Origin of the sequence: Rhodococcus sp. LB1 (genome assembly GCF_001583455.1) — a bacterium.
Classification (GTDB): Bacteria; Actinomycetota; Actinomycetes; order Mycobacteriales; family Mycobacteriaceae; genus Rhodococcus_F; species Rhodococcus_F opacus.
On record NZ_LTCZ01000124.1, the window covers coordinates 12,379 to 68,990 of the forward strand.

General features: G+C 67.1%; 57 protein-coding genes and 5 pseudogenes (1 of these 62 running past the window's edge). 36 read left to right on the plus strand and 26 right to left on the minus strand.

The features are described from left to right. The 4 genes and pseudogenes from AZG88_RS18600 to AZG88_RS18610 form a co-directional block, all read right to left on the minus strand. Positions 1-754: pseudogene (locus AZG88_RS18600) on the minus strand (RNA-guided endonuclease InsQ/TnpB family protein); the annotation flags it as partial. An 81-nt stretch (positions 755-835) separates the two neighbouring features. Next, entirely contained in the window at positions 836-1,036 is a 201-nt protein-coding gene (locus AZG88_RS18605) for a hypothetical protein (protein ID WP_050983327.1), read from the minus strand. Positions 1,037-1,046: 10 nt separating this feature from the next. Then, positions 1,047-1,219 (minus strand): annotated as a pseudogene (locus AZG88_RS53790) (AraC family transcriptional regulator); the annotation flags it as partial. 36 nt (positions 1,220-1,255) lie between these two features. Beyond that, a complete protein-coding gene (locus tag AZG88_RS18610) occupies positions 1,256-2,425 on the minus strand; it encodes an LLM class flavin-dependent oxidoreductase (RefSeq protein WP_025433229.1) in 1,170 nt (389 codons plus the stop codon). A gap of 135 nt (positions 2,426-2,560) precedes the next feature. On the opposite strand from AZG88_RS18610, the pseudogene AZG88_RS18615 reads away from it, so the two are divergent. The 13 genes and pseudogenes from AZG88_RS18615 to AZG88_RS51790 form a co-directional block, all read left to right on the plus strand. Further along, positions 2,561-2,722 (plus strand): annotated as a pseudogene (locus AZG88_RS18615) (MFS transporter); the annotation flags it as partial. Positions 2,723-2,872: 150 nt separating this feature from the next. After that, the gene (locus AZG88_RS18620; protein WP_061698513.1) at positions 2,873-4,024 is read left to right on the plus strand and encodes a tyrosine-type recombinase/integrase; all 1,152 of its coding nucleotides are present in this window, start codon (positions 2,873-2,875) and stop codon (positions 4,022-4,024) included. A gap of 385 nt (positions 4,025-4,409) precedes the next feature. After that, positions 4,410-4,640 (plus strand): helix-turn-helix domain-containing protein, encoded by a 231-nt coding sequence (locus tag AZG88_RS18625; protein ID WP_061698514.1) that lies wholly within the window; start codon positions 4,410-4,412, stop codon positions 4,638-4,640. Between the two features lie 6 nt (positions 4,641-4,646). Continuing rightward, a complete protein-coding gene (locus tag AZG88_RS18630) occupies positions 4,647-4,895 on the plus strand; it encodes a hypothetical protein (RefSeq protein ID WP_061698515.1) in 249 nt (82 codons plus the stop codon). Next, a complete protein-coding gene (locus AZG88_RS18635; protein WP_061698516.1) occupies positions 4,892-5,248 on the plus strand; it encodes a hypothetical protein in 357 nt (118 codons plus the stop codon). Before AZG88_RS18630 ends, AZG88_RS18635 begins: the two co-directional genes overlap by 4 nt. A 14-nt stretch (positions 5,249-5,262) precedes the next feature. Continuing rightward, entirely contained in the window at positions 5,263-5,769 is a 507-nt protein-coding gene (locus AZG88_RS52660; protein WP_197487856.1) for a hypothetical protein, read from the plus strand. Next, a complete protein-coding gene (locus tag AZG88_RS51780; RefSeq protein ID WP_197487857.1) occupies positions 5,766-7,484 on the plus strand; it encodes an AAA family ATPase in 1,719 nt (572 codons plus the stop codon). Before AZG88_RS52660 ends, AZG88_RS51780 begins: the two co-directional genes overlap by 4 nt. Positions 7,485-7,771: 287 nt before the next feature. Next, a complete protein-coding gene (locus tag AZG88_RS18650) occupies positions 7,772-8,050 on the plus strand; it encodes a hypothetical protein (protein WP_061698518.1) in 279 nt (92 codons plus the stop codon). 12 nt (positions 8,051-8,062) lie between these two features. Continuing rightward, positions 8,063-8,386, plus strand: a complete 324-nt coding sequence (locus AZG88_RS18655; protein WP_061698519.1) for a hypothetical protein — start codon at positions 8,063-8,065, stop codon at positions 8,384-8,386. Between the two features lie 178 nt (positions 8,387-8,564). Further along, positions 8,565-9,410, plus strand: coding sequence for an HK97 family phage prohead protease (locus AZG88_RS52665; protein ID WP_063886830.1), 846 nt, complete (start codon positions 8,565-8,567; stop codon positions 9,408-9,410). A gap of 5 nt (positions 9,411-9,415) precedes the next feature. Further along, the gene (locus tag AZG88_RS18665) at positions 9,416-10,741 is read left to right on the plus strand and encodes a phage major capsid protein (RefSeq protein WP_156517530.1); all 1,326 of its coding nucleotides are present in this window, start codon (positions 9,416-9,418) and stop codon (positions 10,739-10,741) included. After that, entirely contained in the window at positions 10,738-10,899 is a 162-nt protein-coding gene (locus AZG88_RS51785) for a hypothetical protein (protein WP_156517531.1), read from the plus strand. The genes AZG88_RS18665 and AZG88_RS51785 overlap by 4 nt, the downstream gene beginning before the upstream one ends. Further along, positions 10,896-11,051 carry a hypothetical protein gene (locus tag AZG88_RS51790; protein WP_156517532.1) on the plus strand — a complete coding sequence of 52 codons (156 nt, stop codon included), beginning with the start codon at positions 10,896-10,898 and terminating at the stop codon, positions 11,049-11,051. Before AZG88_RS51785 ends, AZG88_RS51790 begins: the two co-directional genes overlap by 4 nt. 1,195 nt (positions 11,052-12,246) lie before the next feature. On the opposite strand, the gene AZG88_RS18670 is transcribed toward AZG88_RS51790, so the two are convergent. Together AZG88_RS18670 and tnpB are read right to left on the minus strand one after the other, a co-directional pair. Continuing rightward, entirely contained in the window at positions 12,247-12,462 is a 216-nt protein-coding gene (locus tag AZG88_RS18670) for a hypothetical protein (protein WP_061698521.1), read from the minus strand. Between the two features lie 449 nt (positions 12,463-12,911). Further along, a pseudogene (gene tnpB, locus AZG88_RS18675) lies at positions 12,912-14,294 on the minus strand (IS607 family element RNA-guided endonuclease TnpB); the annotation flags it as partial. 684 nt (positions 14,295-14,978) lie between these two features. Between tnpB and AZG88_RS18680 the strand changes: the two are divergent. Together AZG88_RS18680 and AZG88_RS18685 are read left to right on the plus strand one after the other, a co-directional pair. Beyond that, on the plus strand, positions 14,979-15,686 hold the full coding sequence (locus tag AZG88_RS18680; protein WP_025433230.1) for a TetR/AcrR family transcriptional regulator: 708 nt from the start codon (positions 14,979-14,981) through the stop codon (positions 15,684-15,686). Continuing rightward, a complete protein-coding gene (locus tag AZG88_RS18685; RefSeq protein ID WP_005251284.1) occupies positions 15,683-17,338 on the plus strand; it encodes an FAD-binding dehydrogenase in 1,656 nt (551 codons plus the stop codon). The genes AZG88_RS18680 and AZG88_RS18685 overlap by 4 nt, the downstream gene beginning before the upstream one ends. A gap of 43 nt (positions 17,339-17,381) precedes the next feature. Here AZG88_RS18685 and sfnG read toward each other — a convergent pair whose 3' ends face one another. Beyond that, a complete protein-coding gene (gene sfnG / locus AZG88_RS18690) occupies positions 17,382-18,497 on the minus strand; it encodes a dimethylsulfone monooxygenase SfnG (protein ID WP_061698559.1) in 1,116 nt (371 codons plus the stop codon). A 126-nt stretch (positions 18,498-18,623) separates the two neighbouring features. Between sfnG and AZG88_RS18695 the strand changes: the two genes are divergently transcribed. Further along, positions 18,624-19,835 (plus strand): SfnB family sulfur acquisition oxidoreductase, encoded by a 1,212-nt coding sequence (locus tag AZG88_RS18695; protein ID WP_061698522.1) that lies wholly within the window; start codon positions 18,624-18,626, stop codon positions 19,833-19,835. A gap of 60 nt (positions 19,836-19,895) precedes the next feature. Here the strand turns inward: AZG88_RS18695 and AZG88_RS18700 are convergent, their stop codons facing one another. After that, complete coding sequence (locus AZG88_RS18700; RefSeq protein ID WP_061698523.1) at positions 19,896-21,365, minus strand: DUF4185 domain-containing protein; 1,470 nt, start codon at positions 21,363-21,365, stop codon at positions 19,896-19,898. A 483-nt stretch (positions 21,366-21,848) separates the two neighbouring features. Here AZG88_RS18700 and AZG88_RS18705 point away from each other — a divergent pair, with 483 nt between their 5' ends. The 3 genes from AZG88_RS18705 to AZG88_RS18715 are packed head-to-tail and all read left to right on the plus strand — an operon-like array spanning position 21,849 to position 24,767. Continuing rightward, a complete protein-coding gene (locus tag AZG88_RS18705) occupies positions 21,849-22,847 on the plus strand; it encodes a ScbA/BarX family gamma-butyrolactone biosynthesis protein (RefSeq protein ID WP_061698524.1) in 999 nt (332 codons plus the stop codon). Continuing rightward, positions 22,844-23,509, plus strand: coding sequence for an HAD family hydrolase (locus tag AZG88_RS18710; RefSeq protein WP_005251278.1), 666 nt, complete (start codon positions 22,844-22,846; stop codon positions 23,507-23,509). The genes AZG88_RS18705 and AZG88_RS18710 overlap by 4 nt, the downstream gene beginning before the upstream one ends. A 25-nt stretch (positions 23,510-23,534) precedes the next feature. After that, a complete protein-coding gene (locus AZG88_RS18715) occupies positions 23,535-24,767 on the plus strand; it encodes a cytochrome P450 (protein WP_061698525.1) in 1,233 nt (410 codons plus the stop codon). Between the two features lie 21 nt (positions 24,768-24,788). Here AZG88_RS18715 and AZG88_RS18720 read toward each other — a convergent pair whose 3' ends face one another. After that, positions 24,789-26,309, minus strand: coding sequence for an FAD-dependent oxidoreductase (locus AZG88_RS18720; protein WP_061698526.1), 1,521 nt, complete (start codon positions 26,307-26,309; stop codon positions 24,789-24,791). Further along, the gene (locus AZG88_RS18725; protein ID WP_061698527.1) at positions 26,306-27,880 is read right to left on the minus strand and encodes an MFS transporter; all 1,575 of its coding nucleotides are present in this window, start codon (positions 27,878-27,880) and stop codon (positions 26,306-26,308) included. The genes AZG88_RS18720 and AZG88_RS18725 overlap by 4 nt, the downstream gene beginning before the upstream one ends. A 133-nt stretch (positions 27,881-28,013) precedes the next feature. Between AZG88_RS18725 and AZG88_RS18730 the strand changes: the two genes are divergently transcribed. Together AZG88_RS18730 and AZG88_RS18735 are read left to right on the plus strand one after the other, a co-directional pair. Continuing rightward, on the plus strand, positions 28,014-28,328 hold the full coding sequence (locus AZG88_RS18730; protein WP_025433236.1) for an ArsR/SmtB family transcription factor: 315 nt from the start codon (positions 28,014-28,016) through the stop codon (positions 28,326-28,328). A gap of 62 nt (positions 28,329-28,390) precedes the next feature. Next, a complete protein-coding gene (locus AZG88_RS18735) occupies positions 28,391-29,473 on the plus strand; it encodes a GAF domain-containing protein (RefSeq protein ID WP_231914083.1) in 1,083 nt (360 codons plus the stop codon). On the opposite strand, the gene AZG88_RS18740 is transcribed toward AZG88_RS18735, so the two are convergent. The 3 genes from AZG88_RS18740 to AZG88_RS18750 all read right to left on the minus strand — a co-directional run bounded on the left by AZG88_RS18740 (position 29,396) and on the right by AZG88_RS18750 (position 32,263). Next, a complete protein-coding gene (locus AZG88_RS18740) occupies positions 29,396-30,472 on the minus strand; it encodes a VIT1/CCC1 transporter family protein (protein WP_025433237.1) in 1,077 nt (358 codons plus the stop codon). The two genes, AZG88_RS18735 and AZG88_RS18740, sit on opposite strands and share 78 nt — an antisense overlap. 67 nt (positions 30,473-30,539) lie before the next feature. After that, a complete protein-coding gene (locus AZG88_RS18745; protein WP_061698529.1) occupies positions 30,540-31,208 on the minus strand; it encodes a SanA/YdcF family protein in 669 nt (222 codons plus the stop codon). A gap of 20 nt (positions 31,209-31,228) precedes the next feature. Continuing rightward, positions 31,229-32,263 carry an ABC transporter permease gene (locus tag AZG88_RS18750; RefSeq protein WP_061698530.1) on the minus strand — a complete coding sequence of 345 codons (1,035 nt, stop codon included), beginning with the start codon at positions 32,261-32,263 and terminating at the stop codon, positions 31,229-31,231. A 95-nt stretch (positions 32,264-32,358) separates the two neighbouring features. Here AZG88_RS18750 and AZG88_RS18755 point away from each other — a divergent pair, with 95 nt between their 5' ends. Both AZG88_RS18755 and AZG88_RS18760 read left to right on the plus strand, forming a co-directional pair. Continuing rightward, the gene (locus AZG88_RS18755) at positions 32,359-32,958 is read left to right on the plus strand and encodes a TetR/AcrR family transcriptional regulator (protein ID WP_061698531.1); all 600 of its coding nucleotides are present in this window, start codon (positions 32,359-32,361) and stop codon (positions 32,956-32,958) included. Between the two features lie 5 nt (positions 32,959-32,963). Continuing rightward, positions 32,964-33,353, plus strand: a complete 390-nt coding sequence (locus AZG88_RS18760; protein WP_231914084.1) for a hypothetical protein — start codon at positions 32,964-32,966, stop codon at positions 33,351-33,353. A gap of 6 nt (positions 33,354-33,359) precedes the next feature. On the opposite strand, the gene AZG88_RS18765 is transcribed toward AZG88_RS18760, so the two are convergent. Beyond that, positions 33,360-34,772, minus strand: coding sequence for an FUSC family protein (locus tag AZG88_RS18765; protein ID WP_061698533.1), 1,413 nt, complete (start codon positions 34,770-34,772; stop codon positions 33,360-33,362). Between the two features lie 66 nt (positions 34,773-34,838). Between AZG88_RS18765 and AZG88_RS18770 the strand changes: the two genes are divergently transcribed. After that, complete coding sequence (locus AZG88_RS18770; protein ID WP_037182531.1) at positions 34,839-35,363, plus strand: MarR family winged helix-turn-helix transcriptional regulator; 525 nt, start codon at positions 34,839-34,841, stop codon at positions 35,361-35,363. Between the two features lie 9 nt (positions 35,364-35,372). Here the strand turns inward: AZG88_RS18770 and AZG88_RS18775 are convergent, their stop codons facing one another. Continuing rightward, the gene (locus tag AZG88_RS18775; protein ID WP_442971724.1) at positions 35,373-36,428 is read right to left on the minus strand and encodes an SDR family oxidoreductase; all 1,056 of its coding nucleotides are present in this window, start codon (positions 36,426-36,428) and stop codon (positions 35,373-35,375) included. Between the two features lie 90 nt (positions 36,429-36,518). Between AZG88_RS18775 and AZG88_RS18780 the strand changes: the two genes are divergently transcribed. Further along, on the plus strand, positions 36,519-36,836 hold the full coding sequence (locus AZG88_RS18780) for an ArsR/SmtB family transcription factor (RefSeq protein ID WP_061698535.1): 318 nt from the start codon (positions 36,519-36,521) through the stop codon (positions 36,834-36,836). Between the two features lie 5 nt (positions 36,837-36,841). Here AZG88_RS18780 and AZG88_RS18785 read toward each other — a convergent pair whose 3' ends face one another. Beyond that, positions 36,842-37,315, minus strand: coding sequence for a hypothetical protein (locus AZG88_RS18785; protein ID WP_005251262.1), 474 nt, complete (start codon positions 37,313-37,315; stop codon positions 36,842-36,844). A gap of 62 nt (positions 37,316-37,377) precedes the next feature. Next, positions 37,378-38,193, minus strand: coding sequence for a DUF72 domain-containing protein (locus AZG88_RS18790; protein WP_061698536.1), 816 nt, complete (start codon positions 38,191-38,193; stop codon positions 37,378-37,380). 83 nt (positions 38,194-38,276) lie between these two features. Here AZG88_RS18790 and AZG88_RS18795 point away from each other — a divergent pair, with 83 nt between their 5' ends. From AZG88_RS18795 to AZG88_RS18810, 4 genes are all read left to right on the plus strand, one after another. Then, a complete protein-coding gene (locus AZG88_RS18795; RefSeq protein WP_005251258.1) occupies positions 38,277-38,597 on the plus strand; it encodes a GYD domain-containing protein in 321 nt (106 codons plus the stop codon). A 76-nt stretch (positions 38,598-38,673) separates the two neighbouring features. Beyond that, positions 38,674-39,240, plus strand: a complete 567-nt coding sequence (locus AZG88_RS18800) for a hypothetical protein (protein ID WP_005251256.1) — start codon at positions 38,674-38,676, stop codon at positions 39,238-39,240. Positions 39,241-39,296: 56 nt separating this feature from the next. After that, complete coding sequence (locus AZG88_RS18805; RefSeq protein ID WP_005251255.1) at positions 39,297-40,151, plus strand: LLM class F420-dependent oxidoreductase; 855 nt, start codon at positions 39,297-39,299, stop codon at positions 40,149-40,151. Between the two features lie 117 nt (positions 40,152-40,268). Then, complete coding sequence (locus AZG88_RS18810) at positions 40,269-41,675, plus strand: ABC1 kinase family protein (protein WP_061698537.1); 1,407 nt, start codon at positions 40,269-40,271, stop codon at positions 41,673-41,675. Positions 41,676-41,696: 21 nt separating this feature from the next. Here the strand turns inward: AZG88_RS18810 and AZG88_RS18815 are convergent, their stop codons facing one another. The 7 genes from AZG88_RS18815 to AZG88_RS18845 all read right to left on the minus strand — a co-directional run bounded on the left by AZG88_RS18815 (position 41,697) and on the right by AZG88_RS18845 (position 50,178). Continuing rightward, on the minus strand, positions 41,697-43,265 hold the full coding sequence (locus tag AZG88_RS18815; RefSeq protein WP_061698538.1) for a TerD family protein: 1,569 nt from the start codon (positions 43,263-43,265) through the stop codon (positions 41,697-41,699). Positions 43,266-43,273: 8 nt separating this feature from the next. Next, the gene (locus tag AZG88_RS18820) at positions 43,274-44,518 is read right to left on the minus strand and encodes a TerD family protein (RefSeq protein ID WP_061698539.1); all 1,245 of its coding nucleotides are present in this window, start codon (positions 44,516-44,518) and stop codon (positions 43,274-43,276) included. A gap of 62 nt (positions 44,519-44,580) precedes the next feature. Then, on the minus strand, positions 44,581-45,459 hold the full coding sequence (locus tag AZG88_RS18825) for a hypothetical protein (protein ID WP_005251249.1): 879 nt from the start codon (positions 45,457-45,459) through the stop codon (positions 44,581-44,583). Beyond that, positions 45,456-46,565: a cysteine protease StiP family protein gene (locus AZG88_RS18830; RefSeq protein ID WP_061698540.1), complete on the minus strand. Its 1,110-nt coding sequence runs from the start codon at positions 46,563-46,565 to the stop codon at positions 45,456-45,458. Before AZG88_RS18830 ends, AZG88_RS18825 begins: the two co-directional genes overlap by 4 nt. After that, positions 46,562-47,845 carry a phosphoribosyltransferase family protein gene (locus AZG88_RS18835; RefSeq protein WP_005251247.1) on the minus strand — a complete coding sequence of 428 codons (1,284 nt, stop codon included), beginning with the start codon at positions 47,843-47,845 and terminating at the stop codon, positions 46,562-46,564. Before AZG88_RS18835 ends, AZG88_RS18830 begins: the two co-directional genes overlap by 4 nt. Next, positions 47,842-49,044 carry an HpcH/HpaI aldolase/citrate lyase family protein gene (locus AZG88_RS18840; RefSeq protein WP_095868005.1) on the minus strand — a complete coding sequence of 401 codons (1,203 nt, stop codon included), beginning with the start codon at positions 49,042-49,044 and terminating at the stop codon, positions 47,842-47,844. Before AZG88_RS18840 ends, AZG88_RS18835 begins: the two co-directional genes overlap by 4 nt. Before the next feature lie 12 nt (positions 49,045-49,056). After that, positions 49,057-50,178 carry a hypothetical protein gene (locus AZG88_RS18845; protein ID WP_061698541.1) on the minus strand — a complete coding sequence of 374 codons (1,122 nt, stop codon included), beginning with the start codon at positions 50,176-50,178 and terminating at the stop codon, positions 49,057-49,059. Between the two features lie 258 nt (positions 50,179-50,436). Between AZG88_RS18845 and AZG88_RS18850 the strand changes: the two genes are divergently transcribed. From AZG88_RS18850 to AZG88_RS18875, 6 genes and pseudogenes are all read left to right on the plus strand, one after another. Then, positions 50,437-51,012, plus strand: coding sequence for a TerD family protein (locus AZG88_RS18850; protein ID WP_005251244.1), 576 nt, complete (start codon positions 50,437-50,439; stop codon positions 51,010-51,012). 78 nt (positions 51,013-51,090) lie between these two features. Further along, a pseudogene (locus AZG88_RS18855) lies at positions 51,091-52,175 on the plus strand (DUF475 domain-containing protein). A gap of 83 nt (positions 52,176-52,258) precedes the next feature. Further along, a complete protein-coding gene (locus AZG88_RS18860) occupies positions 52,259-52,882 on the plus strand; it encodes an AIM24 family protein (protein WP_025433242.1) in 624 nt (207 codons plus the stop codon). Between the two features lie 5 nt (positions 52,883-52,887). Next, positions 52,888-53,589, plus strand: a complete 702-nt coding sequence (locus tag AZG88_RS18865) for an AIM24 family protein (protein ID WP_061698542.1) — start codon at positions 52,888-52,890, stop codon at positions 53,587-53,589. Further along, positions 53,586-54,341 carry an AIM24 family protein gene (locus AZG88_RS18870; RefSeq protein WP_005251237.1) on the plus strand — a complete coding sequence of 252 codons (756 nt, stop codon included), beginning with the start codon at positions 53,586-53,588 and terminating at the stop codon, positions 54,339-54,341. The genes AZG88_RS18865 and AZG88_RS18870 overlap by 4 nt, the downstream gene beginning before the upstream one ends. A 110-nt stretch (positions 54,342-54,451) precedes the next feature. Beyond that, the gene (locus tag AZG88_RS18875; protein WP_061698543.1) at positions 54,452-54,685 is read left to right on the plus strand and encodes a hypothetical protein; all 234 of its coding nucleotides are present in this window, start codon (positions 54,452-54,454) and stop codon (positions 54,683-54,685) included. Between the two features lie 70 nt (positions 54,686-54,755). On the opposite strand, the gene AZG88_RS18880 is transcribed toward AZG88_RS18875, so the two are convergent. Beyond that, positions 54,756-55,238, minus strand: coding sequence for a hypothetical protein (locus AZG88_RS18880; protein ID WP_061698544.1), 483 nt, complete (start codon positions 55,236-55,238; stop codon positions 54,756-54,758). 54 nt (positions 55,239-55,292) lie between these two features. Further along, a complete protein-coding gene (locus AZG88_RS18885; RefSeq protein WP_005251233.1) occupies positions 55,293-55,742 on the minus strand; it encodes a PPOX class F420-dependent oxidoreductase in 450 nt (149 codons plus the stop codon). Positions 55,743-55,970: 228 nt separating this feature from the next. On the opposite strand from AZG88_RS18885, the gene AZG88_RS18890 reads away from it, so the two are divergent. Further along, positions 55,971-56,612 carry the start of a potassium channel family protein gene (locus tag AZG88_RS18890; RefSeq protein WP_005251232.1) on the plus strand. Its footprint extends 699 nt past the window's final position, so 642 of the gene's 1,341 nt are visible here — the first part of the coding sequence; the start codon lies at positions 55,971-55,973; the stop codon falls past the right edge of the window.

Genomic DNA, 56,612 nt, shown 5'->3' on the forward strand with positions numbered 1-56,612 from the left:
GCCGATCGGCGATCCGACCAAAAATCTTCGCGACCTTCAGTCGGGCCTTGGCCCGGTTACGGGATCCCTTCTCCTTCCTGGCGAGCACCCGCTGCGCCTTCGCCAACCGCGCACGGTCCCTGCGCTCGTGACGCGGGTTGGTGATCTTTTCCCCCGTCGAGAGCGTGTACAGGCTCGTGATCCCGGCATCGAGTCCGACCACCCGATCGGCCGGTTCGAGTTCGGGAATCGTGTCCTCGACGAGAATCGAGACGTGGTATTGACCGCGTGCATTGCGTGACACCGTCACCTGCGACGGCACTGCCCCCTCCGGGAGCGGCCTCGACCACCGAACATCCAGCGGTTCGGTCTGCTTGGCCAACCGGATCTGCCCGCCGCGGTAGGTGAAGCAGTTCGAGAAGTAGGTCGCCGACTCCTTCGACCGCCCCTTCTTCTTGAATTGCGGGTATCCGGTCTGCTTGCGCCAGAACCTGTCGAACGCACCCTGTAACTGTCGCAGCGACTCCTGCAGCGGCCCCTTCGACGGCTCCGACAACCACGCGGTCTCGGTGTCTCGCTTCCAATCGGTGAGCATCTTCGACGTGTCCGCGTAGGTGACCCGTCGCTGCTCCTGCGACCAGGCACGCGTCCGCTCGGCCAATGCCCGGTTGTAGACATACCGGGTGCATCCGAACGTTCGAGCTAGCTGTTCCGCCTGCACCGCGGTCGGATAGAAGCGGTACTTGTACGCCCGCTTCACCACCCTCCCCGCCATGACCGAAGACACTAGCCACACGGTCCGACAAAACCAGATCGGCTATCCCGGACCTGAAGGACCGGGTATGCGCCGAAAGACTCACGGATTACCGCCTCGATGCCGTAATGCCGTCGGCTGCGTGAACTCGACGACCCTGGCGACCAAATCCCGGTACGTCTCGTGACAGTCGGTGGTGATCAACCCGAATCTGCCCATCGTCCCGCTCTCGAGCGACCGGCGGACCGCGTCTGCCGTGTCGGCGTCGAGGGGGCGGCGCTTCTCCGAAATTGCGGCGGTCACCGGCGGTCGCTCAGCCGTGCATGAACACGTGGCACCCAGGATGCGCGGCGCCCCGTGCTCGGCGAACTTCGCCTGACACACCGACGGCGACGCGCCGACCAGCTGACGGAATTTGGCACCGAACGACCCGAGGCTGGTGTACCCGACGAGGCGGCAGATCTCGGTGACCGTCAGGTTCGCGCTCGCCCGACCGCCGCCATGCCCCCAGTCTGACAGCGGCTACCGACTCGAGGACAGGAACGCCGTCGACCCGGACAGGTCGCCGGGGCGGTGACTGCGCGACTGCACCAGCCCCCGTCGTTCGAGGATCGGCCGGACCCCTTCGCCGAAGTTGAAGGCCTCTTCGAGGTGCGGGTAGCCGGAGAGGACGAAGTGATCGAGCCCGAGCGCCGCGTACTCGGCGATGCGGTCGGCGACCTCCTCGTGAGAGCCGACCAGCGCGGTGCCGGCACCGCCGCGGACCAGCCCGACACCGGACCACAGGTTCGGGGCCACCTCGAGGGCGCGCGCTCCGGCCTCCTTCGAGTAGGCACTTCCCCCGCCGTGCAGTTCCCGCATGCGACGCTGACCTTCGGAACCCGACCGGGCGAGGCTCTGCTGCGCCTGTTCGACCGTCACCGGGTCGAGGGCGGAGAGCAGGCGGTCGGCCTCGGCCCACGCCTCCTCGGACGTGTCGCGGCTGATCACGTGCAGCCGGATGCCGTAGTCGAGTGTGCGGCCCTGCACGTCGGCGAGGTCGCGGATCCAGGCGATCTTCGCGGCGACGGCACTGGGCGGCTCACCCCAGGTGAGATAGGTGTCGGCGAACTGGGACGCGACGGTGCCCGCGGCCGGCGACGAACCGCCGAAGAAGATCGGCGGCACCGGGTCGGGGATGCGTTGCAGCTGAGCATTTTCGACCCGGATGTAGTCGCCCGTGTAGTCGACCGGGCCGGTTCCCGCCCACAGCTTCCGGATGACGTCGAGGAACTCTCCGCAGCGCGCATAGCGCTGGTTCTTGTCGAGGTAGTCGCCGTAGGTGCGCTGCTCGTGGTCCTCACCGCCGGTGACGACGTTGAGCAACAGCCGCCCCTGCGACTGCCACTGGAACGTCGCCGCCATCTGCGCGGCCAGCGTGGGACTGAGCAGACCCGGCCGCAGCGCGACCAGGAATTTCAACGTCTCCGTGGTCTCCAGCATCATGGCCGTGGTGAGCCAGGCGTCCTCGCACCACGCGCCGGTGGGCGTCAGCACCGATTCGAAGCCGTTCGACTCCGCCGCCGCGCCGATCTGATTGAGGTACCGCAGCGTGGCCGGACGGTCTCCTGCCATGGAACTCCCGTGACCACCCGCCATCAGGTTGCGGGAATCACCGTAGGTGGGAAGGAACCAGTGGAAATGCAGAGACACGCGCGATCCTCTTGTCGACGACAGCTGGGCAGCACCATCCAGTTCATCACCGGGCGGGCCGCGGCGCGAGGGTTTCGATCACGCTGATTCGGACCAGTGCGCCGCCGGAGTGAAAGGTCATAGCGTCGCGGCGCTATGACTACGCTGTCCGACGCCCCGTACACATCCTCGACCGAATCCGACCTCGAGCGGCGCAAGCGGCTCCGCACCGTGGTCGCCGCCAGCCTCCTGGGGACGACAGTCGAGTGGTACGACTTCTTCCTCTACGCGACGGCCGCCAGCCTGGTGTTCAAACAGAATTGCGCCTGCCGCATCGTCGCAGGCAGAGGCCCCGAAAAAGCGTTCTGACCTGCGACGACCGATCCGCCCGCCGTGCACTGGGGTGTACTCTGACACCCACGAACCCCCTCGGGTTACGGAACGTAGACGGAACGGACGGCGATTGTCATGGCCGAGAGAAAGCACCCCCGCCGGTCCTGGGGCACCGTCAAACGGCTGAAGTCCGGCAGGTACCGGCCCGAGTTCACCGGCCCCGACGGGGTGGTATACAGCTCCGCACAGTACGGCGAACCCGCCACCTACCGGGCGAAGATCGACGCCGACCACTGGCTGCTGTCCATCCGCCGGAAGATCGACCTGGGGACGTGGACACCCCCCGGCAGCGCCCCCGACACCGACGAGGTCACCGTCCACGACTACGCGGAGAAATGGCTCGCCGAACGGAAGCTGAAGCCGACCACCCGCGACGACTACGCCGACATGCTGCGCCTGTTCATCCACCCCGCCCTCGGTGCCCTGAAGGTGCGGGACGTGACCCCCTCGACCGTGCGCACCTGGTATGCGGCACTGAAGACGGGACCGACCCGTAAGGCGCACACCTACAGCCTGCTGCGCACCGTCCTGGGCACCGCCGTGCACGACGAGATCCTCCCCAGCAACCCGGCGCGTATCCGTGGGGCGGGGCAGTCCCCCGCGTCGACTCGGGCCACCGATGTGATGCTGACCGGCGACGAGATCGGACGCTTGGCGGACGCCATGCCGGACCGGCTGCGTGCCGCCGTGCTGCTGCTGGCGTGGTGCGGGCCACGCTCGGGGGAGCTGCGCGAGTTGCGCCGGAAGGATGTCGCGAAGGATGCCGCCGCCGTCCGGATCTCACGCGGGGTCACCACCGTGGAGGGGCAGTTCATCGTGTCCACCCCTAAGACGCGCGCCGGTGGCCGGACGGTGTCGGTGCCACCCCACATCCGTAAGGCCGTCCTGGACCACCTGGGGCGGCACGTCGGGGCATCCCCGGACGCGTTGCTGTTCCCCGACATGGACGGCGGGCACCTGTCCGACTTCAAGTTCCGTCGCCCGTTCCGGAACGCCGCCGTGACGATCGGCAGGCCGGACCTGCGCATCCACGACCTGCGGCACGTGGCGGGCACCCTCGCATCGCTGACCGGGGCCACCCTGAAGGAGACCATGGGCCGGTTGGGGCACGTCACCCCTCGGGCGGCGCTGATCTATCAGGAGGTCGCCGCCGGACGGGACGCGGAGATCGCCGAGCGCATGTCGAAACTGTTGGGCGACACCGACGACGACGGTTCGCAGGAGTAACGTTTTCGGATTTCCGAATTCGTTCGCAGGAGTAACGTTGGGTAACTTTACCCTTGGTTCGCACGAGTAACGAACCGCAATATTGCGGTTGGTTAGCGAGGCTACGGGTGCCAAAGAGGGCACTCTTACCCCGGCTAACCTCGTCACCGAATGTCATCCCCACCAGCGTTCGATTAACAGGGGGTTAAGGCGGGGTGTTTCTGCGCAGCCCACCCCATCGATCCAATAACGGTATCAATCGGGTGGGTCTGATGCAAAGTACGTTCAGAGATGAACAGCGGCACCCCCCGGAATAGGCTCGGACGTGTAATCACAACCGATGGAAGAACGCCCTTCCCCCACACCGCGATTGGGCGCTCCTCCCCTTCACAACCAGGGAAATGCCGTGTCCCCCAACACCGATCGTCGCATCGACGACCGCCCGCTCGTGTCCATCGCCGAGGCAGCCGACTTTCTCGACATGAGCGAGGTCAGTGTCCGGCGCATGATCGCCGACAAGATTCTGCCCGCCGCCCGTGTCGGGAACACCACCCGCATCCGCATCCGTCGGGCCGATCTCGAAAAGATCCTGAACCCCGTCGTCCTCCACGACCACCGCCGAGACCCGAGGAGGTGAGCACCCGTGAGCGAAGGCTCCCACGGCGACGCTCTTCGGGCACTCGGCCGGATCAACGGGCTGACAACCGAATTGCACAACGCCGTCATTACCAACTTCGAGAGCCGGTACCGCAGTGTCGTTGACTCCGAACCGGATTCGGCTCGCGCGTTTGCGGTCCTGCTGAAACAGGAGATGACCAGCCTTCAACTCGTGATCGACATGGTCTCGTGGATCACGTCGAACGCCGCTGCGCCGGAAGGTGGGGACCGATGAAACGAACGAGAACACCCGATGGGGCGCGACTCGAAATCTACCGGGACGGAAGGTGGGTCAAGATCATCATCGACCGGTGGCCGATCCACGACGCCGACGACGAGCAAGCCGACTGGCACGACCGGCTACAGGATTCCGCGATGACCGCCTGTTTCACCCGAGGCCGACGCAAGGGAATCTGCTTCGGTGGCGGGCGCACGATATTCGATGTCACGTGCCCGAGGGAACACGAACAGTCCGTTATGGCAGCACTTTTCGGGATAGAAGACCACGACTACACCCTCGCAGCCCGATACATCACCGAGAACCCCTCGAAATGGCCACCGCGTGAAGAACGTCGGTGCGCGAAGTAAAAGAGAAGATCAACATGAGACATGAAGCGGCCCCCGCCGGAACAAACGGGGGCAACACTCCGAACACCAACCACGACACCGATTCTACCGTCCGAATCACCTACGTCTGCGACGAATGCCACCGCCCGGTCCAGGACGGCGACGGATACGTCCACCTCCAATATCCACCGGCTCAGGCAGACGCGGGCGAGGGCGAGGCGACCGAGGGCGAGGCGACCGAGGGCGGCGGTTTCCCGATGGTCACAGCGGCCACCATGATGGAACAGTCGAAGCGGCCGAAGCCGCCGCCGACCACGACCGTCCCCACCAGGCACTGGGAAACACACCACCGCCGCCGCTGCGATCCGGACCCATACGGGGACGACTACTGGATCGCGGTCGAACGTGTGCGGACCCTGGTCGATCTGGCCAACCGGACGAAACACCTCAGCGAAAAACGGTGGTTCCCCACCACCGACTGGCCCGATCTCGTCGTCCGCGCCCTCTGGTCGGTCCCCTGGACCTTCGGAGGCTCACATTGACCGACACAGCCCTCGAACGAATCACCGACGCCCTGCGCGACCACGGGTGCAACCCCAAACAGAACGGGGTCGGCTGGCGCGCATCCTGCCCGACCGACTCACACGACACCCCCTGCGGCGGCGGACCCAACCTGTGTATCTCACAGGGCCACAAGGGGGCTGTCCTGTTCTGCCAGTCACACCAATGCGCCGCCGAAGACGTCATGCACGCGATCGATCTCGAATACTCCGACATGTTCGACGACCCCGGCAGCGACATCGTCTACGACCGCTACCGGGACGGCCGGGAAGTGCACCGCAAGACACGGCTCAACGACCAAGGGAAGAAACAGTTCTACCAACAGGGCTACACGAAGGGGAACACGCTCTACAACCTGGACAACGTCGCACGCGCCATCGCACAGCAACTCCCGATATACGTGGTGGAGGGCGAGAAGGACGTGCACACCCTCGAACGGATCGGGGTCACCGCCACCTGTAACGCCATGGGTGCCGGTGTGGCTTCCAAATTCGACTGGACCCCGTTACGCGGTGCCGATGTCGTCGTGGTGCAGGACGAGGACGAACCGGGCCGTGAGCACGCCGCCGAGATAGTCGACATCCTCACCCGTGGCATCACGGATTCCGTGCGACTGGTGAACGTCAAGGCGGGGAAGGACATCTCCGACCACCTGTGTGCCGGATACGGACTCGACGAACTGATCCCCGTCGACCGGGTCAGTGCGCTACTCGCCGGAATGGTGAACGGCGCGTGGCTCGACTCGCAGGACTTCCCCGACCTCGAATGGTCCGTCAACGGCGTCGTGCCCGAAGGGTTCGGGCTGCTCGTGGCCCCACCCAAGGCCGGCAAAAGTTGGTTGGTCGCGAACCTCGGGCTGGCCTGCGCTGGCGGCGGACGCGCCCTCGGGAAGATCTTCGTCACCCAACGCCCGGTGCTGTACCTCGCGCTCGAAGACGGCCACCGCCGCCTGCAAGCCCGGTTCCGCAGACTGATGGAAGGGCAACCGATCCCGGCGGGGATTCACGTCATCACGACCGCGCGGCCAGAACAGATCGTCCCCATCATCGAAGGGTTCCTGACCCGGCACCGGGGCGAGTCACCGCTGATCATCCTGGACACGCTCGGGAAGGTGAAACCACCGAAGAAGGCCGGTGAGGATTCCTACGCGGCGGATTACGCGATCGGGACGAAACTGAAGAACGCCATCGACCGCAGCCGGGGCGCGACGCTGCTCGTCGTCCACCACACCCGGAAGATGCAATCCGACGACTTCGTGGACTCAGTGAGCGGCACCCAGGGTATCGCCGGATCGGCGGACTTCGTCCTGGTCCTGAAGGGTAAACGGCTGTCCGACTACGCGACGTTGTCCGTCACCGGCCGCGACGTGCCCGAGAACGAGTACGCGCTCGTCAACGACAAGGGCCGGTGGACGCTCGACGGAGAGGACCTGATGGACGCGGCGGCGTCGGTGCAGAGGCGCAGGGACGCGAGCAAGCTCGGTGATCGCAGCCTCGACGCGCTGACGTTCGTCGCCGGTCATCCGAACGGCACCAGCGCCGCCGATCTGGCAGCCCACCTGAACGTCAGCCGCAACGATGCCGGTACCTACCTCCGCCGGTTGTACGACGCGGCGCGGATCGATAAACGTTCACGCGGTCTCTACATACCACTGTCTGAAGTGTCTGAAGTGTCTGATGAATCGAAGGAGGACTGACCACCGTGCACAACACTGTAGTGTCTGTCTTTTTGTCTTTTTGCCTGGTCACAGGCGATTTCAGGCGACCTCTCTAAATAAGGGGTGTGTGTGTTGTGTATGTATGGACAGATTTCAGACACTTCATAGACCTCCACACCCCCCCCAACGCTCGCTGACCCCGTCGCTGACCAGCCAAAACAACAAAAAGACACTACAGACACCCTTTGTGCGGGAGGGACATCCGAACGGGGGTGCGGAGCCCCCTCACCTGACCGCATCACCGATACCGAGGGAGCGCAACGGGAATGGACAACGAACACTTCCACCCGGACGGAATCGCCGCCCTCATGCGGGCACTCAGTGGAACACCGCTACCCGACGACGACAACAACCCCACACCGGCCGAGATAGCTAAGGGCAGAGGCCAATACGAAATCTACAACCGAAACCGCACGTCAGAACACTGGGGTTCGCGGTGGAACTTCGAGCGGGCAGTCGAACGCTTCAACCGGCCACCGGCACCGGAACCCCCCATCGAACCCCGCAATCATCACCACAATCCCCGCACCGGCTACACCGAATAGGACGTAATCACCGTGACCACAAGCCTTACGCTCGCCAGCAAAGTCTGGTATCTGATCCATCGCAGCATCGCCGAGATGCCCACCGCCGAGTTCGTGGAACGCCTCGCGCACTGCGCGCAACACCCGCAGGACATCCAACCCGTCTGGAAGATCGACCGCGCCACCAACTCGGTCACGATCACCTGGGGCGGTGCCGACCTGTTCGTCGGCGGTGCGGACGTGCTCGCCTGGCTCTGCGACGACGACAATCGCGACATGCCGGACGGCGGCTGGGTTCCCGACCCCACCGCCCCCGACGACGCGTCGGAACTCGACGGCGACACCGACACCCCGTGAGGCGGTAGACTGCTCGTGCCCGCCGTACTACGACCCACACACCGGAGCGGCGGGCCACAGCAACAGCTCGGTATCCGAAGCGCGCGCCGGACCCCCGCCCGAGGGGCACCCCGGACAGGGCCGGTCACCATGCCAGCGCAGGATCTATTCGACGCGCCGAAAAAATGGTGAAAACCTTATGAGCGAGATACTTTTCCGATCAACCGAACTCCGCGCCGCCGACACCGGCCGCACCGTGTTCGGCACCGTCGTACCCTACGGGCCGACAGCCGAGATCCACGAACTGGGACGCAGCTACCGGGAACGGTTCGCGCCCGGAGCATTCCAACGGTCCATCGCCGAACGCGGCGACAAGGTGCGGCTACTCGTCTCCCACGATCGGGGCAAACTCCCCATCGGCAAGGCCGTGGACCTGTTCGAACAGTCCGACGGGTTGCACGCATCCTTCGCGATCGCGGGCACCAGGGACGGCGACGACGCCCTCGCCCTGGTCCGGTCCGGTGTCGTGGACAGCTTTTCGATCGGCTTCCGACCGATCCGCGACCGGCAGGACAACGGCGTCACCGTCCGCACCGAATGCGCCCTGATGGAATGCTCACTGGTCGGTTTCCCGGCCTACGAGGGCGCGACCGTGGCCGGGGTGCGAACCGCCGACCCGCAGCAGATCGAAGCGTTGTGGCAGGCCGAACAGATGCGGCAGCATCACAACCGGTTGTCCGTGTCCTGCGCGGAACGACGACTCGACCTGCTGTTGCGTTCCGCGTGGCCACACCTCGCCGTCCGTGCCGATGATCCGAAGAAACCCTACTGCGACGTGGAATACGCGGACCCCGGCTACCAGGAGGACGGTAAGAAACGCTATCCCCTGGACTCCGAGGACCACGTCAAGGCGGCATGGTCGTACATCAACCAGGAAAAGAACGCCGCTAAATACGATTCGAAGGACCTTGCCCGGATCAAGGCCCGTATCCGGGCGGCGGCAAAGAAGTTCGGAATAGAACTCAAAGACGACGAAAGCAAGTGAACAACATGACAATCGACGTTAAGCACGCCATCTTCGACCGGCTCCGCAGCATGTCCGAGGCCGAGGCCGCCGCCGAAAGAGATCGCTTGCTCGGGGATGCCCGTACCATCCTGCGACGCTCCGAGGACGGCAAACTCGACCGCGACGACGAAGACACCTTTACCGACATCGAACGCGACCTGGAGTTTCTGGCGCACCGGCACCAATCGGTCGAACGGATGCGCGCCACCGTCGGGCAGCCGGGGCACTGGGAGGCGGGCACCCCGTTCGACAGCCACCGCCGCGCCTGCGGGGAGATCCCCGGCGGACCGGGCGCACGTGCCGCCCTGCGCGGGGCTCAGACGCTCACCAGGGACCAATCTCTCTCGGACTGGTGCCGGGACAACGGCGCACCGCAGCAGACCACCACAGGCGGTTTCGACCAATTCCTGCGCGGCATCGTCACCGGCGACTGGACCGGTGCGGAGGAGATCCGCGCACTCAGTGAGGGCACCGCCACCGCTGGCGGGCATTTGGTGCCGACCCCCCTCGCCGCGAACGTGATCGACCTCGCCCGCAACGCCTCCCAGGTGTTCGCCGCCGGGGCCACGACCGTGCCGATGACCGCGCAGACGTTGAAGATTCCCCGATTGGTCGGGGAGGGCGCGCCCGCGTGGCGCAACGAGAACGCACCCGTGACGACCGGCGACCTGTCGTTCGACGCCGTGACGTTCTCGGCGAAGTCCCTCGACCGGCTCGTCATCCTGTCACGGGAGCTGTTCGAGGATTCCGACCCGTCCGCCGGGGACATCATCTCGCAGTCGTTCGCGGCACAGTTGGCACTGGAACTCGACCGGGTCGCATTGCGGGGCACCGGAACCGCACCCGAACCGCGCGGCATACTGAACACCGCCGGGGTCACGTTGACGGCGCACGGTGTCGCCGGTACGGCGGTCGGCAACTACGATTGGCTGTTGGACAGTGCCGGAACGGTGTTCGGCAACAACTTCACGCCGAACGCACATATCACCGCACCGCGCACCGTGACGTCGTTGCAGAAGTTGAAGGACTTGCAGGGGAATTATCTCACTGCGCCGCAGGGGATTCTGCCGATCCTGCCGACGAAGCAGGTTCCGACAAACCTCACCGTGGGGGCCAGCAACGATTGCACCGAGGTCTACACGGCGCAATGGAACCTGTTGGGCATCGGCATCCGCACCGGCTTCGAAATCCGTTTCCTCACAGAGCGTTACGCCGACAACCAACAGGTGGCCTTCCTCGCACACCTGCGGGCCGACGTGCAGGTTTTGCAGCCGGGAGCGTTCGTCGTCGATACCGGGGTGAGAGCATGAGCGGATTCGAGATCCTGAAGCAAGCACGCGAGGAGAACGCCGCAGCCGTCGCGCTGGCGCTCGACCTGGAGACCTCCCGCCTGCCCGGAGGGGTCCGCGAGGGCGTCCCAGTCGAACGCTGGCGCGCGCTCCCCGACTCGGAGGGGGAACAGACGTGATCGACGATTTGTCCGCCCTGGTGGACGCTGACGACCTCGACCGGAAGATCCGCGCCGCCGGAATCGTCACGGGTTTAGGCAAGTGGCAGCACGGCAGGCGAAGACCTCAGCGTCCGTCCCCGGACTGGAAGCACGCGCGAATATCGGGGTGAGGGTGAGAAAGCGGGGGCAGCCCGACCGGAACGTACGATGCCCGAAACGTCTGACGGGCGCACAGTCTTCGGTCGGGTGAGCCTCCACCATCACAAGACCGCCGGGGTACCTGTCCTTATCCCACCCCGGGTTTTGTGAAAGGGGCACTCACGCAACGGGTGTCGGCCGGGTCTGATTGTTTGGGTGGTTCCCCGGTGAAGGATCGCCATCGCGATAACCTGCACCCGTTGCGTGAGTGTCTACCACTGTCCGACAGAAGGACTCGACCGATGGCCACCGCACTACACAAGACCCGACGCTGGCGTGAACTCAGTGCCACCCTGCGCCTCGCCCTGCCACCCGTGTGCCACCTGTGCCACAAGCCCATAGACCTGTCGTTGCCACACACCCATCGTGAGAGTTGGACACTCGACCACGTTGTGCCTGTTGCCCTTCGACCTGACCTTGCTTACGAACCAACCAACTTGTTGCCTTCTCATCGATGCTGCAACGCAAGCAAGTGTGCTCGTGAAAGTGCAAGCAACACAACAACACCTGAAACCTACGATCCGATGATCACGACAACCCCCACACCTGCCTGCGATCGGTCCATCGGCCAGCGCTGCACCTGCGGACAACACGTCGTATCCAGTCGCGTCTGGTAAACAACTGGCATCCATTAATTCCTTTAATCGGAATGCGAATAACTCACGCCATTAATAGACGTCAGCAATAACGACATCAGTTAATCGAAGCAAGTTAATTCACGCACCCCGAGCAATTTAATAAACAATGGTGTGGACCCCAGAGGAGCAGGGCACCGGGGGGATATAAAACCGGAAATTCATAAAGGGCCGTGGTGACCCGCTCTCGCGGAGATATGTCTCTCTATTGAAAAAACACCCGCGATGTAACGCTCTGACCTGCAGTTATGACGTTAGGACAGTTCCTAACGTGGCTTGTGGGGCTGCCGCGCCCGTCTCCCCGGACGTGGAAACAATGTGGAAACAATGGTTCCCCAGCCTTTTATCGCGGTAATTCCGCGTCCCGAATTGTTTATCGAATTATAATTCAGAGGTCGTGTCCGGATTAATCCTGGGCGTCGTTCCGGGTTAATTCGTCGCATTAATTATACCTTTATTCGACACCATCATTATTCACCAACAGTTTCCGACCCCCAACTGTTGGCGGATTGGGGGCCGGAACGGGTACAAATTAGCGGCGTCGTGCTTCCAGCTCCTCCTCCACATCGTCGAGGCTAAGCCCGTAGCCGGTCTGGTGACTGCCCGCGACGAGGTGGTGCCCGTCGACCGTGAGAAGCCCGTACGTGCCGTAGTCGGGCGACTGGGGGTCACGTGCAGGCGACTTGGTGAGCTGGAGCCCCTGCCGCGCGGCGATGCGCCGGACGTGGTTCTCGTGAGTAGTGGACATGGCTGTACTTCCAATCTGTCGAGGGTGGCCTCGCCATGCCATGCCGGTTCCCATTGTCCGCTACGCGACAGGGGGCGCACCACCCCACACCCGGACGGAACGTTAACGGAACGCGCGCCGGTCTGGGATGCAGAAATGGCGGTTGAGCTGCGCGTTCCCGATCCTGGCCGCCTGGTGTTCAACCAGCTGTTCTTTCCCGATCAGAGTTCGTTCGTCGGCACCATGCTGGCATTCGCCACGTTCGCGGTCGGTTTCGTGGTCCGGCCGGCGAACGACGAACTGTACGCGAGCCTGTACCGTTCACGCTGAGTGTCGTTTGTGCACTCGGCATGAGCGGCCGGGTTACCCCGGCCACGTTCACCACTATGTGGCGTTCCCGCAGCGATACCGTCAGCCCGCCGAGCGGCGGGTCTTATGGTTGGTTTCTGTCGGGCGTCTTTTACGTCTCGTCCGCAACTCGCCGAAGACGCACCACCGTCAACAATTGCTGCGAGGGCAGCGAGGTTGAGGGCAGCGTTGTGATCACGATCAGCGCGGAATCCGCACGCATCGCAAGTGAACACCCGAACCTTCAGGGGCAGTTTGGCTTTCACTACCTGACAGTTCGAGCAGGTCTTACTCGACGGATACCAACGATCCGCCACGTGCAGTCCGGTGCCGGTCCACTCGGTCTTGTACATTAGTTGTCGCCGAATCTCGGCGAGCCCCGCATCATTCAGAGCCCGATTCAGCCCGCGTTTGTAGACGCCACCGGAACGGGTCATTCCCGCGATGTTGAGCTCTTCGACGACGACGGTGTCGAAGTCCCGCACTAGTCGAGTGGTGAGTTTGTGCAGGTGATCGCGGCGACTGTCCGCGATACGGGCGTGTACTGTCCGGATCTGTTCCCGGGTGCGCAACCACCGGCGGGAGGGTTGTTGACCGGTGCGGCGATCCGGGCCGACCCGCCGCGATGCGCGGCGCCCGAGACGACGAAGCCTCTTTGCCCGCTTCCGTGCGTGTTTCGGATTCTCGATCATCTCCCCGGTCGAGAGGACCGCGAGGTGTTTCACCCCCACATCGACTCCGACCACCGAACGGCCCACAGCACGATCACCGACGGCGGCGGCGGTACGAGTGGTGGCGGGTGGAAGTGCCCTGGCGGGGAGGGTCGTTTCGACGGAGAACGACACCTGCCACCGGCCTCGACGATACGACAGGGTCGCCGACCGAATCCGGGCTGTCCCCGCCACGATTTTGCGTGCCAACTTGCGGGTCGATTCGGCAGACCGGACCACCCCGATCCGGGGTAGCTGGATGTGGCGTCGATCCCCGCCGTCAATGACCAACCCGAAACTGCCCGTCGTGAACCGGCAGGAGAGCAACGCCCGTTTGCCCTTGAACCGTGGAAACCCCATCGAGCCTTTACGTTTCCCGGACCGAATATCGGACCAGTTTGACAGGGCGGCAGCGCAGTTCGCGATTCCGGAACTGTAGGCCTCTTTCGAGTTCTCCGGCCACCACACCTTCCCGGTGTCGGTGTTGACGGCGACGTCGTTCTTGACGGTGTTCCAGTGTTTGCGCAGGCTGTACGCTGACCACGACATCGGCCGGGTCAACTCCGCGTCAGGAATCCCGTAGGACCGTTCCGCGGTCCGTTGGTCGAGGTTCGCCTTCACCTGCGACAGTGCCCAGTTGTAGGCGAAACGCTGCGCCCCGCAATGCGACCGCAACGCCTCGACTTGCACAGGGGTGGGATCGAGTACATACACGTACGCCCGGATCACCAATCGAGACGGATCCGGCGCAGCGATGTCGGCACTGCGGTCCGCAGGTGCAGCAGTGGCCATCATGGGCGGTCCGTACCGGCGGTCACGGTAGCGGCGTCACCGCGACGGGAACTGCGCTGCCGGTGCAGGCGCGCACACCGCGACGTCAATATCTCGGTCACCTCCCGCACCACGCCAGCAACCACCCTCGACGGCCAACACCAGTACAGTACGACCTTGTACCGACAAACTTGTACCGACAAAGCAGCCGCGACGCACCCGAACCTGACCAGCCGCTTCCGATGCTCCACTCGGATCGGCAAGCAGCTTAGAAACTTTCGTGCGCTTCTCGTTCAGGCCGGAAGCCACCTCGATGACTGTCTTCGACACTCAGAGCACGTTCACCTCACTCGGTCACCACCCGCGTCGCCTGCCGCTCCATCTCGGCCTTCTGATCAGACGACGACACACGGCAATATGCCACCACCGCGACCGGATCCCGGACAGATGGTGTGCCGACCGCAGCATCTCCGCCCAGGACTGTGCCCGACGACCACTACTGAGCTCGAACGGAAGCATTCCCGCGTGACACCATCCAACGCGGTCGGTCGTCAGCGTGGTGGCGACGGCCCTGATCCGAAAGCAGGACCTCTACCTCTGAGACCGCAGAACTCTCCGAACGGGCTCTGACAGCCGAGTTCGATACACCGGTGTATCCGATACGCTAGTGTATCGACGGCTGCTGTCGACCCGATCGGAGGAGTGCCCATGCCGACGTCACCGGCGCGCTCCTCCGAGCCTGCCACCGACACACCCCGCCGGGTCACGAAACGGCGAGGCCAAACTCGCCGGCGTCTGCTCGACGCCGCGGTCGAGGTGTTCGCCGAAAACGGCTTCGGACGGTCGACGGTCGAGCAGATCTGCGAACGCGGTGGCTACACCCGCGGCGCCTTCTACTCCAACTTCGCATCGCTGGACGAGATGTTCTTCGCCATGTGGGAACAGCGCTCCAGCGCGATGCTCGCACAGATCCGGCTGGCCGCCGACTCGTCCAGCATCGACCTCTCGGGGCTCACGCCTGCCGAAAAACTGCGCGCCGGCACCGAACTGGTGCTCGGCGTCGTCCCCGTCGACGACCAGTGGTACCGGATCAACGCGGAATTCACCGCCCACGCCCTGCGCAACCCGTCGCTGAAGAAGGCCCTCGCAGCACGTGAGGACACGATTCTGGAGACCATCGTGCCGATCCTCGAGAAGGCGCTGCACCGGCTCGGGCGCCGCGTCGTCGGCGATCCCCGCGTTCTCGGCCGCGCGCTCGTCGCCCTGCACGACGGCACGAGCGTCCAGTGCCTCATCGAGGACGACGACGCGTCCGCCCGGGAACTGCGTCTCGAACTGTTCACCCACGTCGTGGCCGCGTACACCGAACCCGACACCACCCACACCCACACACACCGGAAAGAGGGGTCCTCGTGACCGAACAGGCTGATGTGATCGTCGTCGGCGCCGGACTGGCCGGACTCGTCGCCACCTACGAGATGGTCAAGGCCGGCCGAAAGGTCCTTGTCGTCGACCAGGAGAGTTCGGCGAATCTCGGCGGGCAGGCCTTCTGGTCGCTCGGCGGCCTGTTCCTCGTCGACAGCCCCGAACAGCGGCGCCTCGGCATCAAGGACTCGTACGAACTGGCGATCCAGGACTGGATGGGCACCGCGGCATTCGATCGCGCCCGCGAAGACCAGTGGCCGCGGCTGTGGGCCCAGGCGTACGTCGAATTCGCGGCAGGCGAGAAGCGGCAGTACCTCCACGACCTCGGACTGCGGTTGATGCCGAACGTCGGGTGGGCCGAACGCGGACGCGGATCCGCACTCGGACAGGGCAATTCCGTTCCCCGCTTCCACATCACCTGGGGCACCGGACCGGGTGTCGTCGAAGTCTTCCTCACCCGCGTGACGGCCGCGTCGAAGCGCGGTCTCGTCACGTTCAAGCATCGTCACCAGGTCGACGAGATCGTCGTCACCGACGGCGCCGCCACCGGCGTGCGCGGCACCGTCCTCGAACCGTCCACCGAGGCGCGCGGTGTGAAGAGTTCGCGTACCGCGGTCGGGGAGTTCGAATTCTCCGCGCAGGCGGTCGTCGTCACGTCCGGCGGCATCGGCGGCAATCCCGAACTGGTCAAGAAGAACTGGCCCGCGCGCCTCGGCAAAGCTCCCGAGAACATGCTCGCCGGCGTCCCCGCGCACGTCGACGGCCGCATGCTCGAGATCACCGAGAACGCCGGCGGCAACATCGTGAACCGCGACCGGATGTGGCACTACACCGAGGGCATCCAGAACTGGGACCCGATCTGGCCGAACCACGGCATCCGCATCATCCCCGGTCCGTCGTCGATGTGGTTCGACGGCAACGGCAAACGCCTGCCCAGCCCCAACTTCCCCGGCTTCGACACCATGGGAACCCTCGACCACATCATGAACAGCGGCCACCACCACACGTGGTTCGTCCTCGACCAGAAGATCATCGAGAAGGAGTTCGCGCTGTCGGGCTCCGAGCAGAACCCCGACATCACCGGCCGCGATTTCAAGCTGCTCGCCGAACGCCTGAAGAAGGGCGCGCCCGGTCCAGTCGAGGCGTTCAAGCAGCACGGTGCGGACTTCGTCGTCCGCGACAATCTCCGTGACCTCGTCGACGGCATGAATGCCCTCACCCCCGAGGCACCGCTGAAGTACGAGGACCTCGAACGCGAAATCGTGGCCCGCGACCGGGAGGTGAAGAACAGCTACACCAAGGATTTCCAGATCATGGCGATCCGCAACGCACGGAACCTGCTGGCCGACAAGATCACCCGCGTCGTGAGCCCCCACGAGTTGCTCGATCCCAAGAACGGTCCGCTGATCGCGGTCCGGTTGCACTTGCTCACCCGCAAGACCCTCGGCGGCCTCGAGACCAACCTCGACTCGCAGGTGATCAGGCCCGACGGCACACCGTTCGAGGGTCTCTACGCCGCCGGTGAGGTCGCCGGATTCGGTGGTGGCGGCGTCCACGGGTACAGCGCGCTCGAGGGCACCTTCCTCGGCGGCTGCATCTTCTCTGGCCGGGCCGCGGGTCGCGCGCTGGCCCGGCACCTGTAGGCGGCTCCGCCGCCCGTGCGTGGTTGACGAGTCCCTGGACTCGTCAACCGCTCACGGGCGCGAGCCTCTCGGAAGCCTCGAGTTCGCGGACCAGCGGCAGGACGTTGGCGCCGAAGTACTCGATCTCCTCCTGGAAGTGCAGGAAGCCGCCCAGGATGAGGTCGACTCCGCGGCGGCGGTATTCGACGATGCGCTCGGCGATCTGCTCCGGCGTCCCGATCAGCTGGGAGCGGAATCCGTCGTTGTACTGGACGAGATCCTCGAACGTGGAGTCGGCCCACATCCCCGACTTGTCGGCGGTGGACGCGCCGGCCTGCTGGACGGCGGACCGGAATCCCTCGACCGCGGGCTTGTTCGCCTTCTCGATGATTTCGCGGAGGGTGTCGCGGGCTTCCTTCTCGGTGTCGCGGGCGATGATGAATCCGTTGAGCCCGAACTTCACTTCCCGGTTGTGCTCGCGGGCCACCTGTCGCACGTCGACGATCTGTTCGGTGACGCCGTCGTAGTCCTTGCCGTTGCTGAAGTACCAGTCGGAGTACCGGCCCGCGTTCTGCCGTGCGGCGGCGGAGTTGCCGCCCTGGAACAGTTCGGGGTTCGGACGGTCGGGCGTGTTCAGCGGCTTCGGCTCGAGGGTGAAGTCGTGGATGCGGTAGAAGTCGCCACGGAAGTCGACGTCGTCCTCGGTCCAGATCTTGCGGAGCACCTGCAGGAACTCGGCGCTGCGCCGATACCGCTCGTCGTGCTCGAGCCACGGCTCCCCGAGGTGGGTGAACTCGTCCTTGAACCAGCCGCTGACGACGTTGACGGCGAACCGGCCGTTCGACAGGTGGTCGGCCGTGGCCCCCAGCTTCGCCAGCACCGCGGGCTGCCACAGACCCGGGTGGACGGCAGCGATGACCTTCAACCGTTCGGTGGCCAGCAGCAGTGCGAGGCTGAAGCTGGTCGACTCGTGCTGGAACTCGGCACCGTAGCTGGCCTCGTACCGGACCTGGCTGAGCGCGTACTCGAAACCGTTGTTCTCGGCGGTCTGGGCGAGCTTCTTGTTGTACTCGTAATCCCAGCTGGTCCGCTGTTCGATGTCGGACGTGACGAGCCCGCCACTGACGTTGGGCACCCAGTAGGCGAACTTGATCTGCTCAGCGATGTGTTCGGTTGACATACCCAGCATGCAACCCGCCCATGCAGCCCACGCCCACCCTTCCAATCAGTGCGCGTACAACCCTTCACCCGGCTCGCGGGTCCGTGTGAGGTTCGACGGCATGACCGCAGTACAGGGAGATCAGGCATGACCGCCGTCCAGAACGCCCACCGCATCAGTGACGAGGCCGAAGCCCTCGCGGTCGCTGCCGATCTCGCCGCACAATTCGCCGAGGAGGCGGCAGCTCGCGATGCCGGTCGGCAACTCCCCTACGAACAGGTAGGCGTGCTCGCCGCGTCCGGACTGCTCGCACTCGGTGTTCCCCGCGAGCACGGTGGCATCGACGCGCGGACCGAAACCCTCGCCGAAGTCTTCCGTCTCCTGGCCGAGGGCGATCCGAGCATCGCGCAGATCCCGCACAGCCACTACACGTTCCTCGAGGTGCTGCGTCACCAGGGCACGCCGGCGCAGCAGGAATTCTTCTACTCCGAGGTGCTCGCGGGGCGCCGGTTCGCCAACGCCCAGAGCGAGCGCGGAACGACGACGATCGACATCGACGCGACGACGCTCACCGAGCAGGGTGGTGACTTCGTCGTCGACGGTCGCAAGTTCTACAGCACGGGCGCACTGTTCGCCGACTGGATCGCGGTACGGGCCACCCTTCCTGGGACGACGACGCCGACGGGGAAACCCGCCAAGGCCGTCGCCTACCTGCCGAGCACCGTCGCCGGACTGTCGATCGTCGACGACTGGGACGGCATGGGGCAGAAGACCACGGCGAGCGGAACCGTCACCCTGGACGCAGTCCGGGTGCCCGCGTTCCACGTCGTGCCGTTCTCTCCCATCTTCGACGCACCCACCACGTACGGGTCGCAGGCCCAGATCCTGCACGCCGCGATCGACGCCGGGATCGCCGCGGCAGCCCTGAACGAGGGCGTGCGATCGGCGCGTCAGGCAAGGCCCTATTTCGAGGCGGGCGTCACCGACGCCGTCGACGATCCCCTGCTGATCCAACTGGCCGGCGAGGCGTCGGTCAGCGTCCGGTCCGCGACGGCACTCCTCAGGGAGGGTGCACGCAGCATCGACGCAGCGCGGCGCGACCTGAGCGAGCAGAGCGCCGCGGTCGCCTCGATCGACGCCGCCGCAGCCAAGGTCGCCGCCGCCCGCGCGTCACTCGAGGCGTCGAGCGTGCTGTTCGAACTGGGCGGCACCCGCAGTGCGTCGGAAACGTCCAACCTGTCCCGGTACTGGCGCGACGCCCGCACCCACACCCTGCACGACCCGACGCGGTGGAAGATCCAGCACATCGGCCGGTGGACACTGTCGGGCACCGTCCCGCCCCGCCACGGCCTGCTGTAGGCGGCTCCGCCACCCGTGAGCGGTTAGCGAGTCCCTGGACTCGTCAACCGCGCACGGGCGCTAGCCTACGTCCGCCTTCATGAGGAAGACGTTGTAGTCGGACCAGGTCGACATGGTGAAGTACAGATCGTCGCCGCTCGACCACGGGTGGATGAAGCCGCCGTACAGTTCCGGGTACTCGACGGCGCTGACCATCGGCGCCCCGTCGGACCAGACGCCCTGCGGCGAGTCGGACTCGCGGAGAACGATGGCCGCCTTGGACGTGTCGAGGTACGCCATCTGCCACTTGCCGGTGGCCTCCTCGTAGCGCACGGACAGTTCGGCGGCGGGGGCGTCCACGATCGGCGTCGCCTCCGTGTAGCCACCGACGGGCGTCCAGTTGCCGTTCTGCCAGTATTGGTACGCGGACGTGTTCAGCACATCGGCGGCGGGGACGCGGGCGAGACCGATGGCGCCGAGCCTCGTGTTGGGGGTGCCGAACATGTACACGAAGTCGCCGGCCGGGACCATCGACGCGACCTGGAATTTGGTGACCCCGAAGATGTTGTCCCACTTCGCGTACGGGTCCTTGGTCCACGTCGATCCACCGTCGTCGGAGTAGGCGATGCCGCCGTAGTTCGTCCACCACGTGGCGGGGATGCTGTTCCAGGTGCGGATCGACATGTAGCTCATGTACTGCCGGTTCCCGACGGCGAAACCCGAGGTCGGGATGGTGGTGATCTCGATGTTGTCGAGTTTGCGGCTGTCGAGCAGTTCCGCCGCGTGGCAGCGGCTGTCCTGGACCATGCTGTCGAGGCTCATGCCGTCGGACAGGTTGCGGTCGGAGCTGAAACCGAGGACGTTGCTGCGCCAGTCGTCGCCCTGGCCACCGGGCGGCTGGAATCCCTTGCCGACCGTGTCGCCGAACGCGACGGCGATCCGGTCGGGGGCGCTCTCCCACATGATGCCGAGGTCGGTGCCGTTGACCTGGTAACGCTTGTCGGTGCGGCTGACCGAACCGGACCCGGTCACCTTGGCCACCCGGGTCACGTCGCCGATCTTCGGGGTTGCCGGGGCCGCGCTGCGCGGCGCCTCCTCGGTCGCGGGGTGCACGAGAGGCGGCGGCGGGGGCAACTGGATGTCGGCGCCCGGGACGGGAATACCGAAGTGGAAGGGTGTGAACTTCACGCTGACGTCCGGGATGTTCAGCACGCTCGACAGGTTTCCCGGGGCCTGGTCGGTCTCGTCCGTGAGGTCGGGGCACGGATCGGTGCACGTGTCGGCGGGCAACGCCTGCGAGACGCGGACGGGCTCCGTGACGGGAGCGGGATACGGCACCGTCGTGATCTTCGGGTACGGGATCGGAATCTCGAGCTTCTCCGGTATCAGCGAATGCGTCTCGTTCGACACCTCGCTGGCGCAGGGACCGCTGCCGGGTATGCCGTTGGACACCGGCTCGGGTTCCGCGACGGCAGCGTTCTGGTTCGAATAGGCGATCATGCCCGAGCCGATCGCCACTGCCGCGACCGACGCGACCCACCTCTTCGACATCCCCGACCCCTCCGTCAACTCCGGCCACTCCCGGCGAGGGGAACATAGCATCGCTCTTCTACGCTCACCGGTTACCACACGCCATACCTGGCGGTAACATTTCCGTCGCGATCCGGAACGAACGTTGTGACTCCTGCCACGCGACAGCGGAAGTTGCTCGTACGCGTAGTCACCGATACCGCAGGTCAACGACTTTCGACTGTCGCGTTCGCCTGCCGAACACCGTCAAGGGATCGGTGAACACCGGATTACATCTGTTGACGCTCCGGATCGCCCGGTATTCACTGATCGTGCGCATCCACCGGGATCCCCGGCCCGCGACGAGACCCCGAGCTCCTCGCCCTCCGCGCTGCGGGCTCGCCCGCGTTCTTCCGATCCAGCGCGAACCACCGTTCTGCACGGGTCCGCATTCCACTGATCACCGCCGTCGTCGTCCGGCGGCGTCGACCCGTGCGAATTCCGCTGTCAACGAAAGGAATCGACATGACCGCCGTCCTGGAGCCGACCCTGTCCTATTCGTCGTCCATCCCCCGCGCGCACGTGCACCGCGCCGCAATCTGCGAGGTCTTCCTCACCGACATCATCTGTGAGAGCTACCCACAATTCCGTCTCGGCGTGCAACTGCCCAGAGTCCACAGCTACTACAGCGATCACAATATCGTTGTACGACAGTATGATCCGCTGCTTCTGCTCGAAACGTTCCGGCAGGCGTCCATCCTGATCTCGCATCGGCACGTCGACGCTCCGCTCGACGCCAAGTTCGTGTTCAACGCCGGAGCGCTCGAGGTCGTCGACCTCGACGCCGTGAGAGTGGGCCCCGCACCCGCCGCGGGGGTTCTGGACGCCACGATCACCGCCGAGAAGAGGCGGGGCGCCGACATCGTCGGAATAACCCTCGCGATGACACTCGCGCTGGACGGGTCTGCCGCGGCCACCATGAGCATGACCATCCAGTGGATGCCCGGCGACGCGTGGGACCGCCTCCGGCAGAGGGGTCGAGCACCGCTGCAGCTCGATCCCGCCCGTCCGCATCCGTTGCACGAGCGGGTCGAGCCTCGGGAGGTGGCTCGACATTCGTTCGACAACGTGGTGCTGAGCCGGATCGGGGTCGACGGCGACACCGTGCGCAGCCAGGTGCTGGTCGATCAGGCCCACCCCGGCCTGTTCGATCACCCGCTCGACCACGTGCCGGGCGCCCTGATCTTCGAGGCGATGCGTCAGACCGCCCTCGTCGCCGCGCACGAATTGTTCGGCCTGTCCCCGCGAATGCTCGTGCTCGTGGGGTGCGACGCCGTCTTCGAGAGCTTCGGTGAGCTGGAGTTGCCGACGGATTGCGCGGCCGTCGCCGAGGCGGAAATCTGCTCCCGCCAGGTCGTCCTGTCCGTCACCCTGGCGCAGGAGGGCCGGCAGATCGCACACGGCCGGGTCACCCTGCAGCGAGTGAGCGCCTCGACTGCCGCTCTCGATCGGATCGTCCGATGACGACGCGGGACGACGCCATGGTCTGGTTCGACTTCGGTGGTGTGCTCTCGCCCCCGCTCGCCGACCTCTTCACGGCGTACGAAACGAAGACGGGCATCTCACCCGCAGCCCTGCAGGCGGCGATGCAGGCCGTCGGCGACGACCTCGGGGCACCTCCTCTCGCCCCGATCGAACTGGCCCAGATCACCGAGCGCGAGTGGGGTGCGAGGCTGAGGGAGCACCTCACCGCCGCCGACCCCGGCCTGGACCTCACCCGGGCGCGGCTCGAGACGTTCGGCGAGCAGTGGTTCGACGGGATCACCGTCAACACGGCGATGGCCGCGGCGCTGCGCGGACTGAAGGCTCACGGTCTGCGCGTCGGGGTCCTGTCGAACAACGTGGTCGAGTGGGAGCGATTCTGGAGACCGATCATCGAACCCGCCGGCCCGCTCGATGCTCTCGTCGACTCGTGCCTGGTCGGCGCGCGCAAGCCGGACCCCCAGATCTTCGCGATCGCGGAGAAGACGGCGGGCGTCGACGCCGGTCAGTGCATCCTGATCGACGACCTCGAGCAGAACGTGCGCGCGGCACGCGAGAGCGGTTGGCGTGCCGTCCATTTCCGCACCAATGCCCAGGCGTCGAGTGAACTGTCCCGGCTGACCGGCGTCGCCGCCGCCCTGTGAATCCCACCAACAGAAGGAGTACGACGTGACGACCCAGGTTTCGACACTCGCTCCACCCGGAGGCCGACGCGGTGTCGCGGTGTCCATCGACGACATTCCCCACCTCGACCCACCGGTCGCGTATACCCCGGTGACCGCGGAGGGGCCCACCGGACTGCCGGAGATCACCCTGCCGAGCGGGCACACCGCCCTGCACGTCACACGATATGACGACGTCCTGAAGGTGCTGACGGATCCGTCCTTCGGCCGGAAGGACACCAACGTCGAAGGGGGGCCGAGTTTTCAGCCCACCACGATGCCCCCGGACCTTCTGCTGAATCTGGACACCCCGGATCACGCGCGGATGAAGAGTTTCGTCAACGCCGACTACAGTCCCGCCGGCGTCGAGAAGCTGAAGGGGTCGGTCCGCCGCATCCTCGACCGCCGGTTCGCGTTGCTGCGCAGTGAGGAACACCCCGACCTGTTCGCCACGGTGCTCGACCGCCTGCCGGTCGAGGTGAATGCCGGCTTCCTCGGGATCCCCGAGTCGGACATCGACTACTTCCGCACGTCGTCGCGGGTGGTGCAGTTGTCGCACGACACCGACATTCCCGGGCTGCTGGAGAACTTCTGGCTCGTCTACCACTACGTGACCGATCTCGTGCACGGGACGCGGCCCGTCGAACCGGGCGGACTGATCGACCGTTTCCTGGCGGCGCGGGACGAGGCGGAACCGCCGCTGAGCGACGACGAACTCGTCGCGATCCTGCTCGGCTCCGTCCTCGGCGCCGACCAGAACGTGCTGTCCGTGCTCGCGAAGGCCGTGTACGTGCTGTTGCAGGCGCCTGCGCTATGGACTCTGCTGGTGGAGGAGCCGGCCGCTGCGCCGCAGTTGGTCGAGGAACTGTTGCGGGTGCTTCCGCTGGGAAACATTTCGACGTTTCCCCGGATCGCCACCCGTGAAGTTCGGCTGCGGGACTCCGTGATCCCCGTGGGCGCCCTCGTCTACGCCGACGCGTTCGCCGCGAACCGGGACCCCGACACGTTCCCCCACCCGGAACTCGTCGACCCGTTCCGGGACGGGAAACGCCATCTGCAATTCGGGTACGGCATGCATCACTGCATGGGCGCGTCGCTGGCCCGGATGGAGATCACCACGACACTGGTCCGGCTGGCGGAGGAGTTCCCGACTCTCGCCCTCGCAACCGAACCGGCTGCGGTGCCGTGGGATTCGGGAGTGCTCCTCCGGCGTCCGACATCGCTTCCCGTCCGCTGGTAGGCGCTTCGCGCCCGTGCGCGGTTAACGAGTCCCTGCACTCGTCAACCGCGCACGGGCGGCGGAGCCGCCGAACGTCTCCGCGAGCCGGGTGACGAGTTCGCCGCCGTCTCCCAACTCCCCCGACCAGGCCACTTCACCGTCCGGTCGCACGAGCACGGTGGTGGCCCCGAGGTTCCGCGCCCGAATCACCCGCACCCGTTCGCCCCAGAAGGGTTCGACGAGTGCGCGGACGGACTCCGATGCGTCCCCGCACAGCAGGAGGCCCCGGTTCCCCGCCGCGACGTGCAACCGGATCAGGTCGGTGATTCCGGTGTCCGTCTCGATCACGGTGTTCGCGGCGAAGTCGCCGCGCGCCGCGTCCTGGAGAGCGCTGGGCGCCGGTTGACTCTGCGCACTGATCGCCGAACCCAGCGCCCGGTTGCGGTCGCGGTCCTCCAGCAGCACACCGAGTTCGTGTCGCAGGCGGTCACCGTCGACACCGATTCGCATACGTTCACGCTGATCCGCGACGTTGGCGATCACCCCGGCGGCACACGCGTGCCGCTCCCGCGAGTACACGTCCAGCACCGATGGGTCGGCCTGTCCCCGCGCGACGAGGGCGAGGCGCCAGCCGAGGCCGATCGCGTCGCCGATACCGAGGTTCAGACCCTGCCCGCCGAGCGGAAAGTGCACGTGCGCAGCGTCACCGACGAGAAGGACCCGGCCGAGCCGGTAGTCGTCGACCAGCCGCGAGTAGTCGCTGAACCGGGACAACGACCGCGCGTTGCGGAACGGAACGGGACGGCCCGCGAATCTGTCGACCGTCACCTGCAGTTCCTCCGCAGTGAGGGGCCGGCGATGATCCTCGTGCGGACCACCGAGATCGAACGTGATGATGCGACTGAAGCCGGCGTGATCGACGTTGAGGACGGTCCAGCCCCGTGCGGTGCGCACCCACCCCCTGGGGGCGTTCGCGGGGTCGTCGAGGACGGCGAGGCCCAGGAGCGCGGCGGCGGTCGGGGCAGTCTCCGTCGCCGTGAAGCCCACACTTCGCCGCACGACGCTGCGGGCGCCGTCCGCGCCGACCACCCAGTCGGCCGTCACCACTCGGGTGTGTCCCTCGTGGGTGAAGGTCACCGTCGCCCCGCCGTCGTCCTGGTGGACGTCCGTGACCACCGCGGCCTTCAGCAGCGGGGTACCGAGGCGGATCAGCCGTGCGGTGAAGAGCCTTTCGAGATCGCTCTGCCCGATACCGGCGATGGCCGGTCCCTCGCCGGGTGGTGCCGTGATCTCCAGGCCCCAGACCCCGGCGTAGTGAAAGGTGGTCGACGCGGCTCCGGCGTCGACGTCCGGCGCCGCGAAATGCCCTCGACGAGTGAGCAGCTGAATACTCCGCGCGTGGATCGTCCCCGCCTTCGGAACGTCCGTGGTGTGCGGAGCCGCCTCCAGGACGAGGACGTCGATTCCGCTGCGCGCCAGCTCGAGTGCCGTCAGCGATCCCACCGGGCCGCCGCCGACCACCACGACCTGATAGTGCTGTCGCAGGTCGTCCGCCTCCGTCACCGCGCGCCCGTCCCGCGTCGCAGCAGCACCGCGATGACACCCGACAATCCGGCGACGACACCCGCCAGAACGACCAGCGTCGTGTGGAACGCACTGTTGTAGGCGTCGATCACGAGCGGCGCCACCTGATCCCGGACGTCCGGCCCGGCCGCCGCCAGGGCCTGCTCGAGGTCACCGCTCGCGGCCCTGCCGACGACGTCCGCCGCATTGCCCACGCCGTCGACGCCGGCCAGCGCTTCCTCGCCCCTGCGGGTCACGAGACCGGTGAGCAGCGCCGCGTACACCGCGACCGCGATGGCCTCGCTGCCCAGTCGCATCGTGTTCACCACTCCCGCAGCCATACCCGCCTTCTCCTCGGGGACGAGGGCGAGCGCCTGACCGTCGACGAGACCGGCGGACAGTCCCATTCCACAGCCCGCGAGGAGCAGCGGCACCGCGATGACCGCGACCACCGTGTCGGGGCCCGCCAACAGAAGTCCCAGGTCACCGGCGATCAACGCTCCCAGGCTGATCCAGATGACCACGAGCGGGTTCACCCCGGCGCCGACCGCGCGGCCTGCGGCGAGCGGTCCCACCACGACCGGAATCGTGAGGAGCACGATCACCAGGCCCGCCTTCGCCGAAGACTGGCCGGCCACGAACTGGAGAAAGGTCGGGAAGTAGGTGAGCAACGTGACGAAGCCGAACGATGCCGCCACCGGAACGAGGCACAGGGCCATGAACCGTGCGTGCGTGAGCAGTTCGAGGTCCAGCAGCGGAGCCGGACGTCGCGATTCGACGCGGGCGAACGCGACCAGCAGCGCGACCGCGAGGACGAAGGACGCCACGACCGCCGGGCTCCCCCAGCCCCAGGGTTCGCCCTGGACGATGCCGACCATTGCCGCGAGCAGACCCAGAACCAGGAGGACGGTGCCGAGGAGGTCGAACTTCGCGGCCGCGTCGCCCGCCGGCCGTCCCAGTCCGATCACCGGGGTCGCCGCGAGCACCACGAGCAGCACTGCGGCCTGGACCGCGAAGATGGGTCGCCAGCCGGCCGTGTCGACGAGGAGCCCGGACAGCGTCGGTCCGAGCGCCACACCGATGCCCGCGGTCGTCCCGAACAGGGCGAACGCGCGCAATCGGGCGGGCCCGTCGAAGGCGGAGGACAGGATCGCCGCGCCGCACGAGAAAATGGCGGCGCCACCGAGACCGGCGACGCCGCGGGCGACGTCGAGGACCACGATGTTCGGGGCCAGTGCGCTGGCGACGCTCCCGACCGCGAATGTGGCGGCTCCGGCGGCGAACAGGCGGCCACGGCCGAAACGGTCCGACAGGGACCCCCAGACCAGGGTGAAGCACGCGAACGACAGGTTGAACGCGTTCACCACCCACTGTTGACCCGATGCGCCGCCACCGATGTCGGAGGAGATGGCGGGCAGCGCCACCGCGGTTCCGGAGATCGACATCGGGACGACGAGAACGGCCAGCAGTACGGCGGCGAGAGTGAGGTTCCCGCGTCGCGGGTCGGACGGTGTTGCTTCGGGTGGTGACGTCGGTGTCGTGGCTTCCGACGTGGTCAGCTCCGAGGTCATGTCGATCCTTCCTGAAGAGTGCGGCCCCCGTGCACCAGAGGTTCGATATAATACGAACCATGCACCAGAGTTAGGTTCTATGCAAGACGAACCTTCACTCTGGTGGTCGACGACCCGAACCTGGAGGTGTGCCGTGCCCGACGCCGAGGGACATCCCGCGGTCGACGAGATCGAATTGGTCTCCGTCCTGGCCGCACTCGCCGATCCCCTGCGACTGGAGGTCGTGCAGAAGCTCATGGTGGAGGCGGACGGGGCGGAACGTCACTGCACGTCGTTCGGGCTGCCGGTGTCCAAATCGACCCGCAGCCACCACTTCAAGGTCCTGCGCGAGGCCGGGCTGATCACACAGGTCGATCGCGGCAATTCGCGGATGGCTCAGCTGCGCAGATCCGACATCGAATCCCGCTTCCCCGGACTCCTGGACGCCGTCGCGACCGCACCGGCCTGAACGCCGTTGCGGCGACCGTCTCGCCGAGCACCCGCCTCACCGCCATGGGATGATCGGGCGCCATGAGGGGGGCAGTACGAGTGGAACAACGGGGCAGCGGCGACGGCTGGATTCTGGTCGAAATCCTGGGAGACGCACCGACGGTGATCGCCGAGGGCATCAAGCAGCGGCAGTGCCGGCCGCTCGGCAACGTCTACCGCGGCAGAATGCTGACGCTGGTGGCGGGCGCCATCGACACGGTGAAGTCGTCGGGACAGCCGGTGCAGGTGACTCTCGGCGAGACGGTCGGCGATATCGATTTCGTCGTGGCGAAACCGGTACTCGGTCCGGGTGGGGACGTCCTCGCCGTGCAGATCTTCACCGGTCGTGCGGACAGTCCGGTGCCACCGCCGCACCGGGCAGCGGGATGGGAATGGAACCTGTCCGTATCGGCGGGTCCGCGACGCACTCGATGGACCCGTGAGTTCCGGAATCTGTACGGGGTCGCGGACACCCGGCCGGAACACGGCTATTTCGGTCTCGCCGACCTGTACCGGAGGGTGCCGCGGATCTCCGACATCGCGGTGCTGATGGAACGCGTCGACAACGCGCGGGACGGCGAATTCCTGTCCGGCGAACTCATCGCCCGCCACGACGACGGAATGCTACGCCTCGTCCGGTTCGTGCGCCGCGCCGTCGAGACACCCGAAGGGGTGGTGCTGCGGGGCGTCGATCACGACGTCACACACAAGACCGACGTCGGCGAACTGGCGATCCGGGTGATGGATTCGGACATCGCGTCGACCGTGCACGCGGTCGCGGGGGTTCATGCGGCACTGGTCGATTCACAGCACGGATACGCCATCAAATGGATCACGGCACCGCTGGCGGGTCTGTCCGCGGCGGCGGAAGGCGGGCAGATCGGACTGCTGCACGACGAAGACCTCGCCGACGTGCGGCAACGGATCACGGCGCGCCTTCCCGGTGTCGCCCGCGTCGCCCTGTCCGACGGGTCCTGGTCCCGGCACACGGTGCGCACGTTTCCCGTCCCCGGCTACGGTTCCACACCCGTGGTGATGATGACGTTCTCAGGCGCCTGTCCCGAACAGCATGCCCAGCAGGTAGGTGGCGGCGGCTGCGCCGTACCCGATTGCCAGCTGGCGTAACGCGCGCTTGACCGGGGGTCCACCCGACAGCAACCCCACCACCAGACCGGTCCCGAGCAGCGCGACGCCGACCAGCGCGGCCGCGACCACGAGCGCGGCGGTGCCTTCCATGCCGAAGAGGTACGGCAGCACGGGGATCACCGCACCGGACGCGAAGAAGCAGAAACTCGCGGCAGCCGCACCGAGCCCGGTGCCGATGGCCTCGTGCTCGTCGACGGTTTCCGTACCCGAAACGGGCTCGGGCTGAACGGCTCTCCGCAGCACGTCGGCCGCGCGTTTCTCGGCGTCCTGCGCGGGCATTCCCCGCGCGCGGTACACCAGTGCGAGTTCGTTCGCGTCGACGTCGAGGAGCGGCACCGCCTCACGGGCGCCCGGCCCCGGTGCCGAAGCCTCGAGCAGTTCACGCTGCGACCGCACGGACACGTACTCACCCGCGCCCATCGACAACGCGCCCGCGAGCAGACCGGCGAGGCCGGTCAGCAGGACGATGTGATTGTCGACGCCGCTACCGCTGATGCCGAGGACGAGGGCGAGGTTGCTGACCAGACCGTCGTTGGCACCGAACACTGCGGCACGAAACGTGCCGGACAGCCGATTTCGCCCGCGCGCCGCCAGCGCCCGCACCACCTCTTCGTGGATTCGCTCGTCCGCACCCATGGCGTCGGTGGCGTCGACGTCCGTCGGGTACGGGGACCGGGTCTCCGCGCGCTGCGCGAGGGCCAGCACGAACACCGATCCGAACCGCCGGGCCAGCACACCGAGGATGCGCGTGCGGACGTCACCGCGCACGGGCTTGCCGACGTGTTCGCCGAGCAGCTCGCGCCAGTGCGCCTCGTGCCGTCCCTCGGCGTCGGCGAGCGCCAGCAGAATCTCGCGTTCCTCACCGGTCCGACGTTTCGCGAGGTCGCGGTAGACGGCCGCCTCGGCGCGTTCGTCGGCGAGGTAGCGACGCCATTTCCGGACTTCTCGCGGACCGGGATCCGGTCGTGCACCAACCATCGTCAGCCTCCCGATCGTCGAGGGAGAAGCGTACCGACGAGCCCCTCCCCACCGCGGCGGTTCCAGTTCAGTCCTCGGCGGCGAGCGCCTTCCCGAGTGAGTCCTCCGGTTCGGAGACCACCACAGGATCGCGCCCGGACAGCAGGTCGAGGACGGCCTTCGGCCGGGCCAGCGATTCGCGCACCGTGTTCCTCGCCATCGTGATCGGGCGGCATTCACATCCGGCGTTGACTCCGGCGACGTCGATCCCGGCACCGCGACACAGCGCGACCGCGCGGGGGACGTGGAAACCCTGAGTGACGATCAGCGCCTTGGTCACTCCGTACGTCTGGACGGCCCGCGCGCACGTGTCGTAGGTGTCGAGCCCGTACCGATCTCCGACGATCTTGCTGCGGTCGATGCCCTTCTCCACCAGGTAGTCCGTCATCGCCGCGATCTCGTCGCCGGATCTGCCTGCACCGTCGCCCGAGACGAGGACCGCCCGCGCACGGCCGTCCTGCACGAGACGGACGGCGACGTCGAGGCGTCCGGCCAGGTACTCCCGGGGTTTGCCGTCGCGCACCTGCGCACCGAGGACGATGACGACCGGCGCTTCGGGTGCGTCGTCGACGTCGTAGACGTGGCCGGAGGCCTCGCGCGATATCCACACCGTCGAGGCCGCCACGACGAGGACCGCGAGCGCACCGAGGCCCGCTCCGATGCCGACCAGTCGGCGGACGATCCGTCTTTCCCCCATGCCGCCATCAAACCACAGCGTCAGGCGACGGCCAGTTCTTCCCCGGCGCGCCGCTCACGCAGTCCGGACACCAGGCACAGACCCAGCCCGAACAGCACCCAGCAGGTCAGCACGAGCACCGCCGCACCGGCTCCGTGTCCGTCGAAGAACGCCGTCGACCGCACCACGGTGCCCGCCGCGCCGGGTGGCAACAGCTGACCGAATGCGCCCCACCCCGAAGGGAGCCACGCCGCGGAGGTCGCCAGGCCGGACAGCGGATTGGCGAAGAAGATCATAGTCACCGCGCCGAGCGCGAACCCCGCTGTGCCCAGCACCGATTCGAGCCCGAGAACGGTCAGCGAGATGGCGGCGATGCCGAGAACGACGGCGCCGGTGGTCGTCCAGTAGTTGCCGTCGACGCTTCCGAGGCCGAACTGCAGAATTGCCGTCAACACCACCCCGGCGCTCACGGCGAACAGCACCGCCCCGGCCACCCGCCGACCGACACTGCGCGGAAACAGCCGCACGAGCGCGAGCGCGGGGATCATGCCGCCGAAGACCAGGGGAAGCGCCAAGGCACCGAGACCGACGCCGGCGGGGTCGCCGGCCGTCAGCGGAACAACATCCTCGACCGGAACGGTCTGTCCCGCAGTCTTGCTCATGCCCGCCGCGATACCGTTCATCGTCTGCGCGATGGGCGCCCCGCCGGCGCCCGCCGACAGGACCTTCATGCCGTCCGATGTCGCGACGATTCCGCCGACCATCTCGCGGTGTTCGATCGCCGTCCGGACCGCATCGGCGTCGGGAAAGCGCTCGGTGACGAACGCGCCCGGGTGTGCTGCGTCGAGCGCGGAGTCGATCCGGGTGACGGCCGCGTCGGGTCCGGCGACGCCCAGCCGGAGGTCGTGCGGGCCGCTGTTGACGGCGGGCAACGCGAACGCCAGCAGCATCAGCGCGATCACCGCGGTGAGTCCCAGCACCACAGCGGCCAATTTCACGGGATCGGACGGACCGTGCGCCGACCGCGCGGTCGGCTTCGTGCGCGGCGCAAGTGTCCCGATATCCGAAGTGCTCATCGGACTCCCCTTCCACTAAGTGGAGGAAATTCCTCCGTTACTTGTGGAGAATATTCCTCCGGTTATGCTGGGTTGTCAACGGAAGAGGTGGAATCGTGCGGGCAGACGCGCTGGAACGACGCAACACGCTGATCAAGGCTGCCCGCGCGGTGTTCGCCGACCGCGGGCACGACGCACCGCTCGACGCCATCGCCGCGAAGGCCGGTGTCGGGATCGCCACCCTCTACCGGAATTTTCCGAGCCGGGACGAGCTCGCCCACGCCGTTGCCCGGACGACGCTCGCCGAAGTCCGCGAACTTGCCGTCCGGGGACTGGACGAATGCACGGACGACCCGGAGGGAGCGTGGCGGCGGTTCGTCGACGCCGTGGTCGAACTGCGCATGGGAGCATTGGTTCCCGCGCTGGTCAACAGCCTCGACGAGCTACCACGCGACGTCCGCGAGTCGAGGGAGCTCACGAAGTCGACGGTCACCGACTTCATTCGCCGGCTCCAGGACGTCGGGCTGGTCCGCGAGGACGTCGTGCCGCTCGAGATCATCATGGGGATCGCCATGCTCACCCGGCCCCACGTGCTGATGTTCGACGACACGACGGCCAATCTCGTTCCGCGGCTGATCACGGTGTTCCTCGCCGGGTTGCGCCCGGACGGGGCTCCGCTGCCGCCGCCGATCCTCCCGGAGACCGCTGTACTGTGACGAGAATGCAGCCAGGGGGGCCTCTGCCACAGCCATGGAATCACCCGCGTGCGGGTGACGATCAGCCGCCGCTGAACGGCTGGGACGTGGCGGTGTCGGCGGCCGCGCTCGTCGTCGCGGTCGCCGTCGCCAGCATCTCCGCAGTCGCGGGGCTGTTCTGGCTGCTGTTCCTGGACTACTGCCCGCCCGAGACGTGCAGCGCCGAGAACGCCTGGATCGCGGTGTGCGTGGCGCTCGCAGTCGCCGCACTCGTGACCGTGATCGGCGGCGCGGTCACCATCGCACGCATCGCCCGGCGCACGATCGCGTGGCCGGTGGCGTGCGGAACCCTGATCCTCTGCGCGGGCGCGTGCGCGATCGGATTCGCCGGTTACGTCTCCGCGACGGGGATCTGAGCCGCCTCAGCCCACGTGATGGTGGTCGGTCCGGCTGATCGCGACAGCCGAGACGATCACCCCGACCACCACACCGATGAGCGTGTCGACGACGCGGCTCACCGCGATGTCCGGGGCGACCGCCGAGCCGAGGCCCGTGAGCAGCAGAGCCATGGGCGTGATGGCGACGGACGCGAACGCGTAGTTCTTGATGACCACCAGTTCGGTCACGGTCTGCAGCACCACGATGACCACGACGGTCTGCCAGTACCCCATCGCTGCGGCGATCAGCCCGGCGGCGAGGACGGCACCTGCCACGTTTCCGACGAGGCGTTGAATTCCGCGCTGCACGGTCTGACTGAAGTTGAAACCCTGCATCGCGGCCATCGCACCCATCGACGCCCACAGCGGGTGCTCCAATCCCATTGCCACACAGATCCATCCGGCCAGCGCGGCCGCAGCGGCGATACGGGCCGCGTTGACGATCCCCTCTCGCGACTGCAGTGCCTGGACACCGTCCGCGAAGAAGCCGCCCGGCTTCGGGAGTACCGCGATCTCGGATCCGAACGCCGAAAGGTCGCTGCGGCGCTTCACCTTACGAAGTTCGGACTCGTGATCGACGAGCGCGCGCAGGGTGTCGTGGTCACGCTCGTGCGCCCACCGGTCGACCACCGTGTCCGCTTCGGCGAGAAGCGCGAACAATTGGTGGGAGTGCCCGTCCCGGCCGCGACCGCTGTGCGCGATCACATCTCGCGCGTTGTCGATCGCCTTGCGCGCGGACGCGATCGCGGAGGCGTCGTGTGCATGCTCCAGTTCCGCGGCCGCGGCGAGTGCCCGCGCCACCGCCAGCCGGGCGGGACCGAGGGGAACGAACAGACAGGGCGTCATGGCAGCGAGCCAGCCCACGACGACACCGATCGCCACGGCCACGACGGCCGGTCCGAGATCGGAGAGCTGGGTCGAATGCCCGACCGCGGCGGTCGCCGCGAAGATCAGGATGACCGGTCCGGGACCGGCGATGCGGAACGCCGCCAGCAGCCACGCGGCGACCCCCGACGCCACGGACATGACCGCGATCTGCAGCCAGAGCGACAGTCCCGCCGCACCGAGGAGCGCTCCCCCGGCGACGAAGGCGATGAGCGCGACACCGACGAGACCCGTCTTGCGGGCGAGCCGCGGGTACGGCTCGTATCGGCCGAACGCGGCGGTCAGCGCACCGAGCGCCGCGAAGCCCGAGAGATTGCCGTGCCCGAGCAGGCCGCCGATGACCAGCACCAGGGCCGTCGCCGCACCTACCCGTAGCGCAGGGGCGATGGTGGCGTCGGCGTTCCGGACCTCGAACGCACGACGCCATGTCGACGGGGCCACCGAGTGGGCGAGCGCCCCACGGGAGCGATGGAGCCGGCTGAGGTCAGGTGCGTATCGAGGGGAAGCCTGCATGACCTCAGCGTACCGTATACTTCACCAGTAAAATAGTTCTGAATTAATGTGAAGTTGGTCGCTACGATGGTTTTCATGAGCACTGCCCCACGTCCGGATGAGGATTTCACCGATCGCGTTCGACGCGAATGGGCCGAGACCCATCCCGAAGTGGACACGTCACCGATCGAAGTGATGGGTCGCATCACCCGGATCGGATCCCAGGCCCTGCAGCAACTCGACCGCGCCCTGGACGCGAGCGGGGTCTCGCGCGCCGAGTTCGACGTCCTGTGCGTACTCGCCCGCAGCGATCGGCCACTGCGAGCCAGCGAGGTCACCGCCGTGACGATGCTCAGCGGCGCATCCACCACCAAACACGTCGACCGCCTGGCCCGGCTGGGACTCGTGGAACGGTTACCGTTCGAACGCGACGGGCGCGTCGTATTGCTTCATCTGACCGAGTCCGGGCGGAAACTCGTCGACACCGAGTTCCCGCAGCGTGTCGAACGGGACCGGCAATTCCTCGCCGGACTCGACGAGGACGAATGCGCCGTCCTGGCCGGGCTGCTCCGGCGGATCGCCGCCAACGTCGAATCCGGGATTCGCCGGTAGTTCCCTCCCTCAGGGAATGATCTTCCGGGCTCGAAGGTCGCGGAAGATGTCGAGGAACATCTGCTCGGTCTCGACGTGCCGGTGGAAACCCAGCCGGCGCGCCTTGGAACCGTCGGCGATGACGTCGTAGTCCCAGCCGAAGACGAAGTCGCCGAACGCCCACGACGAGACGTCCGAGTACGGCGTGGGCTCCAGTCCGTGCTTCGCGACGAGGCGGTCCCACACCGACTCCTTGTCGGCCATGACGACGTCCATCGACATCGGCAGCGGCGGTGCGACGTCCAGTTCGAAGAAATCCGCGATCTTCGGCAGCATCTCGTCCCAGCGGAACAGATCCCCGTTGTTGATGTTCAACGCCTGGTTGGCACACTCGGGCGTGGTCGCGGCCCAGACGGTCGCCTCCGCCAGCAGTCCGGCGTCGGTCATCTCGATCAGACTCGTGTACGCGCCGGGCTTACCCGGAAACCGCAGCGGCACTCCGAGTTCCTTCGACATCGTGGCGTAGACGGCAATCACCAGTGCGAGATTCATCGGGTTGCCGAGGGCGAATCCGCACACGACCGAGGGGCGGATCGCAGACCACGTCCAGCGCTTGCCGCGCTGACGGTCTTCCAGGAACTGTTGCTGATCCACATTGAACTCGGGCGGCATGTGCGGCGGGTCGCTCTCGCGCGCCGGCGTCTTGAACGGTCCGAGATGGGCGCCATAGACCTTGTAGCCCTGCATCAGGCTGATGTGCTCGAGCGCGGCAGCCACGGGTTCGAGCGCGTTCACCGTGTTGACGAGCATCGCGACGTTGGGTGCGACGAGCTCCGCCCACGACGGACGGTCCTGGTAGGCGGCGTAGAAGATGTGGGTCACGTCGCGCATTTCACCCAGCTTGTCGGCGGCGTCGCGCTCGTCGAGCAGATCGACCGCGATGTGCCGCACCCGGTCGGTGCCGGGTCCGCCTCGGCGCGACAGTCCGATGATCTCCCATTCCCCGGTCGCCTCGAGGTGGTCGATCAGATTGCCTCCGATCACCCCGCGCGCACCGACGACCACTGCCACTCTGCGCTTCGCCATCACTCACCCCTATCGACATATCGCGAAGTTGCGATATGCCGAGTCAAGCACACATATCGGAAAATCGCGATATGGCGGTACGATGAGTCTGTGAGTGAGCTTCCGGACGCGACCGACCTGGCCCTGGTCTTCAAAGCGTTGTCGAACCCGACCCGCGTGCGCATCCTGCAGTGGCTGAAGGACCCCGACAGCTTTCCCCCGCAGCTCGAACCCGCCGACGAGGTGGGCGTGTGCCTGAAGCACATTCAGGCGAGGGCCGAGGTCTCCCAGTCGACGGCCTCGCAGTACATGACCGCGCTACAGAGCGCCGGACTGGTCACCAGCCATCGGATCGGCCAGTGGACTCACTACCGCCGCAACGAGGACCGGATCGCCCGGCTGGCCGATCACATCCGCACCGAACTCTGAACGAATCAGGGCATCTCGACAGTTTCGGCGCGCGCGATCTCGTCGAGCGCCCGGCGGACGTAACCGTCGGCGGGAACCTCCGCCGCACTCAGCAGATCGGCGATCACCAGGATCGCGGCCTCGACGGCACGCTCCGGTCTGCGCGGGCTCTCCTCGACGTCGGCCACGCCGAGTGCACCGGTCAGCACGGTGACCAGCGAATCGACGTCGACTACCGGAAACCAGAGTGCCGCCGCCCGCGCGCAGCGGGTGAGAACGTCCTGCACATCCTCACCCGTCAGCCCGTCCGGGTGCAGCGTCTCGAGCAGTTCCCGGACCACCCCCGCCAGCACCGCACCGACCTGTTCCGCGGGCAGGGCCGCCAGTTCCTCCGTCGCCTCGGCCAGCGCCGCCGCGTCCGACGCACGCGCCGCGACGATGGCGGCATCCAGCGCTTCGGCGATGTCACGCGCGACAGCAGGCCAATGAGTGGGCCACATCCGGTAGATCCTCTTCTCGTCTTCATCGAACCGAAGCTCACTGTGCCACGAGGCTCCGACAGTCAACGCAGCCGCTCGATCAGCCGCAGCGCGTCGAACGGCGCGTGCCCCTTCATGTCGTTGTCGAAGTAGGCGAAACAGTCGAGCCCCTCCCCGAGCCACCGCTCGAGCTTGCGGGCCCACTCGTCCAGCGCCTCGTCCGTATAGCCGCTGGCATACAACTCCTTGTCCCCGTGCAACCGGACGTAGACGAATTCGCTCGTCACTGCCTCCACGTACGGGTACCGGCCTGCCGTGTCGGCGACGACGAACGCGACGTCGTGCGCGCGGAGCAACTCCCTCGCCTCCTCCGTGTCGAAACTGGGATGCCGGACCTCGAGCGCGTGGCGGACGGGGCGATCGGCATCCGTTTCGGTCCAGGCCCTGTCGTCGGTGAGCTTGTCGTCGTGACGTGACGCGAGCGCCGCGGCGTCGGTGGTCGTGCGCGGCAGCTGGTCGAAGAACGCTGCGAGACTCGTCGAATCGAACGCGAGTGTCGGGGGCAGTTGCCACAGCAGCGGTCCGAGCTTGGGGCCCAACGCGAGCACCCCGGATGCGAAGAAGTTCGCCAGTGCCGTCTCCGCGCCGACCAGCCTCTTCATGTGCGTGATGTAGCGCCCGCCCTTGACGGCGAACACGAAACTCCCCGGTGTTTCCTCACGCCACTTGGCATAGCTCGTCGGCCGCTGCAACGAATAGAAGGACCCGTTGATCTCGATGGACGTCAATCGCCCCGCGGCATAGGTCAACTCCTTGCGATGCGCCAGGCCTTCCGGGTAGAAGTCGCCGCGCCAACCGGGATACGTCCAGCCGGAGATACCTACGCGGGCCTCAGCCATCTCACGACCCTAGCGCCGGAACCTATTGCATGTGGCCCGTCCCGGGAGAACCATGAGAGGACCCCACAATCGAGGAGGCACTGATGCCGAGATATCTCTGGCAGGTCACGTACTCACCCGAAGGCGCGAAGGGATTACTCGCCGAAGGCGGCACCGCACGACGCGACGCGATCACACAGATGGTCGAAAGCGTCGGGGGCACAGTCGAATCCTGCTACTTCGCACTGGGTGGCCGGGATCTGTTCGTGATCGGTGACGTGCCGGACGACGTCGCGGCCGCCGCGCTCGGCATCCGCACCACCGCCTCCGGTGCGGCGCGGTCCGAATCGGTGGCGCTGCTGACGCCGGAGCAGGTGGACGACGCGGTGCGCCGGGACGCCGAGTACCGGGCGCCCGGCAGCTGATCGACTCCCCCTGCGGTAGCGAATATCGTTCTGCAGGATGATGTGCGGCGGCGGAGTCGGTCGATAGCGTCGAGCCATGCCAACTGACCAGGCCAACTCCACATCGGTGAACCCGTTCACCACCGAGTCCGCTCGCCGTTCCCTGTTCGCGCTGAGGGCGTTTCCCGCAGGCCTCGTCTCGCTCGGCGCCGCGGTGACCGGACGGCACCGCTGGGCCGGGCGGTGGCAACTCGCTGCCGCCGACTCGAGCGCGTCGGAGCGGATCGACGTGCGTTCGCCGTCGTGGCCGAGAGTTCTCGCGCACTCGGTGCTGTCGCTGCTGGTCGGGATGGTGGCCTGGTTTTTCGCGTTCCTCAGCGTGATCGCCGCGTTCCGGGGCCTGTTCTACGGGCTGATCACCGACGGTTCCTACGAGTACAGCTGGGGTGGTCCGACGCTCGCCGGCGCCTGGCTGGTGCATCTCGTCCTCGGACTCCTGCTCGTGCCGGTCGCCGTGTGGATCCTGAAGGCCATCGCCTCTCTGCTGGCCGGACTCACTCGGCGTCTACTCGGCGACGGTGGTCCGGTGTGGGCCGTTCCCGTCGCGCTCGTGGTCGCCGCCGCGGGCGCGCTCCTGTTCCGCTCCTGGCTGCATCAGGCCTGAGACCACGTACGCGAGAACACCGGAATGAATGACCATGAGAGAAGGTTTCACCCCACATGACGGAGACCACAGCAGAAACCCCGCAGCTCGGACAGTTCGGCGTCTGGCGTCACGCCGGCGGATTGGCCCCCGAGGTGGGTGCGGCGATCGAATCGGCAGGCTACGGCGCGATCTGGATCGGCGGCTCCCCGCCTGCCGACCTCGACGTCGCCGAACGCCTGCTCGACGCGACATCCACCATCACGGTCGCGACCGGAATCGTGAACATCTGGACCGCCCCCGCCGACGAGATCGCGACCTCGTTCCACCGGCTCGAAGCCCGTCATCCGGGGCGCTTCCTCCTCGGCATCGGTGTCGGCCATCCCGAACAGCCCGGACTGAACTACAGCAAGCCGTACGCCGCGCTCGTGGAGTATCTCGACGCCCTCGATGCTGCCGGTGTCCCGGCCGGACGACGCGTCCTCGCCGCACTCGGTCCGAAGGTTCTGGAATTGTCCGCAGCCCGCGCCGCCGGCGCCCATCCGTACCTGACCACTCCGCAGCACACCCGTGAAGCGCGTGAGCTGCTGGGCCCGGGTCCGGTGATCGCGCCGGAGCAGAAGGTCGTGCTGGACACCGATCCGGAGCGCGCCCGCCCCATCGGACGTTCGGCCGTCGAGAATCCGTACCTGCACCTGCGCAATTATGTCAACAACCTGAAACGGCTCGGGTACACCGACGAGCAGATCGAGAACGGCGGCAGCGACGACCTGATCGACGCGCTCGCCGCCCACGGCGACACCCAGTACGTCGCCGGCCGCCTCCGGGAACATCTGGACGCGGGCGCCGATCACGTGGCCATCCAGGTACTCCCCGCGGGCGACGATCCGGTGCCTGCCCTGCGGGAGCTCGCAGGCGCGCTGGGACTCTGAGTTCCGCTAACGAAATGGTGTGATGGCGGGTACCGCATACTGAAAGGGGTTCGCCGAAACGGTCGGGGTATGGTCCCCTTCTGAACGGCAGGCAGCACTGAACGCAAGGTAGGAACTGTGCAAGAGCCAACGGCACGTCCGGTCGGCCCGTACGCTTCGGGGCCGCCACCTGCAGCCCTGACCGTGCACTCCGCGAGCCTCGATCATTTCCGCGCCGCGGAGTTGTGGCGGGCGCTGGTCATCGGCCTGGTCGTCGTCGCGTACACCTTGTCGGCGCTGGTCACCTGGCCTGTCCGACGTCGTGGCCGCACCCTTGCGGACGCGGCGTCGGAAGGCCTGGTCAACGGATTCGAGGTGCTGGGTCCGACGTTCGTCAAGGTCGGGCAGCTGATGGCGTCGTCCTCCGGTGTGTTTCCCGCACCGTTGGCCAACGCCTGTCTGCGATGTCTCGACGACGTGCCGCCGGTGCCCGCCGAGGACGCCCGCCGGGTGATCGAAGCCGACCTGGGGCATCCCGTCGACGCACTGTTCGCCTCGTTCGACGACGTCCCCCTCGCCGCCGCATCCGTCGCGCAGGTGCACGGCTGCGTTCTCCCCGACGGCAGGGAAGCCGTCATCAAGGTCCAACGCCCCGACATCTTCCGCCGCATGGTGGTGGACCTGCGCACCGCATACTGGGGTGCGCGGATCCTCGAGAAACTGTTCGAGTTCTTTCGCATCGCCAACGCCACCGCCATCATCCGTGACCTCCACGCGGCCACGATGACCGAACTCAACAGTGCTGTGGAGGCCGACCGCCAGGCGCGGTTCAGGACGAACATCGGGGCGTTCGGCGACAACAAGGGCGTCACCACCCCCGAGGTGTACTGGGACTACTGCGGTCCGCACGTCATCTGCATGGAACGCATGTACGGGCTGCCGCTCGACCGGTTCCCCGACCTCGTCCACATGGACACCCGCATGCTGATCCGCCGGGGCGTCAAGGTGTGGATCGAGTCCGTCATCCTCCACGGCCCGTTCCACGGCGACGTGCACGCGGGCAACCTGTGGGTCCTCGACGACGGACGCATCGCGATGCTCGACTTCGGCATCGTCGGTGAGCTCCCCGAGTCGTGGCGGCAGATCCTGCGCGACATGTTCTACGCGACGCTGATCGACGGCGACTTCTCCCGCATGGCCCGCGGAATCCGGAGCCTCGGATATGCCACGGACAACGACGCCACCGACGACGAGATCGGACTCCAGGTGGCCGCCGCGCTCGCACCCCTGCTGGGCCGGGACCTCGGCGAACTGCGGCTCAGCGAACTCATCATGGCGCTCATCGGCATCGGCAAGAAATGGGGCGTCGCCAGCCCCGAGGAGCTCGTCCTGTTCGGGAAGCAACTCGGCTACTTCGAGCGCTACGCCACGGAACTCGCACCCGGCTGGGTGATCGGGCAAGACCTGTTCCTGTTCCGCAACGTCTTCCCGGACGCCGTCGCCGCGAAGGCCCTCGAACTCGGGGTCGAACTGCCCGACGAGTGACGCGAGCTCGCGGCGAGGGAATTATTGCCCGGTCAGTGAATCCAGCACCGAGGCTCGGTGGAGGGGGTGGTCCGGGAGCCGGTCGGGTGTCAGGATCCAGTCGTTGCCGGTCCACGGGTCGGAGACGGTGAGGACCCCCGATGTGGGAACCTGCTGCGCGATGCGTTCGAGCACCGCGACGCCTGGATCCGAATCGGCGGAGGCGCTGTCGCCGACGATGATCAGCGACGTCCCGACCGCGGGGCCGTGATCGGCGAGGTGCACGATGCGGGCGGCGTCCTCGGTGCCGTATCCGTGCGGGAAATCGCCCAGGATCACCAGTCGCGGCTCCGGTACGGCGTCTCGGATTCCGCTGCGGGCCGCCATTTCTGCGAGGTCGACGCTCTCGGACAGCGTGGTGAGCCGGGCGGTGACGTCGGAGGCCGAGGTCACGACGGGCGAAGCCAGCAGTGCACCGAGGGGTTCGGTGAACGTGCGCAGCGAGCCGCTGAGGTCGACGACCTCCAACCGCTGTGCCGCCGCAGGTGACGCCACCAGCATGCGCGCCGCCAGCGCCGCGACCACCGGTGCGGCCTCGGCCGGATCGCCGACGATCCAGAGCGGACGCCCCAACGGGTAATGAACGCAGAACGGGACCCGCAACTCACCGAGGTCGGGTGCGGACAACTCGCCGAGCCTCAGCCCGTCCGTCACGGCGCTGCCGGTGACCGGGCTCGTCCACGCGGCGGACCCGAAGGTGGCCAGCGACCGCGGCAGCAGCGGGTCGATGGCGCGGAGTTCGTCGGCCAATTGCGCAGTCTCGCCGTCGAATTTGCGCTGCGCCTCGGCGACGAGGGCGTCGCACCGCCCCTGCGCCCTGGCCTGCGATTGCACGACCGCCGGACTGTTGCGTGTGGACGGGTCGGCCACCGACTCGGACAGTTCGTCGTCCAGCCGCGCCTGCGCGTAGTCGCGGGAGGATCGGAAGGAGGCCGCGGACCGGGCCGCGTCCTCGAAGATCATCCACGCCCTCTCGAACGAGTGCGCCGGGTCGAGCGGGATGCCCGCAGGACCGGGTGTCGCCGGAACCTCCTCGGCGACAGGGTGCGCGGGTTCGTCCACCTCGACGCCGTGCCGGGTGACGAGTTCGGCGAGGCCGCCGTCGTATCCCTGCCCGACGGCCCGCACCTTCCACCCGGTGCCGCGGCGGTAGATCTCGAGGCAGATCGCGGCCGCCTCGGAACCGACCAGCGGGATGTCGAAAACGACCAGGGGAACACCATTTTCGTCGGCGAGCGTGGCCGTCAGCCCCTCGCGGGCCAGCGTCGCCGGACCGTTCGGGGATGCCGGATCGACACTGACCACGCACAGCACGGCCGCCGCAGCGGCGTCCACCTCGTCCAGCTGCAGCCGGACCGTTCCGTCCGCGTCGAGTTCCACACCGGCGGCGCGGCGCTGGTTGTAGAACACGAAATGGTCCGCGGACAGCGTGCGCAGATCACCGTCGACGATCAACGCGGAGACGTCGATCGGCGTCGCATCGACCGCACGGAAACGCAGTTCGCGCGACGGCAGCGGGGCGTTCTGCCCCGGAACGAGGTGGACCGTCATCGCCGCCCCTAGACGCCGAGGAAGCGGGCCAGTTGAGGCGCGGCCTCCCCGGCGTGCTTGGCCTGAATGCCCTCACCGATGGCCTGCAGCTTCCACTCGCCGCCCACCCGGTACACCTTGGCCATCACCATTCCCGTGAACGGCATCCCGCCCTGCAGCGTGAACCGGGCGAGTTCGGCCGACGACGTGGTGTCCACCAGGCGGCAGAAGGCGTTCTTCACCTGCTCGAACGTGTGCCCGCGGTACGACGTCACGATGAACACGATGGTCGAGACGTGCGGCGGAATGCGGGTGAGATCCACGAGGATCACCTCGTCGTCGCCGGCGCCCTCACCGGTGAGGTTGTCGCCCTGATGCCGGATCGACCCGTCCTTCGACGTCAGCTGCCCGTAGTAGGCGACGTCGACCATGTTGTCGTCCGCGAACAGGACCGCCGACGCGTCGAGGTCGACGTTGGCGGAACGGTTCCCGAACATGCCGCGCTTCTCGATCGGGTCCCAGCCGAGTCCCATCTGGATGTACGTCAGTGCGACGCCACCGTCCTTGCGGAGCGTGACCTTCTGGCCCTTGGAGAGGCTGACCGGTCGCGACTTGGTGAGACTGACCTCGGCCGGAGCAGCGGGCGCGGGGGGTGCAGCGGGAGCCGGGGGCGCAACCGGTGCGGCCGGCGGCGGGTAGGCGGCTTGCGGTGCCGGTGCCGGTGCGGGAGCGGGCGGCTGCTGGACGGGAGCGGCGGCGGGTGCGGGAGCGTCGTCGACGGACACGCCGTGATCGGTGACGAGTGCGGCGAACCCGCCGGCGTAGCCCTGCCCGACGGCCCGCACCTTCCAGACACCCTGGCGTCGGTACAGCTCGAGCGCGATGACGATCGACTCGGAGTTCAGTCCCTCGATCTTGTACTCGTACAGCGAGTTTCCGGCACCGTCGGACACCCGGGCGGTCGGCGGCGCGGAGCGGCCGAAGTTACTGGTGGCGTCGTCGAGGGTGATGACCGCGCGCACCTGGGCGATGTCGGCAGGCACCGCGCCGAGAGACACCTTCAACGAGGCTGCCTGTCCGGTGGCTCCGGGGACGAGTTGCACGCCGGGACCGGCCGGCTGGTTGAAGAAGACGAAGTCGGCGTCCGAGCGGACCTTCCCCGAGTCCGTGACGAGCAGCGCGGACAGGTCGGCGGCGGCCGTCAGTTCGAGGGAGACGATGACGTCGTCGACGCTCAGCGGGCCGTTCTGACCCTTGGCTAGCGGAGTGGACACTGCGGTGGTTCCTTCACTGTGGGAGCGTCGGGTTTGTCCCGTTTGGTCTGTTTGCCTACAACCTACAAAAGAGAGCCGACGGCCGTCGTCCCCGCACCCCGCGCGACACGGTCCGCGAACCAGCGCAGGATCTCCTCACCAGCGGCGATACCGCTGCTTCCGGTGACCGACAGGGTCGGATGCTGCCAGTCGACGGTTTCGAGTTCGCCGTGCCGGGGGCGGATGGCGGCGTCGGCCGCACTGAGCATGTTCGCGTCGAGGGCCCCGTCCCCGGCCGCCAGCACGGGCGCTTCCGGCGCGAGCACTCCGTCGTCGACGAGCCTCGAACGGACCTCCGCGACCGCACGGCTCTTGCACACCGCGTCGGGCATCGTGTAGATCTTGCGGCCCTGCCGGGACACACCCCATCCCCGATCCACGCACCAGTCGTTCCACTCCTCGACGAAGCCCGCCGGCATCGCATCGAGGTCCACGACCAGGTACGAGAACAACTCGTCGGCCACCCGGGACGAACGCACCCAGCCGTCGTCGATGCGGCGGCTCAGCTCGGCGCCGACCTCCACCAGCGAGGCTCCACGGCCGGCCATCGCGATGTCGACACCCGACCGCCAGCCCGCATCGGGCACCCCGTCGACGAGGATGTTGCCGCCGTTGGTCGTGATCGCGTACCGCCACGGCGCCCCCGGCAGGTCGATGCGCTGGAACTGGGCGACGGTGCGGGTGGTGGTGGGCACGACCACGGCAGACGCGGTGAGCCGCCGCAGCATGGCCTCGGCGGCCGACGTGACGTAGGACAGCGGCTTGCCGTCGTACACCTCGACGCACAGCAGGTCCTCGTCGCCGGGCCGCTCGGCAACGTCGCTCTCGGTGACGGCGAGTTCCATGGCCCCGCGCGAGTAGATCATGGTCCGGTCGAGGTCGGTCGCGATCAGCGCGGTCATGTCACATCCTTGATCAGACCCATGCACGAATAGGCCAGGCCGGGAACCTCTTCGACAGGGACCGAACGCGCGGCGGCGAGCAACCGGATGTGCGCGTGCTCCGGGGCGTCGAGGTCGCGGACGAGCACCCGCCACGGCACCCGGCGCAGCAGCACCCGGGTGGTTTCGCCGACGCCGGGCTTCACGAAGTTCACACTCGAGATTCCGTACTGCTCCCGAACCGCCTCGACGGACTTCCAGCCGTCCCAGGTCGGGGTGCGGTCCGACCGCAGCAAGTCCTCGACGTCGCCGGGAACGTGCTCACGCACATCCCCGAAGGACGCGCGGACGGAATCCAGGAGGTGATTGGACACGTCCTCGCCCGCCAGGTGCGCGTAGAACTTGGCGCCGTGGAAGTCGCCGAGGCCGATCAGCGTGTCGTTGAGGACGGTCCGCGACACCAGGCCCGACACGGTCGAGTTCAGGCACGCCGAGGCGATCAGGAAGTCGTCGCGGGTGCCGAACGTGCGAACGCAATGCCCGGGATCGGCGAGGACGGCGAGGTCGTCGTCGAACTCGGCGCCACCGGCTTCGCGGTACTCGACCAGTGCCTGCGACAACTCGCGGGCGATGGCACCCTTGCCCGTCCAGCCGTCGACGAACACCACCTTCGCCGGGTCGTGATGCTGCGCAAGGTAGTCGAGCGCGACGGCGTCGATCCCCCGGTCCCGGACGATGGAGACGGCGTAGTGCGGCAGCGTCAACCCGTGCACGTCGCGCGCCCAGCGGCGCATGAGCACACCCACCGGGGTTCCCGCCCGCGCCAGGGACACGAGGGTGACGTCGCGGCCGCGCTCGGCCAGCACGAGGTCGGTGACCGTCCCCACGGCACGCGCCAGCCGGATGGAGCTGTCCTGCAGCACCTTCTCGAACAGCTCGCGGTACTCCGCGTCGGGCTGGTATTCGATGGGCAGCGTTTCCGCGTAGTGGGCTTCACCCGACTGGATGCGGCGCTCCCGCTCGGCGACATCGGCTTCGAGGTCGACGTGCGACAGGTCTTTGAGCAGCCAGCCCACCTCGTCGGCGGCGTACGAACCGAACCCCGGGCCGGTCAGGGGCGCCGTCACGTCGACGCTCCCGCACGGGCGGCGCGCAGCGACCGCGGGTCGGCGCCGGACACGACGGCCAGCAGCACATCCGTCCCCGACGCGGTGAGGACGTCGAGGAGTCCGCCGGCTTCCGTGAGCCGGTCGGTGTCGGCCGCGGCGTCGATCACCGCGACCACGACGGCGTCCTCGTCCGGCCATTGCGCGTTGTAGACGAAACGCGGCTGTTCTTCCCCGATCTCGGGCGCCGTGAAGCGGAATCCGCGGCGCAGCGGGTATCCCGGCTGGTCGAGCACGTAGGCGGGCGACCGCGTGGTCGTCTGGAAACGAACCCGGACACCGGACGTGGCGAGCGCGTCCGCGATTCGCAGAGGGAGGTACATCAGCTCCTCGTGTCCGACGACGATCACCGGGCCCTGCGGGTCGAGCCGGTCACGGAGCACCGCGGCCGCCGACGCGACGGCCGCATCGAACTCCTCGGCGTCTTCCTGCAGGAACCCGTGACGCCCGCCCTCCGGAACTGTTGCGGGCCACGATATGTCGGCGCGCTCGACGGTCCCGGTTCGCTCACCGACGGGGTTGAGCACGGGATCAGGGAGGGCACCGACCGAGTCGATCAGTCCGTCGGGAAGCTCGGTGCGTCCCACCGCCAGACTCACGCTGTCGATCCGCACCCCCAGTTCGGCGGCGGCGGCGTCGACAGCGTCCCGGTGGCCCTGCTCGCGCATGTCGACGAGCGACGCCACGACGTAACGGCTGCGGGGGTTCTGCCGGTGCAACGCGCGGATCGCGTCGACCGCGGTGGCGCCGGTGGAGATCTCGTCGTCCACGAGGACGAGAGGGCGATCGCCCGTGAACAACTCGACGGACGTCGGCTGTAGCTGGTGACTGGTCGCGTGCGAGTGCCCCTCCTCGAACCCGGCGGACGTCCCGATCTCGGGGACGTCCCGGCGCGTGGAGTGCAGGTAACACCGGGCGCGCAGCCGGGCCGCGACGCAATGCCCCAGACCTGTTGCGGTTTCGGCGAATCCGAGCACGTCGGGATCTGCATCGGGGCCGAGGACGTCGGCGACCAGATCGCCGAGGCGGTCGCCTGCGCCGATCACGGCAGCCGGGTCGGTGGGCACGTGCTTGCCGAGGACCGTCGAGACGAGCAGGTGGGCACGTCGCGGGTTGCGCCGCAGGCCGGGCTCGACGAGTTCGGGGATGGTCAGCCCCGTGTCCGAACCCACGTGGGCGAGCGTCAGCCCCAGATGTTCCGTGGCCCAGGGCACCGCGCGCACGGCGGTGGGTGAGCTCATCGGACGGCCAGTGCGGTCAGTAGATCCACGAACGTGATTCCCTCGTTTGTCACGCCGAACACCTTCGCCCGGACGAGTGTCTTCTCGGCCCAGCTGCGGTGCGGGCGCATTTCGTTCATCTTGTTGCGATACCCCGACGCCTGGACGCCGCCGACGCTCTCGGCGCCGAGAATGTCGAGCGCATCGTGGTACTCCTCATGCGTGACCGCGGACAGGGCGTGCACGGCCGCGACGTGCGTCGGGTGGATGACGGTCTTGCCCTGGATGCCGTTGGCGCGGTCGAGGGCGATCTCCCGCAGCAGGCCGTCCAGATCCCGGCTGACCAGCTGCTGACGGAACCGCACCTCGTTGTGCTCCTCGAACGGCGTGGCGCGCAGGGTCGGCCGGAACATTCGCTCGTGGTCGGCGAAGTACTCCCACACGGGACCGGTGATGACGTGTCCGGTGTCGTCGGCGCGGCCCAGGAAGTTGACGATGCCGGCAATCGCGTCCGCGACCACCCGCACGTCGTAGATCGTCAGGTCGCGGTCGCGGCGGATGCCGAACGTGGCACACATGTCGGTAGCGCCGATGCGGACCGCGAGGATCCGCTCGCGGTGTTCGACGAGCAGTGCGCCGATCTTCGCGAGTTCGTCGTCGCGAGTCTCGCGGTGCACCAGTGCGGGCGATTCGAGCACCGGCATCGCATACAGGTGCTTGCCGAGCCGCTCCGATGCCGCGGCCAGCTCGTCGAGGAACGCACGCCCCGTCGCACTGCCGAACTTCGGAATCACGAATCCGGACAACACCTCGACGCCCGTGGTCAGCAGATCGGCGATCCGCCGAAGGTCCTCGGCGGCCCGCACCCGGACGAACAACTGCATCCGCGCACCACCGTGGACCGCGAGCCGATCGAGCGCGTCGACGGCGTTGAGCAGCGCCGCCTCCACCTGGTCGTCGGCCACCGCGTCCTCGAGGTCCAGGACCATCGAGCAGACACCGTCACCGGACCGGCGAAAGACGGTGTCCGCGAGGTCGGACCTCGTCGCAGGCACGTACAGCGTCGCGCCCAGCGCGACGGCCAGCACCGTCCGATCCTCGTCCGGCCCGAGCGCCTGCGGAGCGTGCAGGAACAGCCGGCCGTGCGTCTCGGGATCGAGGTGGTGGAAGTGCCGAACATGCTTTACCGCAGCCGGCATCATCTCTTCGCTAATGCTCATCGTCCCCCCGTGTCATCGCTGTCCTGTGTGTCCTCTCATCTTCTGAACCACCTCGGCAATGAACGCCGACACGGCATCGAGCTGGGCGACGTACGCCCAGTAGTCGGGATGCCTCCCGGTCAGTGTCCCTGCTATTCGGTCTATCCGCTCGAGCTGAGCGTCGAGGACCGACCCCCATTCCCGCACGAGCCCACGATTGACAGCCAACATCTGGGCGTCGCGGAGACGAAATCTGATCTCGTTTTCCTTGGCCCGCGGGTTTTCGCGGACCTCCCGCAGCAACCGCAGACGATCGGTGACGCCGTCGACGTTCGCCTCGGCGTCGACCAGATGGGTCCGCGCTGCGGCGGTCAGTTCGAGCGCCCCCTCGGGATTACCCGCGGTCAGAGCCTTCTGCGCCTGCTGCAGATCGGTCTGCGCCTGCTCGATGTGCCTGCGGCTCTCGCGGTCGTTGTGGACTAGATCCGACGAACTGGCCGCATTGAATTCGCGCAGCAGCGCGGAGTAGGCGGGCGCGAGGCGTTCCGCCCGAGTCTGCACGGCGGCGATCCTCGTCGTCACCGACGACACGGCGTGAGCGGCGTCCCGCTCCTTGGACGGGGCCGCGGCCAGTGCCTTCTCCAGCGCCGCCGACTCCTCCCGCACGCGCGCCGCCGCTTCGCGGATCAGGTTGGCGCCACGGGCGCCCTGCAGCGCCACGACCGCGGCGTCGAGTGCCGCTCCCCGATCGCGCACCGACGGGTAGCCGGCGTACGCGGCGCCCTCGGTCTGCACCCGCTGCTGCGCCGCGGAGGCGACCTGAAGCGCCTGCTGGGCAACCTGGGGCACGGCCGCCAGCATTGCGGTCGACTCCTCGAGATGGCCGCGATGTGTGCGATAGAACTCGTCGAGGGTCTGGGTTGCCGCGACCAACTGCCGCGTCACCTGCTCGTACGCGGCGGTGGCCGCAGGTGACTGCACGTTCTCGAACTGGTCTTCGGCCGCCAGGTACGCCGTCGCGGCCTGGTAGCACCCGTCGCGAACCGGTTCCCAGACCCGCCGGATTCCGCGTTCCGGAGTCAGCTGTTCCGAGGCGTCCACGGCCGCGGCGGCGATGCTCTGCCGGTTGTCCATATCGAGAAACGCTGCGACCATCGTGTCGTGGGCGCGACGAGCCGAGTCGTCGCCCCGGGCTCTTCCTCGGAAGCGTCCCGCCCATCCGCTCGTCACGTCCTGAATCGTACTGGTCGGGCCGACAACCCCGAGTGGTCCGGAATTGCCTGTGCACAAACCTGTGGACAGTTCGCGGGATGGGACAAGTCGGACAAATTCATTATCGTGGTGTTGCACGACGAACCCGGAACTTCGACAGTTGTCGAGGGTCCACCCACCTCCTCTCGAAAGGACCCCTGAATGGGCGTCAGCTTGACCAAGGGCGGCAATGTTTCTCTCACGAAGGAGGCGCCGAACCTGACCGCGGTGGCTGTCGGACTCGGATGGGATGCCCGCTCGACCACCGGCACCGACTTCGACCTCGACGCCAGCGCCATCGGTGCGGGTGCCGACAAGAAGGTCGTGTCGGACCAGCACTTCGTGTTCTTCAACAACCTGCGTTCCCCCGACGGCTCGATCGAGCACATCGGTGACAACACCACCGGTGCGGGCGAGGGCGACGACGAGGTGATCAACGTCAACCTGGCGGCGGTCCCCGCGAACATCGAGAGCATCCTGTTCCCCGTCTCGATCTACGATGCGGAGACACGTTCGCAGTCGTTCGGGCAGGTGCGCAACGCCTACATTCGCGTCGTCGACCAGGCCAACGGCACCGAGCTCGCCCGCTACGACCTGTCCGAGGACGCGTCGACCGAGACCGCTATGGTCTTCGGCGAGCTGTACCGCAACGGTGCGGAGTGGAAGTTCCGCGCCATCGGCCAGGGCTACGCGTCCGGCCTGGCCGGTATCGCCCGCGACTACGGCGTCAACGTCTGACAGTCGTTTCGTTCTCCCCCGGTGTTCGTCCACCTGCAGTAGCCACCCTGCATGCCCACTAGAGAAAGGCCACGCTTCGTGGTTCTGCGCATATTCGGTCTCTCCTTCGCCGTGACGGTGATCTCCCTCATCATCGCGGCGATCTACGGAGGCCCCCAGGCCGTCCTCCTCGTGGTGATCCTGTCGATCCTCGAGATCTCGCTGTCGTTCGACAACGCCGTCATCAACGCCACCGTGCTGCGCCGGATGAGCGAGTTCTGGCAGAAGATCTTCCTCACCGTCGGCATCGTCATCGCGGTGTTCGGCATGCGCCTGGTCTTCCCCCTCGTGATCGTGTGGCTCGCGTCCGGTCTCGGCCCCGTCGCCGCCCTCGACCTGGCCCTCAACCCGCCTGCCGACGGCGCCGCGTACTTCCCCGACGGCAGCGCCAGCTACGAAACCCTGCTCACCGACGCGCACCCGCAGATCGCGGCGTTCGGCGGCATGTTCCTGCTGATGCTGTTCCTCGGCTTCATCCTGGAAGAGCGTGAGATCACCTGGCTGTCCTGGCTGGAGAAGCCCCTCGCCCGCGCGGGCAAGCTCGACCAGCTGGCCGTCATCATCGCCGGCGCCCTGCTGCTGATCACCGCCGCGTACATCGCCCCCGCGGACACGGTCTCCACGGTGATGATCGCCGGCGTCCTCGGCATGGTCACCTACATCGCCGTCAACGGTCTCGGTGAGCTGTTCAACACGCCCGAGGAAGACGAAGACGGCGAACTGGTCGAAGGGTCCAAGGGCGGACCGACCGAGCTGGCCAAGGCCACCGGTAAGGCCGGGTTCTTCCTGTTCCTCTACCTCGAGGTCCTCGACGCGTCGTTCTCCTTCGACGGTGTGATCGGCGCGTTCGCGATCACGTCCGACCCGATCATCATCGCCCTNAGGGCACCCTGTCGGACTACGTGTACCTCGAGCACGGCGCCCACTGGGCCATCGGCGCACTGGCCGTGATCCTGCTGGTGTCGATCGGCTACCACGTCAACGAGAACGTCACCGGACTCGTGGGCGTCGCCCTCATCGGTGCCGCCTTCATCTCCAGCATCGTCCGCAACCGCAAGGCCGTTGCAGCGGCCGGCGCGGCGGAAGACGACGTGGACGAGCAGAACCCGGTGCCCGTCGGCTAGGTTCTGCCTGTACTCACATCCAGCGGCAGTGCTCGTGACTCGGTGGTCACGGGCACTGCCGCTCGACACTGGAAAGGGCACCCATGGGGCGGCTGCTCGACAAGTCGAAGAAGGTGGTGGAGGCGCAGCTCGCCGGAACCACCATCCGGGCGATACAGGGTTCGATGATCGCCTACGAGGGCAATGTCAGTTTCAAGTCGGCAGGCTTCGGTGGCGGTGACGGGGTGCTCGCCGGGATGAAGAGGCGTGCCACGGGCGAGGCGCTGTCTCTGATGGAATGCTCCGGCCACGGTGTCGTGTACCTCGCGGTGGGCGGTCAGTACGTCTCCGTCGTCGACCTCGCCAACGAGACCCTGCAGGTGGAGTCGCAGCAGCTTCTCGCCTCGAGCGGCAACCTGAACACCAACGTCACGTTCACCGGACTGCGCGGCGGGGTCGGCGGTCAGGGCCTGTTCACCACGACCGTCTCCGGCCAGGGACAGGTGGCGCTGCTGTCGGCCGGCGGGCCGCTCATCCACCTCGAGGTATCGCCGCAGTACCCGCTGGTGGTCGATCCCGACGCGTTCGTCTCGGCGCGCGGACAGGTGACGCAGTCGTTCGTGACCGACGTGTCGTGGCGCAACGCCGTCGGCCAGGGCAACGGTGAGGCCTTCTCCCTCAGGTGGGACGGTCACGGCGTCGTCTCCATTCAACCGGCAGAGCGGTGATCCCCATGGTCTTCTCGAAAGTGAACTCGAAGGTCGTCAAGGTCGACGTCGGCGCCGCAAGCGGGGTGGTGGCCCGCACGGGCGCGATGCTGTTCTACACAGGTCAGGTCCAGTTCTCGCCGCATCAGGTGCCTGGTTCCCAGGCGATGGCGGGCATGGGTGGGTTCACCCGGATGGCCGGACGCATGATGCAGGGCGAGCACGAACGCACGATGCTCGCGCAGGGGCAGGGCGAGGTGCACTACGGCCACGCCGGGCTCGAGGTGCACGTCGTCGACATGTCGCAGGGCGGTGCGCTGTGTGTCGAGGCGTCCCGGCTGCTCGCTCACAATGCGGGACTGCAGAGTTCGGTGATCTCCGTGACGAGTCAGGGCGGTGGCGGCGGCGGACGCGGCATGCTCGGCGCCCTGCGCGGCGCTGCGGCAGGCGCCCTCTCCGGTACCGGAATGTTCACGACGCAGCTGTCCGGGTACGGGTCTGCGGTCCTCCTCGCGCACGGCGGCTTCATCGAACTCCCTGTGGGTGGACCGAATCCGGTGTTCGTCGACCCCGACGCATTCGTCGGCACGTACGGGAGCGTCCAGGTGGAACTGAAATCCGCCGTCGGCTGGCGTGAGGCGATGGGCCGCGGCGTCGGGGAAGCGATGCAATTGCAGTGCACGGGTCAGGGCATCGTCTACGTTCAGGCTTCGGAGGAGAAACTGTGACCGCCATCCACAATCCGTCGACTCTCGGCGCCAGCGACAACATTCCCGACAACAGTTACGCGTTCTGCATCGACCTCACCGCGCCCTGGTTCATCCGCAAGGGTGCGATGATCGCATACTACGGGCAGATGCAGTTCCAGGCGTTGACCCACGGATTGCACGGCGCCGCACTGCACATGGTCGCCAATCAGTTCTCCGCGCCGCTGTACATGGGCGACTACGCGGTGGCCGAAGGGTTCGGGAAGCTGATCATCGGCGACCGCGGTTACGACATCAACTCGTACGACCTCGACGACGGCAACCTCACCATCCGGGCGTCGAATCTCCTTGCGTTCGAGCCGGGTCTGGCCCTGAACCAGTCCATCGTGCCGGGCTTCCTGACGCTCATCGGGACCGGCAAGTTCCTGGCGTCGTCCAACGGCCCGGTGATGTTCGCCGAGCCGCCGCTGCGGATCGACCCCGAGGCGCTCGTCGGGTGGGCCGACTGCCCGTCCCCGAGCCACCATTACGACCAGGGGTGGATCAGCAACTTCCTCGCGGCGGGCGCTCACATGATGGGAATCAACTCCGGGGAGGAACGGCAGTTCGACTTCACCGGCGCCGGAACGGTTCTGATCCAGTCGAGCGAGAAGGTCCTCAGCGACACGCATGTCGTGCGCAGCATCGAGGGCCAGATCCACGGCCTCACCCCGAGCGGTCTGCAACGGCTCAACGGCGTGATCGCCGCCAAGCTGGCGGAGCAGCCGCGCTGACACCCAGGAGATTGACAGGCTGAGCGAAGAGTTGTGGCAGGGACGGGCAGCAATCTGGTCTGTGTCAGGAAGTTCTGACACCGCATCCGATTCGTTCCAGGAGGAACCGCATGAAGTCCGTCGTGACCAAGGCCGTCGCAACCGGTGGTATCGCCCTCGCAGCCCTCGGCATCGGAGCCGGCGTCGCCAGCGCCGACCCGGTGGGCCACAACCCCGCCCCCGCCCAGCAGCAGCAGGCACCGCAGCCCCAGCAGCAGCAGCAGCAGCACGCTCCGCAGCAGCAGGCACCCGCGCCGAGCCCGCACGGATTCTGGTTCTTCGGCACCTGGGTTCCGCTGCCCTGATCTGCGTTCCCCTCGCAGGACGAAGGTGCCCTTCGACGCTCCCACGGCGCCGAAGGGCACCTTCGTATGTCTACCGCGTGGGTCGCATACTCGGGTTCGGGCCGAGAGTGATCGTCCGCGTTCTCGGCAGAAGTCCAATTTCCTTCCACCCCGCGGTCAGCGTGATCGTTCCCGACTCCGGGTAGTCGCTGATCCAGTAATGCGGCGCGGAGTGATACTCGGACGCGTCCGCGGCATCGGACTTCGACGTCGAATGCGGGTGGCGTGGATCGGCGACACCCTCCATATCGTCGACCTGCACGTTCACCGCGAGATACGACCACCGAGCCGACGGGTCGTCGGGATCGTCCAGTGGACGCGTCTCGTGGCGCGCCAGATCAGCGGATCTGCCTCTCGCTGTCAGCTCGATGCGCAGCAGCATGCCCGTCGGGTGCGCGACGACCTCCGCCAGGCGCAGGCTCAGGTCACGGCTCGTCACGAGCTCCACCGGCCCGTGCACCACGATTCCCTCCGTGGCAGGCGGTGGTGCCGCCGGCCACCGTCTCCTGCGCATGACTCAATCGTCCCACCGGCTCCGACCGGCTGCCACAGTTACGTTTGTGCACACTCAGGGCAACTGGGCCATGCCGTACACCTTCGTCGCGCGGACCCGGAGTACCTGCCGGTGCTCGGACACCATCGCGCGGCGGAACTCTTCCCAGTCCTCGTGCTCTTTTCCGGACGCGAGCCGGAACACGTCGACGAGCTCGTCCGCCGCCGCGTCGTGCGGATCCGCCGCGACCGCGCTCAGTTCCGCGTCTCCCTCCACGACCGCGTAGCTCCAGAAGTCGGTCGCGCTGACGTGCAGCGATACCCGCGGGTCGCGGGCGGCGTTCCGGGTCTTGGCCCGATCCGCCGTCACCGACACCCTCGCGGTCTGCGTGCCGGGGTCCCAGGCATAGATCACGTTGGACAATTGCGGGCGCCCGTCGCGTTTGATCGTCGCGAGGACCGCACGGTTGTGTGCGGCGACGAGGTCGAGAAGGGGGCGCCGGTCGTCATTCGCATCGAGGCTCATGACTCACCCAACCACGGACGCCGAAGCGGTGTTCCCGCGCGGAGTCGCGGCTGCCCCTGGTCGCGGTCCAGGGCTCCCCTACCGACGAGTAGGGCACGGGGATCGGAAAAACATTGGCCGGTAACGTGTTCCAGGAAATCTCAGGATACTGACCGGTACACATTCTCGTGTGGGATCTGCGGTTTTTCTCGGGTACGCTCTCGTGATCCCGAGCCGGAAGGACCACACGTGAACGACTCATATCTCGTCATCGGCGAAACCACCGTGGCCCGACGGGTCTGTGCATCCCTCCGAGAAAGGGACTTTCACGTACGCCATCTCGTCGCTCCCGACGACGACGAGCTCCGCCTGGCGATGGCGGACGAACCTTGCGGGATGGCCGTACTGGTGCGCGACGACGTCGTCGCGCTGCGTTACGCGCTGGCCGCGGCGCACATCTCCGCGTCGATCCCGTTGGTGGTGACGATCTTCGACCGCACGGTGGCGGACCAGCTGTCGCAGCTGCTCCCGCAGTGCGAGGTGACGTCACCGGCAGACCTCGCCGCACCGACGCTCGCCGGTCCGTGCCTGGAACCCGAACTCGTCGCGGCCCGGCACGCGGGCGAGCACATGCTGACGGTCCGCATGATCGACGGCCACCCCGAGGGCGCGCACGTCGATCTGCCCCGGCGGAACTGGTGGCGCACCGCGGCGACCGGCGCGACCGGACTGCTGCGCTCGCACGACATCGGCACCCGCATCCTGCTCGGTGGGCTCGCCGGGCTCCTCGCCGTGCTGTTCGCCGACTGGCTGTGGTTGATGCTCGGCCAGCACGTGGCACCGCTCGACGCGTTCAACGAGGCGGTGCGCGTGGTGACCACCGTGGGCCCG

Bases quoted from the DNA above. Each gene is read 5' to 3' on its own strand.
- AZG88_RS18885 (WP_005251233.1), bottom strand. From the start codon at position 55,742: ATGAGCCTCGATGCGAATGACGACCGGCGCCCCCTTCTCGACCTCGTC.
- AZG88_RS18740 (WP_025433237.1), bottom strand. From the start codon at position 30,472: ATGGTTGGTGCACGACCGGATCCCGGTCCGCGAGAAGTCCGGAAATGG.
- AZG88_RS18850 (WP_005251244.1), top strand. From the start codon at position 50,437: ATGGGCGTCAGCTTGACCAAGGGCGGCAATGTTTCTCTCACGAAGGAG.
- AZG88_RS18725 (WP_061698527.1), bottom strand. From the start codon at position 27,880: ATGACCTCGGAGCTGACCACGTCGGAAGCCACGACACCGACGTCACCA.
- AZG88_RS18700 (WP_061698523.1), bottom strand. From the start codon at position 21,365: ATGTCGAAGAGGTGGGTCGCGTCGGTCGCGGCAGTGGCGATCGGCTCG.
- AZG88_RS51785 (WP_156517531.1), top strand. From the start codon at position 10,738: ATGAGCGGATTCGAGATCCTGAAGCAAGCACGCGAGGAGAACGCCGCA.
- AZG88_RS18835 (WP_005251247.1), bottom strand. From the start codon at position 47,845: ATGAGCTCACCCACCGCCGTGCGCGCGGTGCCCTGGGCCACGGAACAT.
- AZG88_RS18815 (WP_061698538.1), bottom strand. From the start codon at position 43,265: ATGACGGTCCACCTCGTTCCGGGGCAGAACGCCCCGCTGCCGTCGCGC.
- AZG88_RS18765 (WP_061698533.1), bottom strand. From the start codon at position 34,772: ATGCAGGCTTCCCCTCGATACGCACCTGACCTCAGCCGGCTCCATCGC.
- AZG88_RS18790 (WP_061698536.1), bottom strand. From the start codon at position 38,193: ATGGCTGAGGCCCGCGTAGGTATCTCCGGCTGGACGTATCCCGGTTGG.
- AZG88_RS18695 (WP_061698522.1), top strand. From the start codon at position 18,624: ATGACCGCCGTCCAGAACGCCCACCGCATCAGTGACGAGGCCGAAGCC.
- AZG88_RS18875 (WP_061698543.1), top strand. From the start codon at position 54,452: ATGAAGTCCGTCGTGACCAAGGCCGTCGCAACCGGTGGTATCGCCCTC.
- AZG88_RS18860 (WP_025433242.1), top strand. From the start codon at position 52,259: ATGGGGCGGCTGCTCGACAAGTCGAAGAAGGTGGTGGAGGCGCAGCTC.
- AZG88_RS18800 (WP_005251256.1), top strand. From the start codon at position 38,674: ATGCCAACTGACCAGGCCAACTCCACATCGGTGAACCCGTTCACCACC.
- AZG88_RS18865 (WP_061698542.1), top strand. From the start codon at position 52,888: ATGGTCTTCTCGAAAGTGAACTCGAAGGTCGTCAAGGTCGACGTCGGC.
- AZG88_RS18705 (WP_061698524.1), top strand. From the start codon at position 21,849: ATGACCGCCGTCCTGGAGCCGACCCTGTCCTATTCGTCGTCCATCCCC.
- AZG88_RS18760 (WP_231914084.1), top strand. From the start codon at position 32,964: ATGCAGCCAGGGGGGCCTCTGCCACAGCCATGGAATCACCCGCGTGCG.
- AZG88_RS18670 (WP_061698521.1), bottom strand. From the start codon at position 12,462: ATGTCCACTACTCACGAGAACCACGTCCGGCGCATCGCCGCGCGGCAG.
- AZG88_RS18620 (WP_061698513.1), top strand. From the start codon at position 2,873: ATGGCCGAGAGAAAGCACCCCCGCCGGTCCTGGGGCACCGTCAAACGG.
- AZG88_RS18650 (WP_061698518.1), top strand. From the start codon at position 7,772: ATGGACAACGAACACTTCCACCCGGACGGAATCGCCGCCCTCATGCGG.
- AZG88_RS18825 (WP_005251249.1), bottom strand. From the start codon at position 45,459: ATGACCGCGCTGATCGCGACCGACCTCGACCGGACCATGATCTACTCG.
- AZG88_RS18710 (WP_005251278.1), top strand. From the start codon at position 22,844: ATGACGACGCGGGACGACGCCATGGTCTGGTTCGACTTCGGTGGTGTG.
- sfnG (WP_061698559.1), bottom strand. From the start codon at position 18,497: ATGTCAACCGAACACATCGCTGAGCAGATCAAGTTCGCCTACTGGGTG.
- AZG88_RS18795 (WP_005251258.1), top strand. From the start codon at position 38,277: ATGCCGAGATATCTCTGGCAGGTCACGTACTCACCCGAAGGCGCGAAG.
- AZG88_RS18735 (WP_231914083.1), top strand. From the start codon at position 28,391: ATGAGGGGGGCAGTACGAGTGGAACAACGGGGCAGCGGCGACGGCTGG.
- AZG88_RS18635 (WP_061698516.1), top strand. From the start codon at position 4,892: ATGAAACGAACGAGAACACCCGATGGGGCGCGACTCGAAATCTACCGG.
- AZG88_RS18880 (WP_061698544.1), bottom strand. From the start codon at position 55,238: ATGCGCAGGAGACGGTGGCCGGCGGCACCACCGCCTGCCACGGAGGGA.
- AZG88_RS18750 (WP_061698530.1), bottom strand. From the start codon at position 32,263: ATGAGCACTTCGGATATCGGGACACTTGCGCCGCGCACGAAGCCGACC.
- AZG88_RS18680 (WP_025433230.1), top strand. From the start codon at position 14,979: ATGCCGACGTCACCGGCGCGCTCCTCCGAGCCTGCCACCGACACACCC.
- AZG88_RS18745 (WP_061698529.1), bottom strand. From the start codon at position 31,208: ATGGGGGAAAGACGGATCGTCCGCCGACTGGTCGGCATCGGAGCGGGC.
- AZG88_RS18805 (WP_005251255.1), top strand. From the start codon at position 39,297: ATGACGGAGACCACAGCAGAAACCCCGCAGCTCGGACAGTTCGGCGTC.
- AZG88_RS18845 (WP_061698541.1), bottom strand. From the start codon at position 50,178: ATGGTCGCAGCGTTTCTCGATATGGACAACCGGCAGAGCATCGCCGCC.
- AZG88_RS52665 (WP_063886830.1), top strand. From the start codon at position 8,565: ATGAGCGAGATACTTTTCCGATCAACCGAACTCCGCGCCGCCGACACC.
- AZG88_RS52660 (WP_197487856.1), top strand. From the start codon at position 5,263: ATGAGACATGAAGCGGCCCCCGCCGGAACAAACGGGGGCAACACTCCG.
- AZG88_RS18840 (WP_095868005.1), bottom strand. From the start codon at position 49,044: ATGAGCATTAGCGAAGAGATGATGCCGGCTGCGGTAAAGCATGTTCGG.
- AZG88_RS18785 (WP_005251262.1), bottom strand. From the start codon at position 37,315: ATGTGGCCCACTCATTGGCCTGCTGTCGCGCGTGACATCGCCGAAGCG.
- AZG88_RS18775 (WP_442971724.1), bottom strand. From the start codon at position 36,428: ATGGCGAAGCGCAGAGTGGCAGTGGTCGTCGGTGCGCGCGGGGTGATC.
- AZG88_RS18665 (WP_156517530.1), top strand. From the start codon at position 9,416: ATGACAATCGACGTTAAGCACGCCATCTTCGACCGGCTCCGCAGCATG.
- AZG88_RS18770 (WP_037182531.1), top strand. From the start codon at position 34,839: ATGGTTTTCATGAGCACTGCCCCACGTCCGGATGAGGATTTCACCGAT.